Origin of the sequence: Streptococcus sp. SG1, assembly GCF_030439935.1 — a bacterium.
GTDB lineage: Bacteria > Bacillota > Bacilli > Lactobacillales > Streptococcaceae > Streptococcus > Streptococcus gordonii.
Map to the genome: position 1 here is coordinate 115,343 of NZ_JAQFJC010000006.1, position 56,879 is coordinate 172,221.

Genomic DNA, 56,879 nt, shown 5'->3' on the forward strand with positions numbered 1-56,879 from the left:
TCCAGTTCTTTTTTATCTGTTATCAAAGGGATCATAATTTTTGGCTTGATTTTAAGTCCTTCTTGATGCAGTCTAATGGCACTACTAAAAATAGCCTCAGCCTGCATTTTGTAAATTTCTGGCTGAGTAATTCCCAGACGGCATCCCCGATGTCCTAGCATAGGGTTACTTTCCTGCAAGTTCTCGATTTGACGGGCTAACTTTTCTGGTGACTTGTGCAATTTTTCGGCTAAAAGCTTGATTTCCTGAGGATCCTTAGGCAAAAATTCATGCATTGGTGGATCTAAAAGGCGAATAATCATCGGTTTATCCTGAATTGCTTGGAACATTTGGTAGAAGTCTTCTTCTTGGAAATGTAAAAGTAGCTTGAGGGCTATCTTAATCTCCTCTTCGTTGTCAGCGAGAATGAGGCGACGCATTTCTAGGATCCGGTCTTGACCAAAAAACATATGTTCAGTACGGGCCAGTCCAATCCCTTGAGCACCAAATTTCATAGCTGTTTCCAAATCTTTGACAGTCTCAGCATTTGCTCGAACTTTCAGACGAGCAACTTCATCAGCCCAAGAAAGCAGACGCTGTAGATCTTGATTATTTTCAACTAGGACGGTTGGGATTTCTCCGCTATAAATGAAACCTGAACTACCATCAACAGAAATGATATCTCCTTCAGTAAGGGTAAGACCTCCACATGAAAGTGTCTTGCATTCCTCGCGAATGCTTAGTTCTCCACATCCAGCGACACAGCAGGTTCCCATTCCTCTAGCGACAACGGCTGCATGAGAGGTCATACCACCTTGACTGGTTACAATAGCTTGGCTGACCACCATCCCTTCAATATCTTCTGGAGAAGTTTCCTGTCTGACTAAAATAACTTTTCTTCCCAGATCATGTAGTTCTTTAGCTCGATCAGCTGTAAAGACTATTTCACCAGTAGCAGCTCCAGGACTGGCTGGCAACCCTTGTGCTATGAATGAAGCTTTTTCCAATGCTGTATCTTCAAAGACAGGATGAATGAGCTGACTAATAGACGCAGGAGATACTCTTAAGAGGGCATCATTTTTACTGATAATACCTTGGTCTACTAAATCTAAAGCGATTTTTAAAGAGGCTTTAGCTGTCCGTTTACCATTTCTAGTTTGTAAGATATAAAGTTTCCCTTTCTCAATAGTAAATTCAATGTCCTGCATGTCTTTATTGTGGTTTTCAAGAATACTAGCATAGTTTTTAAAGGCTTTATAAGCTTGAGGCTGAGCTTTTTCTAAGGCAGCAATAGGTTCCGGAGTCCGTATGCCAGCGACTACATCTTCTCCTTGGGCATTCAATAAAAATTCCCCGAATAATTCAGCTTCACCACTAGCAGGATTTCTAGTAAAACAGACTCCAGTTCCACTATTTTGATCACTATTTCCAAAAACCATGGCTTGAACGTTTACGGCTGTTCCCAAATCATGAGAAATATGATTTAAATCACGGTAAATTTTAGCACGATTATTATTCCAGGACTTAAAAACAGCTTGAATAGCAGCATAAAGCTGATCTATTGGATTTTCTGGGAAATTCTGATTTTCATTATGGTAGATTTCTTTATATTGCTTAACCAAGTCTTGGTGCTCGGCTATTGAGAATTCTTTAATACTTTTATTTTGATTTTTCTCAACGTTTTCTAATAAAGTATCAAAAAGTTCTTTAGGAATTCTATATACAACGTCTGCAAACATTTGAAGAAGACGCCGGTAGCAGTTGTAGGCAAAGTCAGGATTAGTCTGTTCGGCTAATATTTGTGTCCGATGATCATTGAGCCCGAGATTCAAAATGGTATCCATCATTCCTGGCATGGAGAATTTTGCACCGCTACGAACGGAGACTAAAAGCAAGTCAGAGTTCTCTCCATTAAAAGATTTATTTGTTTTCCTCTCAAGAAAAGTAATCGCTTTCAAAATATGATCTTTTAAAGAGGAATCAAAGAAATCAGGATTTTCGAGAAACTTGATGCAGCTTTCTGTAGTAATGGTAAAACCGGGAGGAACAGGCAATCCCAAATTGCTCATCTCTGCTAAATTGGCTCCTTTTCCGCCAAGGAGAGCTTTGTCATTCGCACTTCCTTCCTCGAAGGAATAAATCCATTTTGTCATATCTGCCTCCAAATTAATTTAATATGTGTCATATTAAAAGACAAATTCATTATAATATACATCATATATACTTGTCAAATAAAAAACATGGAGGTTTTTTATTGACATATTTAATTTTTTTGATATAATGTGTAACAAAAATGATGATTATATAATAACTTTTAATTTAAATATGCCAAGAATATCCATTATTTATTTTTATCATTTATTGAATACAGAAAGGTTTTATGTTAATTGAAATTAAGCGAACGACAAAAGAAAATTGTAGAAATTGTTAAAGTTCAGCAGCCTTTGAGCGGTGAGAAAATATCGGAGCTACTGGATATTTCTCGGGCGACATTACGATCAGATCTTTCCTTTCTAACCTTGGTTGGAATTTTAAAGGCCACTCCGAAAGTTGGTTACACGTATTCTGGCACTGATCTTGAAACACTTTTCTTTTTTGATACTTTTCGAAAAGAAGTAGCAGAGATTATGACTTCTCCAGTCTTGGTAAGCCATGATTCTTATATTCAGGATGCTATTATTACTCTTTTTATGTATGATGCAGATGTTCTCTATGTCATCGATGAAGAAAAGCTTCTCCTTGGAATTATGTCGCGTAAAGATCTTCTGAGGGCTTCACTCAATTCTAATATCAATAGTACACCTGTAGCAGTTTGTATGACCAGGATGCCACATATTAAAACATGTCACAAGAATATGAATATTTTAGAAGCAGCTGCCCTCCTACAAGATTATGCTATAGATTCATTGCCAATAGTGGACGAGGAGAATGAGCGTAAAATTTTAGGAAGCGTGACCAAGTCAGCCTTGTTGGATTATATTATTCAGCAAGCTCGAAGCGCTGAGGTGAATAGAGAAGAGGAATAAATATGAAAAAAGAAATGATTGTTTATAGTGTTTCAGATTCATTAGGTGGGACTTCCCAAAAGTTGCTATCAGCAGTTACGGCTCAATATCCAGATATCATTTTTAATAACAGCTATCGTTTTCCTTTTATTAACAAGGAGGAGGAACTGTTAGATATTTTGCGTGATGCCATCAAGGATGATGCCCTGGTTATTAGTACTCTGGTTGATGGAAAGCTAGCCTCTGTAGCTAGAGAGTTTAGTCAGGCTCACGGTCTGTCCTATTTGGATTTGATGCATCCATTTTTTGAAATTATCAAGGAAAAGACTGGAACTGACCCGATTGAAGTGCCTGGGACCCTTCATCGTTTAGATAGCGAATACTTTAATAAAATTTCAGCCATTGAATTTGCGGTTAAATACGATGATGGTAAGGCACCACAGGGATTTTTAGATTCAGATATAGTCCTGTTGGGTGTTTCTCGCACGTCGAAAACACCTCTTAGCATTTACTTGGCTAATAAAGGGTACAAGGTTTCAAATCTTCCTTTAATCCCAGAAGTTCCTCTGCCTCAGGTTTTGGAAAAAGTTGATTCTCGCCGTTTAATTGGTCTTGTGTGTGAGCCAGAAAAACTAGCGGAAATTCGTAGTCACCGTCTGGACTCTTTAGGCTTGACCCAAGAAACCAGCTATACAGATCTGGAAAAAATTTATCAGGAATTGGACTACTCTAAAACCGTATTTAAAAAATATGGAGCTCAGATCATTAATATGTCAGATAAATCAATTGAAGAGACAGCTTTCTTGATCGAAGAGCATTTAAAGAAACTGAACTAAGCGAATGAAGAGTTAACTGTTTTTCATAAATAGGTTAGAGCGTTGGAGGGCAGATATGGAGCAATATAAGCGTATTTTACTGAAAGAATTTGACTCTCGGCAAAAGGTTATTACAGAACTAACCAACCTTGAAGCAATTTTAAACCTTCCTAAGGGGACAGAGCTTTACATCAGTGATATTCATGGAGAATACGAGGCTTTTGACTATATTTTAAGAAGCTGTGCTGGTATTCTTAATGAAAAAATTAAGGATTGCTTCGGGGATTCTTTATCACAAGATGATAAAAACAGACTATCAGCTTTGGTTTCCTATCCAGAACTTGTCTTGAAAGAAGGCAATAAAAGCAGAGACTGGTATAAGGACACCATCCCTCAGCTGTTAAGCTTACTGGTCTTTGCAGCAGCCAAGTACAGTCGCTCCAAGCTTAGAAAGGCCTTGCCCCCTCAATATGCCTATATCATTGAAGAATTGGTTTATAGTGATACCGCTTTAGCGGATAAAAAATCTTACTTCGAAAATATTCTGTCTTATGTCATTGAGCTACGCGAAGCTGTTCCTTTTATTCTGGGGATATCTGGAAGTATCCGTCGCTTATTGATTGACCACTTGCATGTGGTGGGAGATATTTATGATAGAGGGGCTGGTAGTCCTCAAGTCATGGATGAACTCTTGCATTTTCATTCTTTAGACATTCAGTGGGGAAATCATGATATTATTTGGATGGGAGGCTTTTTCGGCTCTAAAGCCTGCATGCTCAATGCCTTGCGTATTGCAGCACGCTATGGTTATCTGTGGGATATCGAAAAGGCGTATGGCTTAAATCTTCGAGCCTTAACGCTATTTGCGGATAGAACCTATAAGGCCAATCCTAAGTTTAGACCTATTCTGGGACATAGAGAAGATGATTTCACTGCAGAAGAAATTTTACAGTTGGAAAAGGTTCATCAAGCTCTTACCATAATACAGTTTAAGCTAGAAAGTCAATTAATAAAAAGACGCCCTGAGTTCCAGATGGAGGACCAGGTTACCTTGGATAAAATTGATTACTGGGAAGAATGTCTGACGATCGATGATAAAAAACATCCTTTGATTAATACTTGTTTTCAAACTATTGATCCAACAAATCCATCAGAATTAAGTCCAGAAGAAGTGCAAGCAGTTGACAGTATGTTGGCTTCCTTCCAAGAATCACTCAAGCTGGCTGAACATATCAACCTGCTCATGAAAAAGGGTTCAATGTATAAGATTTACAACCAACATTTGCTCTTTCATGGCTGTATTCCTCTTGAACCTTCTGGAGAGTTTCAACCTCTTATGATTCATCAAGCGCATTATGTAGGAAGAGAATTGCTGGATTTCTTTGAATACCATATTCGCCAAGCAGCAAAGAATAAGGAAATCGGCGATGATTTTTCGACAGACTTAATTTGGTATTGTTGGAGAGGCAAATTGTCCCCTCTATTTGGGAAAGATAAGATGACCACTTTAGAACGTTATTTTATCGAGGATAAGGAAACCCACAAGGAAGTGGAAAATTCTTATTTTTCTTATCGTAATTCTGAGAAAATTTGTCAGTTGATTTTAGAAGAATTCGGCCTCTTTTCTCAGGAGTCTAGAATGGTCAATGGCCATACTCCAGTCAAGACAGGCAAGGGAGAATCTCCTATTCGTGGTGGTGGCTTGCTCTTCGTCATTGATGGTGGTTTGTGTGAAGCTTACCAAGAAAAGACAGGGACAGCAGGATATTCTTTGCTGAATAATTCTTACGGTTTTCAACTGGTAACCCACCAGCCCTTCCAAAATGCTCAAAAGGTAGTAGAGGCACCTTTTGCCCAGACTTCTTTAAAGAAAGTTATTGAAAATGTTGAACAGCGAACTCTGATTAAATCCACTAGTATCGGTCAAATATTGATGGCTCAGCAACAAGAACTTTTTGCTCTGCTACATGAATTTTACGACTTTTAAAACATACCCTAGATTCTTCTTGAATTTAGGGCTTTTTCTTTCTTGTTCCTGTTTCTCTTTCGTGTTACAATAGGAGTATTGAATTTTAGAGGAAAGAACATGATTTATTTAGATAATTCAGCGACAACAAGACCTTATCCTGAGTCTTTGGCCACTTACACAGAGGTTGCTTCTAAAATCTGGGGAAATCCTTCCAGTCTGCACAGTTTAGGCAGTCAGGCAACCCGTCTCTTAGAAGCTTCTCGTAGGCAAATTGCAGAGCTTTTGGGCAAGTCTTCGTCGGAGATTTTTTTTACGTCTGGAGGGACAGAAGGAGACAACTGGGTGCTTAAAGGAGTTGCTTTTGAAAAGATTCCCTTTGGAAAACACATCATCGTATCTAACATTGAGCATCCCGCGGTCAAAGAATCAGCTATTTGGCTACAGAGTCAAGGCTATGAAATAGATTTTGCGCCAGTTGATAAGTCTGGTTTTGTTGATGTAGACAAGCTAGCGGAGCTGATTCGACCAGACACCACTCTGGTATCAGTCATGGCAGTCAATAATGAAATCGGCAGTATTCAGCCCATTCAGAAAATATCCGAACTGCTAGCAGATAAGCCAACTATCTCCTTTCATGTGGACGCTGTACAAGCTGTTACGAAGATTCCGACAGCTACTTATCTGACGGATCGCGTGGATTTTGCGACTTTCTCCAGTCATAAATTTCATGGTCTTCGGGGCGTAGGCTTTGTCTATATCAAGTCTGGGAAGAAAATCACTCCCCTCTTGACCGGTGGAGGCCAGGAGTCGGACAAGCGTTCAACGACGGAAAATTTAGCTGGCATTGCAGCGACAGCCAAAGCTCTGCGTTTGTCCATGGAAAAGCAAGAAGCATTTGCCCAGCGGACGGCTCAGATGAAGAAGATTCTTCTTGAAGAACTGCAGAAATATCCAGATGTGGTGATTTTCTCAGACATGGGAGATTTTGCGCCTCATATACTGACCTTTGGTATCAAGGGAGTGCGTGGCGAAGTTGTCGTTCATGCATTTGAAGACTACGAGATTTATATCTCGACTACCAGCGCTTGCTCTTCTAAGGCTGGAAAGCCAGCAGGAACCCTAATCGCTATGGGGGTTGAAAAGTCTATCGCTCAAACGGCTGTCCGTATCAGTTTGGATCTTGACAACGATATGAGCCAGATGGAGCAGTTTTTGACAACTTTTAAAATCATTTACGAAAAAACTAGAAAAGTAAGGTAAACAATGCATTATTCAGAAATTATGGTACGCTACGGTGAGCTCTCAACCAAGGGCAAGAACCGCATGCGCTTTATCAACAAACTCAAACGCAATATCCAATCAGTCTTATCAATCTATCCGCGGGTTCATGTCAAGGCTGACCGTGACCGCACTCATATCTATCTGCATGGAACAGACTATCAGCCGGTCGCTGAATCACTCAAGCAGATTTTTGGGATTCAGAATTTCTCTCCATCTTATAGGGTTAAAAAGTCTGTACCAGCCTTGATTGAAGCTGTTCAAACCATCATGAAGCAAGTCTATCAGGAAGGCATGACCTTTAAGATTACCAGCAAGCGCAGTGATCACAGCTTTGAGTTAGATAGTCGCGAGCTTAACCAGACTCTGGGAGACGCTGTTTTTATGGCCATTCCTAATGTTCAGGTCAAGATGAAAGCGCCGGATATTGAGTTGCGTGTCGAAATTCGTGAAGAAGCGGCCTATATCTCCTATGAGACGATTCGTGGTGCTGGGGGACTGCCAGTCGGTACTTCAGGAAAAGGCATGCTCATGTTGTCGGGTGGGATTGACTCACCAGTGGCTGGTTATCTGGCTCTCAAGCGTGGTGTAGATATCGAGGCGGTTCACTTTGCCAGTCCTCCATACACCAGTCCAGGTGCGTTGAAAAAAGCTCAAGATTTGACACGAAAACTGACCAAGTTTGGTGGCAACATCCAGTTTATCGAAGTTCCTTTCACAGAGATTCAAGAGGAAATCAAGGCCAAGGCTCCTGAAGCCTACCTGATGACCCTGACTCGTCGCTTTATGATGCGTATTACGGATCGGATTCGGGAGGAACGGGGGGCTCAAGTCATTATCAACGGAGAAAGCCTAGGTCAGGTAGCTAGTCAAACTATCGAGAGTATGCAGGCTATCAATGCTGTAACCAATACACCGGTTATCCGTCCAGTCGTGACCATGGACAAGCTGGAAATCATTGAGATTGCAGAAAAAATCGATACTTTCCAAATCTCTATCCAGCCATTTGAAGACTGCTGTACCATTTTTGCACCAGACCGGCCTAAAACCAATCCGAAGATCAAGAATGCGGAGCAGTACGAAGCTCGCTTAGATGTTGAAGGTTTGGTAGAGCGTGCCGTTGCAGGCATCATGATTACTGAGATCAGACCACAAGCAGAGACTGATGAAGTTGACGAGCTGATTGAGGAGCTGTTGTAAGAGTATAGAAGTAGCTTTTTACTAAAAGAATCTGGGATTATATCCATTGATGCTGAAGATAAAAGGGGATATTTATGAATGAGTGGGATTACTTCTTGAGTGGGCTCATACGAGCATTGTCTTGGAGAGATGGGCAAGATAATGCTTTGCTGTTTGGAATACCCAGTTAGACTTATTTACTTGGTCTCTTAGTTCATTTCCAGATTTTCCTAAGCTTGTATGCTTTCTTATTTTGGGGATATCATAAAGATATTAAGAAATCTGGCTCTATCAAGAAGTCCATGAGAAATAAATGGAATACCATACGTGAAAGCCAAAAAAGTAAAGGCAGAGCTAGATTTGTTACAATAACAGGCCTTTTTCTAATATTTTTTATCTTTCCTGCTTATGAAGGCTATCGAATTTCAAATGGTATTTGGCGTTATCATTATTTTACTAATCAGATAACCGAGCTAAAAACGGCTTTAGTTACTGGTGTTGATACCGAGACCGGAGGAAGTAAGTCTACTTATTCTCGTATTACCTTTACTATTAACGTTGATGGGAAAGAGCGAGAGGTTAATGTTTCAGATAGTAATAAAAGTCTTGCCAGATCAGCTAAAAAACATTTAAAGCCTCCGATAGATATTGAGGTTCATGTTAATCAAGAAGGGCAGATTGTATATTTGAAATAAAAGGAAGTATAGAATGAGGATATTTAGTTGAAAATCCGTTTTCATTGGGTAAAAAGGCTTGTCAAAAGGGAAGAGAAGTGCTATACTTAGAGAGTTGACTATGCACGTTCCTGTGCAACCGCACGAACATCGTTGCTCACATAGTGAGTATAAAGTGGTTCGTCCCACGATGCTAGGCGAGTCTTCACAAAAATACGGGGGAAACCCCAAAAAAATCATAGGAGGTGCATAATGAGCACATACGCAATCATTAAAACTGGCGGAAAACAAGTTAAAGTTGAAGTTGGTCAAGCAATCTACGTTGAAAAATTGAACGTTGAAGCTGGTCAAGATGTTACTTTTGACGAAGTTGTTCTTGTTGGTGGTGAAAAAACTGTTGTCGGAACTCCACTTGTTGCCGGAGCTACTGTTGTCGGAACTGTTGAAAAACAAGGTAAACAAAAGAAAGTTGTTACTTTCAAATATAAACCTAAAAAAGGCAGTCACCGTAAACAAGGTCACCGTCAACCATATACTAAGGTTGTCATCAACGCGATCAACGCTTAATTTTCAGGAGAACACATGATACACGCAGTCTTTGAGAGAGCTGAGGATGGCGAACTGAGATGTGCAGAGATTACTGGACACGCCGGAAGCGGCGAATACGGCTTTGATGTCGTGTGTGCATCGGTTTCGACGCTTGCCATAAATTTTGTCAATTCAATTGAAAAATTTGCGGGCTATGAACCGACCTTAGAATTAAACGAAGATCAAGGTGGATTCTTACGGGTTGAAATCCCAAAAGATATTGCACCGAACCAGAGAGAAATGACTCAGCTTTTCTTTGAATCCTTTTTCTTAGGAATGGCAAACCTATCGGAGAACTCATCAGAGTTCGTCCAAACAAGAGTTATCACAGAAAACTAACACGGAGGAAAAACATTATGTTAAAAATGAATCTTGCTAACTTACAATTATTCGCCCACAAAAAAGGTGGAGGTTCTACATCTAACGGACGTGACTCACAAGCGAAACGTCTTGGTGCTAAAGCTGCTGACGGTCAAACTGTTACAGGTGGCTCAATCCTTTACCGTCAACGCGGTACTCACATCTATCCAGGTGTAAACGTTGGCCGCGGTGGAGACGATACTTTGTTTGCAAAAGTTGAAGGCGTAGTTCGCTTTGAACGCAAAGGACGCGATAAAAAACAAGTTTCTGTTTACCCAATCGCTAAATAAGGTTATAAAACCACTAAACAAAAGGCTTTCTGAGAAATCAGAGAGCCCATTTTTTGTTTTGCTAGCTGTATTTTAATAAGTAAGATGATGGGGGAAACCGTTTCCTTGACTTTAAAGTATTGAAATGATTGAATAGAATTGAAAAAAAGATTATTAGGAGGGAATATGTTCCATTTTTTTACAAAAGTTGAAAGTATTTCAACGGCAGAATTAGAGAAAAGGTTGAAGACGAATATTAAGTTACTGGATGTTCGAACTCCATCTGAATATAACAGAGGGCATATCAAGGGAGCCCTAAATATTCCTTTAGGGCAAATCGAACGCTATTCGCAGTCAAAAGAAGAGAAGCTTTATGTGATTTGTCACTCAGGTGTTCGTAGCAGATTAGCAGCGAAAAAGCTTAAAAAGAAAGGCTATGATGTTGTGAATGTTTCTGGAGGCATGATGTCTTGGAAAGGGGATGTCGTTTAAAGTAAGTCAATAAAAAACTCTTTGCCAATTTTTAATGAATGGCAAAGAGAAGGAGTCGCTTATTTGACTGTTGTAGGGATGATATCTTTAGTTTTTCCAGAATGAGCAATCACACGATATTCGTTTGGTTTTGTTTCGTATTGGAATGCAATGGTTGTGGTGTCGTCTGGTAATTTTTGTGCAATGTCAGCAATAGTCTGACGGAAACCTTGCAGGATTTGTTTGTCTTCTTCTGTGGCAGTATTATTATCAAAAGCAGCCATCATTTCCTTAGTACCAGCAGCTGTATCACCTTTGATAGAAGCTGTAATGACGGTATGTCCATTCGGGAAAGCTTCGTCTTTTACATCTTTTTCAACTTTAATATCAAAATCTTTAGAATTTCCATTTGGATCAAATATTGATTTCAGCTCATTGATAACATCTTCTTGAGAAGTACCAGCTGATTTGCTTTTTTTGGCAGTAGATACTGATGAAGTGACTTCTGAAGAAGATGATGAAGATGTTTCTTCAGTCGATTTCGCAGAGCATGCAGCTAAGACGATAAATGATAGGGCAGTTAAACTATAGAGTGAAATTTTCTTCATAGATTCCTCCTGGAAAGGTTAAGGTTATATTATTCTCTTATAACTGGAAAACAGTATCAAGAAATAAATTGTAGATATATTGTAACCAACGCTAAGCCAGTCGTCAAGCGACTTTCAGGCTTTTTAGGCAACTTGAGTAAAAAATCATATAAAGGATATAAGAACTACAGATGAACATAGAAAAAAAGTAGATGATGACCTACCTTTTTGGTTGGTCTCGCCTACTTTTTTAGTTTAGAAGATATTTTTCAATAGCTTTTGCTACCCCATTTTCGTCATTGGAGTCAGTGACGTCATTAGCAAGCGATTTAACATAGTCGCTTGCATTTCCCATGGCAATACCTAGACCTGCGAATTTAAGCATTTCAAGATCGTTGTTGGCGTCGCCAAGAGCCATGATTTCCTCTGCTTGGATGTCTAATTTTTGGGCTAGTTTTTCTAATGCAAATGCCTTGGTGATACCTGCTGGCATAACTTCATAAATCACATCCTGTGAGCGTACACCGCTGAAATGCTGGCAGATATCAGAGGCATATTTTTCTTCAAAGAAATCGACTGTCTCTTTTTCAGCTAAGAACATGGCCTGGAACATCGTATACTTACCACTAACTGCCTCCTCAAGGCTGATTTCAGTGGGTGAGGTAAAAACATAGCCTGTGTCTCGAACCACGATAGGGCTTGGTGTCTCTCCGACAACGAAATAGTGTTCTTCGTCAAATAAGGTAAGTTGGATGGAGCTATCTTGGGTTAAGCTATAGAGGTAGTGGATATCTTGCTTATCCAAGGCGACTGAGTCTATTACCTTCCAATCACTGGTTTGGTGGATGGCACAGCCATTGTCAACAATCACATATTCATTCTCTTGAGCTAGGCTTAAAAGTTCATAATACGGTCGAACACCAAAAGGAGGCCGGCCTGTACAAAGGACCAGTTTCACACCAGCCTTTATAGCTTTATGGATGGCAGAGATATTTTCTTGGCTAATCTTTTTTTGAGAATTCAAAAGAGTTCCATCCATATCAAGTGCAAGTAATTTAATCATTATTTATCTCCAATATTAATCTGTGATAAGTATAGCATAATTTATTGAGAAAGTCTGAGTCTATAGGAAAAATCGCGGGTCTTGTGTTATAATAAATAGAATACCCTAAAAGGATGAAAAAAATGAATTTAGAAGATTTGAAAAAACGTCAGGAGAAGATCCGCAATTTCTCCATCATTGCCCATATCGACCACGGAAAATCAACCTTGGCTGACCGGATTTTGGAGGCGACTGAGACGGTTTCCAGCCGGGAAATGCAGGCCCAACTCTTGGACAGCATGGACTTGGAGCGCGAGCGCGGTATTACCATTAAACTCAATGCTATCGAGCTCAATTATACCGCAAAGGACGGGGAGACCTATATTTTCCATTTGATCGACACCCCGGGACACGTGGACTTTACCTATGAAGTATCGCGGTCGTTAGCGGCCTGTGAAGGGGCTATTTTGGTTGTTGATGCAGCTCAGGGGATTGAAGCTCAGACCTTGGCAAATGTCTATCTAGCGCTGGACAATGATTTGGAAATTCTGCCGGTTATCAATAAGATTGACTTGCCAGCTGCGGATCCAGAACGAGTACGAACTGAGATTGAAGATGTGATTGGGCTGGATGCTAGCGAAGCAGTTTTAGCTTCTGCTAAGGCTGGTATCGGGATTGAAGATATTCTAGAGCAGATTGTGGAGAAAGTTCCAGCTCCGACTGGAAATGTAGAAGCACCACTCAAGGCCTTAATATTTGACTCAGTCTATGATGCCTATCGTGGGGTAATCCTGCAAGTACGGGTTATGGACGGTGTGGTCAAGCCTGGAGATACCATTCAGCTCATGAGCAATGGCAAGACCTTTGATGTAACAGAGGTCGGCATCTTTACGCCTAAGGCTATTGGCCGCGATTTTCTAGCTACAGGTGATGTTGGCTATATCGCAGCCTCTATCAAGACGGTACAGGATACCCGGGTCGGAGATACAGTGACCTTGGCGGATAATCCAGCCGCAGAACCTCTGCACGGCTACAAGCAGATGAATCCGATGGTTTTTGCTGGTCTCTATCCTATCGAGTCCAATAAATACAATGACCTGCGCGAGGCGCTTGAAAAGCTTCAGCTAAACGATGCCAGCTTGCAGTTTGAGCCAGAAACATCACAGGCGCTAGGATTTGGTTTCCGTTGTGGTTTCTTAGGCTTGCTGCACATGGACGTCATTCAGGAGCGTTTGGAGCGTGAATTTAATATTGATCTGATTATGACGGCGCCGTCCGTTATCTATAAGGTCAATATGACGGATGGTGCCTCGATTGATGTGTCCAATCCGAGCGAGTTTCCGGACCCGACTAAGATTGATTCCATCGAGGAGCCTTATGTCAAGGCGCAGATTATGGTGCCACAGGAATTTGTCGGAGCTGTGATGGAGTTGGCTCAGCGCAAGCGCGGTGACTTTGTGACTATGGACTATATCGATGATAATCGGGTCAATGTCATCTATCAAATTCCGCTTGCTGAAATCGTCTTTGACTTCTTTGATAAGCTTAAGTCTTCTACCCGTGGCTATGCTAGCTTTGACTATGAAATCTCCGAGTATCGCTCATCCAAGCTGGTTAAAATGGATATTCTCCTCAATGGTGACAAGGTTGATGCTCTCAGTTTTATCGTTCACAAGGAATTTGCCTATGAGCGCGGTAAGCTGATTGTAGACAAGCTCAAGAAAATCATTCCTCGTCAGCAGTTTGAAGTACCTATTCAGGCCGCTATCGGACAGAAAATCGTGGCTCGGACTGACATCAAGGCCCTGCGTAAGAATGTCTTGGCCAAGTGTTATGGTGGTGACGTTTCCCGGAAGCGCAAACTCCTAGAAAAACAAAAAGCCGGTAAAAAACGGATGAAAGCTATCGGATCTGTCGAAGTCCCACAAGAAGCCTTCCTCAGTGTCCTGAGTATGGATGATGAATAATCTCTTAAATCCATAGGTAACATGTTCCAAAAAGGAGGAAAATCATGAAACGATCGTACTTACTTGGTGCAGTCCTTGTATTGACTTCACTTACACTTATGTCTTGTGCAAAATCTCAACAAAAAAGTGAACAAACGAGCTCATCGACCAGTTCAAGTGTTCAAGTGAAAAAGGATAGTTCAGACTCTTCTTCTAAGGAAAGCAAGAGCAAAGCCAATCAAGAAAGAAAACGAGTTGGCTCTCCTGAGTTTGGCTATATCGATATTCCTAGTAATTGGGTTAAATTTGTCGATGTAGATGTTGAGGGACTCGTTCAATATACCGATGGCTCTACCTATAATATCGTTACTATGAATGCTATTTCTAAGTCAGAGGCAGAAGTAGGTGAGGGTGAGACCTTCAATGCAGAAACGATTGCTCAACGTGTAGCTTATAATTGGAGTCAAAAAGATAATCTTGAAAAGATGTGGGGAACTAAGAATACCGTATCTGGCCAAGAAGCATTTCAACTTAACATCATCTTGAAGTCAGGACAACTTGCTAATACATTGGTTTTCCAAAAGGATGATAAAGTCTATATACTGTCCATTGAAGGTGACAAAGAAACTATCAATGACTTCTTGGAAAACATGAAGGATACATGGAGTCTCGACGAAAAAAATTCAAATGCTAAGATCTAAAAGACTCAGAAAAATGAGATTGACTGAGGGTCATCTCATTTTTTGATGTGTTGATGATAAACACTAAAAAGATAATTAGAAAGTAAAATATGTCTCAAGAAATCGATCTTGAAAAGTACCACCAACTAGCCCTGCAAAAGCAGAAAGAGCATCGAAAATTTTTAGCCAGTCTCAAGAAAAAACCACCAAAAAACCTCGATAAGATTGCCCAGCAAATTCATGATGAGGTCTTTGAAGAGATCGACTGTACAGCCTGCGCCAATTGTTGTAAGACGCTGGGACCAGACTTTAAGGAAGCCGATATTGTCCGTATTGCCAAGTATTTTAAGATGAAGCTTCCGGCTTTTGAAGAGGAATTTCTACAGGTGGACGAAGACGGTGACAAGGTCTTCAAGTCTATGCCTTGTCCTTTTTTAGGTGGAGACAATCTCTGCTCGATCTACGATGTCCGTCCAAAGGCCTGCCGAGAATTTCCCCATACAGACCGTAAGAAGATTCATCAGATTAATCATCTGACAATTAAAAATACCCTGACCTGCCCAGCGGCTTATCTCTTTGTGGAGAAGCTGCGGGATAGGTTGTAGAGTTCCCCTCTAAATCTTGTACAAAAATTCTAGGGCGGAAGTACCTTAGATCTGCTAGACTATAGTTAGAATTGAACATGGCCAAAAAGCTGTGTGAAAAAGATAAGATTTTCTCGGAGCAGGAGCCCCTCCGTTAATTTTCTTATTTTCACTTTGTTTTTAACGGCCTTAGTATCTTTTGTGAGGTAAAAAGAATATGATGCATCAATTCAATCGAACCATGGAATACCTGGAAAGTAAGTTAGACGCAGAAGTGGATTTGCAGAAATTTCAGCAGCTATCAGGCTATTCTTATGCTCTCTTTAGCAGGCTCTTTTCTATCTTAGCAGATATGACTTTGGCGGAATACTTGCGCAATCGCAGGTTGTCAGAAGCTGTGACGGACTTACGGGAAAGCTCTGAGAAAGTCATTGACATAGCACTGAAATACGGCTATGAGTCTGCGGATGCCTTCAGCGCAGCCTTCAAGAAATTCCATGGTGCGACCCCCTCAGAAGTTCGAAATGGAAAACCTTATCGGGTCTTTCCTAGACTTCAATTATCCTTAAAGATTACAGGAGGAAAAAACATGGATATCAAGATTCAAAAGAAACCTGCTTTTACCGTAGCAGGCGTCCTATTGGAAGCTATTGACAATAGCCAGTGCCCAACTGCTTGGGATCAACTCTATGCCAATCATAGCCTTGAAAGCCTAGAGAATCTGGGCAGTGGTCAATCCTTTGGCATCTGCTCGGATGTCAAAGAAGGCGAAATTATCAACTATATGGCTGCTTATGATGTGACGGATAAAGCTAAAGCAGAAGAACTAGGTCTGTCAATCAGGGAAATCGCAGAAGCTGAATATGCTATCGTACCAGTTAAGGGGGCTATACCAGCTAGCATTCACAATGCTTGGAAATACGTTTTGGAAGTCTTTTGCCCAGAAACTGGCTATCGCCACTCAGGAGCACCAGATTTTGAAGTTTACACCGAGGGAGACATGTATTCCCCAGATTATCAAATGGAACTTTGGATTCCAGTGGTGAAATAAAATGTGAATCGAGGCTGGGACAAAAGTCCTAGCCTCTCAATTGTCTTTGGATTGTCGAGCAAGACGCAGTGGTTGAGTGGGCTCTACTACGCTGATTCCATCAGCTTTTACAGCCCAACTCAACTGTGCGGAGGTGGGACGACGAAATCGAATTCTAACGAATTACCGATTTCTGTCCCACTCTCGTTTTTTTGTGGCTTGTGGTATAATGAAGCTACTACAGTTACAGAAAGGATTTCAACCTTGTCATACAAATTTCTACTTTTCGACCTTGACCATACCTTGCTGGATTTTGATACGGCAGAAGACATCGCCTTGACTCAGTTTTTGGAGGAACAGGGCGTGACGGAGATTCAGACCTACAAAGATTATTATATTCCCATGAACAAGGGGCTTTGGCGGGATCTGGAGCAGGGAAGAATCACCAAGCCTGAGCTTGTCAATACGCGCTTTTCTCGTCTTTTTGCTCATTTTGGCATTGAGAAGGATGGCGCCAAGTTAGCCCTTCTCTATCAGCAGCATATTGCTCAGCAAGGCCAGACTTACGCAGGAGCCAGCGAGCTTTTGGACAGTCTAACAGCAGCTGATTATGAGATTTACGGAGCGACCAATGGCATCACAGCTATTCAGACCGGCCGTATGGCCCATTCCGACATTGCGCCCTATTTTAACCATATTTTCATCTCGGAGCAGATGGGGACTCAGAAGCCTGAAGCTTTGTTTTATGAAAAAATAGCAGAGCAGATACCAGCTTTTGATAAGAGCCAGGCTTTGATGGTTGGGGATTCATTGACTGCTGATATTGCCGGTGGTAACAATGCTGGAATTGATACGGCTTGGTATAATCCGAAGGGTTTGACGAATCAAACACAGGCTAGACCAACCTACATTCTCCAATCTTATCAAGACTTGTTGGATTTGTTGTTACAATAATAAGAAGAGGCGGTTCGGCCTCTTTTCTGCTATAATAGACCTATGAATAAGCTAATCCAATCAAAGCTGGAACTGTTGCCGACCAGTCCCGGCTGTTACATTCACAAAGATAAAAACGGTACTATTATTTATGTCGGCAAAGCCAAGAATCTTCGCAATCGGGTTCGTTCTTATTTCCGTGGCAGTCATGATACCAAGACGGAGGCTCTGGTATCAGAGATTGTCGATTTTGAGTTTATTGTTACTGAGTCTAATATTGAGGCTTTGCTTCTGGAGATTAATTTAATCAAGGAAAACAAGCCCAAGTACAATATCATGCTCAAGGACGATAAGTCCTATCCATTTATCAAGATTACCAACGAAACCTATCCGCGCCTGATTATCACGCGCCAAGTCAAAAAGGACGGCGGACTTTATTTTGGTCCTTACCCCGATGTAGGTGCAGCCAATGAAATCAAGCGGCTATTAGATCGGCTCTTTCCTTTTCGTAAGTGTACCAATCCACCTGAGAAGGTCTGCTTTTACTACCATCTGGGGCAGTGCAAGGCCCACACTATTTGCAAAGTAGACAGCCAGTATTTCAAAGAGCTGGCCCAGGAGGTAGCGGCCTTTCTCAAGGGTCAGGATGACCAGATTATTGAGGATTTACGGGGGAAAATGGCTGGCGCAGCGCAAGCTATGGAGTTTGAAAAGGCAGCAGAGTACCGCGACTTGATTCAGTCCATTGGCACCTTGCGAACCAAGCAGCGGGTTATGGCCAAGGATTTGCAGAATCGGGATGTCTTTGGCTACTATGTGGACAAGGGATGGATGTGCGTACAGGTCTTTTTTGTCCGTCAGGGCAAGCTAATTGAGCGCGATGTCAATCTTTTTCCTTATTACAATGATCCTGACGAGGATTTCTTGACCTATATCGGCCAGTTCTACCAGGAAAAATCTCACCTCAAGCCCAATGAAATTTTGATTCCAGCAGATATTGACGAAGAAGCCGTGAAGGCTTTGGTGGATACCAAGGTGCTTAAGCCTCAGCGAGGCGAGAAGAAGCAGTTGGTCAATCTGGCTATCAAAAACGCCCGAGTCAGCCTCCAGCAGAAATTTGACCTCTTGGAAAAATCTATTGAAAAGACTCAAGGTGCTATTGAGAATCTAGGGCAGCTCCTTAACATTCCAACGCCTGTTCGTATTGAGTCTTTTGATAACTCCAACATCATGGGGACCAGTCCTGTATCGGCTATGGTAGTCTTTGTCAATGGTAAACCAAGTAAGAAGGACTATCGCAAGTATAAGATTAAGACAGTAATAGGACCAGATGACTATGCCAGCATGCGAGAGGTCATCAAGCGACGCTATAGTCGGGTGATTCGGGATGGACTGACTCCGCCTGATCTGATTGTCATTGACGGTGGACAGGGTCAAGTGAATATCGCTAAAGAAGTTATCCAGGATCAGCTGGGACTAGATATTCCCATCGCTGGACTGCAAAAAAATGACAAGCACCAGACTCATGAATTGCTCTTTGGTGATCCTCTGCAGGTTGTAGAATTATCTCGCAATTCGCAGGAGTTTTTCCTACTTCAGCGTATCCAAGATGAGGTCCACCGCTTCGCTATTACCTTCCACCGCCAGCTCCGCTCTAAAAATTCCTTTTCATCGCAGCTAGATGGTATTGAAGGATTGGGACCAAAACGCAAGCAAAATCTCATGAAACACTTCAAATCTCTAACTAAGATTAAAGAAGCCAGTGTTGACGAGATCGTCGAAGTTGGCGTACCACGAGCAGTCGCAGAAGCGGTGCAGGAAAAGCTACATCTAGCAGACCAGCAGAAAGCAACGCTATCTGAAGTAGCAGAGCCGATTGAAAATATGAAATGAAAAATTAAATTGTCTGACTGGTAAAAATGTTTATTTAAGACCCATAATGTCGGGTCGTAGTGTAAATGTTTCTGTATTTATGGTAAACTAATACAAATAAAAGAAAGGCAAGGTAGTTTATGTCAAGCGATGCTGCATTAAGAAGTCAATACAATAGTATCAAGGCTAAACGAGACCGATACAAGAAGGTTGTTCAGGGCATTGAAAATAATAATTTAAACTATAAGCGTTCAACATCGGAGATGGATGAATACATTAATTATATTGACGATATTACCCAAAAGATTGATAGCAAAAGTGGTTACTTTTATATAGAAAATGCTTCAAGTAAATTAAAGACAAATCGAAATATACTTCAAGAGTATGTCGATTTTGTTCAAAATTCAAACTCTTCTTTTATGGATCTTTATAATGAGTTGAATACTCAAATTGCTTCTCTTCAAAGTCAGATGGACGAGATTAGAACAGAGTACAATAAAGACAAAAAAGGATTTGATCGTTTGGGAATAGATGAAAATTGGGCTGAAGTATTTGGAGGATTTTTTTAATTAATGGATACAAATATTAATGATATTAAGGACCGTTTTGCACATGATACAATTCTTTATGATGATAGTGAACTAAATGATTTAATTTCCCAGCTTAAGAGTGTGCATAATCTTATCAACTCGACAATTCCTACCCAGATCAGAGCTTTGTCTCAAAAAGAATCTCTCTGGTCTGGTGAAACAAAAGAGAAGTATTTAGGTTTAAAAGATTTTATCCTGCAATATCAAGCTGACTTTGCGGATGCTGTAGGTGAATTACACGAAGCAGCAGATGGTTTGGAGACTCTTTTTTATCACATAAAAGATGCAAATAAGATCAAGGAAATAGATAGTATATGAATTTTTCATTAGAAGCATTGTATGCCTTGCATATGATTAGCAATAATGGTTTTAGTGAGGAGATTTTCCTTCTACCTCTACCAGAAATAGCAGAGGAAGAAAAGCTAAAACAACTAAAGCAAGTTTTGGAACAAGGCTATGAAGACCTTAGAAATATGGGATTGATTGATGAAAATAACGATCCAACGACAGCATGTATGGCAAGAGGTATTTATCTTGAGCAGTATCAAAAAGCCTTTTCACACTGTGAGATAGATCAGCATTTCTATTGTGCTCAGTTAGTAGATTCGAATCGCTGGTATCATATTGTTATCGAAAAGGTTGGTGATAACGCATATACTGTGAATCGGATCCATAGTTTTCATTTTCTTGGAATGACGATTCAACTCCACGACTTTTTAAGCGACCAGAATCCAAGTAGAGATGTGAATCCGTTAGCTTCTTCTTGGAGACCCTATTCTGATGAGCGCTTGTTGATATACTATGGGAATAAACCAGCGCTGAATGTTTTAACGTATTCTGGTAAGAAAAAAACTACAGCCTATCTCTATTTGGAGGCTCCGTCTGGTATTTACCAGTATGATATGCTGGAAGAAAGGATTCGATCCGTAAGCACGGGGGAAATGGAAAAAGAGATTATCAAGCAGTTGAAAGTGAGGATAGAGCCATGCCAAAGATTAGTATTTCCTTGACAGAGCAAGAGGAGCTCTTGTTAGCGGCGCGTGAGTTGGTCACGAGTACAACAGATCTGACCATTAAGTTGCAGGGATTGGTTGAAAAAGTACCAGCAGTCTGTAAAGAAGGCTCTCTTCAGTCTAGAGTAAACGAACTATCATTGAATAGATTTACAGCGAAAGCCCAAACTTTTCAATCCTTGACTGAACTCCTATTTAATCATATCCAGACGACTTATCGAACGATGATTGATACAGATAAACTATTAGCTGCGGACATTGTCAATGCAGCTTTGGTGAATCCAGAGCTTGACGCTGAGACACGAAAAGCACTGGAACAAGATCCTCAACAGGCCTTTGAGTTGACGCGTAAGAATATAAAAGAAACTCAGTCTAAACCTGATTATAAAGGGCCAAAATCAGAAGATGCTATCCTCTACAGTGGACGAACCAATGAAGGGGGAGCTTGATGACAGAATATTATACAAATAAAAGTGATTTTGAAAAGGGCAAAAATTTGGGCATCATGGAGAACAATGTTCAACAAGTTGTTGACTTGCTCAATGATATTTCTAAAGCCGCAACCATCGTCCAAGATAATGACTTGGCTGACCTTTATATTGCTCAAGGAGGTGCCACTCTGGGCAAGGAAATGCCAGAAAAAGACTTTCTTGAAGCCGAACATAAAGTCCTGAAAATAATGGATGCTCTGAAGGATATTCATCGCGAAGTTGTTCAGAATATCGAGAATAAGTATATCAGTGGTCTTGAAGATGCAGTAGAAGCTCTCAATAAGGTCAATGAAGGGAAAAACCAATACAAGTCAGATCATTTAACCTATGAAGAAACAACAACAACCTATATAAACAGTGGGTTGGCTGGGCCGGTAGAGCAGACGTCAACAGAAACCAAACATTTTACCTTATCTGATATTCTAAATAGTGATAAAAGTCCGATCCCTGCCGCTGCAGTTAAATACAATGAAAAGCTAAAAGTTGCCAAACAGCGTCTAAAAGAACTTGAACAGTCAGACAAAGAAACCTATAATAAGATTAAGGACCTGACAGATAGAAAGTTGGTGGATAGCTTCTATCCAACCGAAATGGGGGAGTACAAGCGTCTTAAGTCTACTTGGTCCAAGGACAATGAACAGTGGCTTGGCTGGGTAGAAAACGGTGTTAAAATCGTTGGTGTTGGCTTGTTAGTTGTAGGTAGTATTGCTTCGGGAGGCACCCTAGCACCAGTAGCATTTGGGACAGGTACAGCTCTCTTAGGAGGAGAAGCACTCTATCGAGCAGGAGTTGGAGAGACGATCTCTGGAGATGTACTCTCAACAGAGCAACGCTGGTGGGCAGGAGCTGAGGCAGTTACGACGCTGGCGTCTGGTGGTCTATCCACAGCTACTAAGGTAGCAGGCACCACAGCTTCGGAGTCTCTCCTAGCTGCTGAGAAGTTTGCTCATATGAGTGCAAACGTCTATGATGCGGCTCAGTTTGGGCATGACTTTATGGAAGACCCTCAGATGGCCTTGACAAACCTAGCAACCAGTCAAATGATTGGTCGTACTATTGGTCATCTCGGTAGTAAATACAAGGCCTACCGAGCAAGTCAAACAGGCAATGTCGACATCCACAGTGGTGAAGCAACCAGTTTCAAAACCAACCTTAAAGAACAAGCCAACACAGCCTGGACGGACATCAAGACCAAGGCAGGTGATGTCAAGGTTCAAGTGGGAGAAGTTTTTGATAACTTCAAGAACCGTGTTTCGAATGTGAAGAATCAAGCCATCTCAGCTAGTACAGAGGCGCTTTCAAACAAAGTACGGAACTTTAGCGACGCCATAGAAACTGGTCGCCAAAATATTCACAACACGCTTGATTCCCTTGGGAATAAGAATCGACTTGCTTTTGTGACTGTAGATGACGTCCCAGTCGATTTACCAAAATCAAAAGTCTCAACCAAGATGGATGATCTAGCAGATCGCATCCAACAAATCTCAGTCGAACACAAACAAAAGATTGAAGCATTTGAAGGCAGAGGTGGAAATAGAAGTTCGAAATCTTTGCTTAATAAAGATGGTATATTTGATAATCCTGAACTTGAAGAAAGATATCAAAAGTATGTTCAGGGTAAACAGAAACTTGGGATTGAAGCTAATAAGATTCGAGACCGGTTGGATTGGAAAGAGGCAAGTGATTATTATACTCAAAATTCTCCTATTGCTCGTGGGAACAGGTTTAATAAAACTGTTAAGGAAAGCGATTTGTATCAATATCATGAGGTGAATTTAGAGAACGGGAAACGTCTAGATTCTTATGATCCTGATTTTGGGGAAATCATCTCTCGTAAAGCTACAGATTTAGATAAGATTCAGGAGAAAACTTTTAGAGGTTATTTACAGGAAATTCATGATAAATATTCTGTTGGCGAAACTATTCGTTCAAATGCATATCCAGAGCTGGATGGTCTAAAGTTAGAAGGTAAATATATACTGGAAGTCCCCGCGACTAATAGATTTTTGCCAGATATTGAGAGATATAAAAATATTGCAAGAGAGTACGATGTTGAATTAAGATTTACGGAGGAATAAAATGGCATTGAATCCAAAAGTTGAAAAAGCTTTAAAGGAAATTAATTTTGTAGAAAGATATGAAAATATTTCTAAAAAATACAGTAGAGAAAGAACTCCAAAGGGAGAGGAGTTAGACTATTTTGATGGCGATTTTCTGATGGAGATTGTTGAATTATTAGGCTACAAAGTTCATTATGATAAACGAGAACATTTTTTCTATATTGATTTGGAATCAGTCGGAAAATTTCAATTTGGTTTTCATTTTGCTCTTGAGTTTGGCCGATTGGAGTTAATTTGGGTTGTTTACGAGGGAAAGGAAGTGCTTCTTGGTTCTCCTTGGACTAGATATGCTAGGTTGATGATTGCACGTGATTATATTATAAAACAGCCAGTGATTTCCGACTACGTTGATTTTCGTGATGTCATGAAAATTGCTTTTGAAATGTATGAGGATTTCAAACAAGCATTTTTGAAGATTTCTGAAGAGGAGTAATTTTAAAAATTACAATTGACTTTAAATTTATTTTATTTCTAAAATGTGATAACCTAGTGTTATCACATTTTCATTATTCTAATATTTTTCTGTTACCGATAATACAGGATACATTTCAGCGGTAGAACTATGTATCGAAATTGTCAGCACAGTTTCCTCAAGTGGGATTTTAGCTTTTGCGATTTTGGCATGTATTGCCCTTTTAGGAGGAGAAGCACTCTATCGAGCAGGAGTTGGAGAGACGATCTCTGGAGATGTACTCTCAACAGAGCAACGCTGGTGGGCAGGAGCTGAGGCAGTTACGACGCTGGCGTCTGGTGGTCTATCCACAGCTACTAAGGTAGCAGGCACTACAGCTTCGGAGTCTCTCCTGGCTGCTGAGAAGTTTGCTCATATGAGTGCAAATGTCTATGATGCAGCTCAGTTTGGGCATGACTTTATGGAAGACCCTCAGATGGCCTTGACAAACCTAGCAACCAGTCAAATGATTGGCCGTACCATTGGTCATCTTGGTAGTAAATACAAGGCCTACCGAGCAAGTCAAACAGGCAATGTTGATATCCGTAGTGGTGAAGCAACCAGCTTCAAAACCAACCTTAAAGAACAAGCCAACACAGCCTGGACGGACATCAAGACCAAGGCAGGTGATGTCAAGGTTCAAGTGGGAGAAGGTTTTGATAACTTCAAGAACCGTGTTTCGAATGTGAAGAATCAAGTCATCTCAGCTAGTACAGAGGGGCTTTCAAACAAAGTACGGAACTTTAGCGATGCCATTGAAACTGGCCGCCAAAATATTCACAACACGCTTGATTCCCTTGGGAATAAGAATCGACTTGCTTTTGTGACTGTAGATGACGTCCCGGTTGATCTACCAAAATCAAAAGTCTCAACCAAGATGGATGACTTAGCAGATCGTATCCAACAAATCTCAGTCGAACACAAACAAAAGATTGAAGCGTTTGAGGGTAGAGGTGGCCAAACGGATAAACGTGCTAACGTTGAGTTTGTAGATGGTAAATTTACTGATCCTGATGTTCAAGATCGTTACGAAAGATACTTAGAAAGAAAAGCGAAACAGGGGGCGGTTCCTAGAGAGCCAATGGATTGGAAAAAAGTATCTGATCATATGGCAAATATTCGAAATCAGGGTCGTCAGTACGAACTAGAAAGATTAGAAGACTTTAAGAAAATTGCTACTGATGTTGAGGAACAAATAACGATTGACGTCGAGACTCCCGATGGTGAAATTGTTCGTACTCGAGTTGATGCTATGGGGTATGATAAAGAAACCGGTCAGTTATTGATTCAAGAGTATAAATCCTCTGTTAGCGCTCCGCTTACTCCAAACCAAGAAAAAGCATTTCAATTGATTAAAGATGGTGCAAATGCTCATGTTGTTGGTAAAGGGAAAGGAGTATTTAGAGGTGGCTTCGAAATTCCACCTGGAACTAAAATACCAGTAATAAGACCAGATTAGTGAGGTGATTGAATGGTTAAATTTTCAAAAATAGATAAACAATTAAAAAAAGAACTAAACCAATGCGTCCGCGTGGCAGCTAAGCGATTGAAACTTAAATCAAGAAGTGAGAGGTTTTTTGATAAAGTAGGAGACTATCTAGTTAAATATATGATCGATATTAAATTTCCAGATAATCAGTTTTCTATAACAATTCAACCTTCAATCAAACCCTATATTATTGATGATATCTTTTGGGAAGTTTTTGATATGCCGAGTAATTCGCAGGAGCCAATGAGTCTTCGAGCAGTAGGAGCCTTTACAGTCGATAGTTTATCATTACCATATAAAATGTTCAAAGAAGAATGGTCGATGGAGGATCTTGATTTAGAAAAAGTTGAATCCAAGGTTTTTGAGGTACTCTCAGAAGTGCATGAAGAAGTCTTAAAACTAATAAATAGCTTCCCAACATTTGAAGATTTTTATGCCTATGCAGTCGAGAATGGACCAAGCCTTGTGGGTTATGATTTAATAGGAATGCTGTTAATGATCCACCGGGAGCAGTACGCAGAGGCACTCCAAATGGCTGAAGATTTGATCGCAAAGCGTGAATTTGGGAGCTTCCAAAATAAGGATAAATGGATCAATGAATATATTGTGGATTATTGTAAAGAAAGGCTAGGAAAATGAGTGTATTCGAAACAGAACAAATTGATACAATGGGAGTTGTGAATGGGAATCTGGAGTTATTGATTATAGATACCTGTGACTGGAAATATGAAGATGAACATTTTGATTTGCTTGAAGATAAGCTCAACAATTATCTTCTTTACCTTGATAGTAAGCAGTATGTTCAAAAGTATGGAGATAATTTTAATGAAATTATCATTTCAATACATTTTATGTATGACTTAGTTGAGAATGCTGTGAAGTATTTAAATGTAGTCTCACAACAACTCGCTGAAGCTGGATATACCTTACATATTCACCTTCCGGAATAAAAGAATGATATTGAAAAGCCACTCTTGAGGTGGTTTTTTTGCATGAAGGTGCTACAATTGAATTGTGATTATTGTCTGATGATCAAGTGATTTTGATAATTGTTTAATGAGCATTTTTACGGATGGCATGGAGGAAATTGGAAGATGAGTTTACCTGGTGAACGAATAAATACAATTGAAGATTTTTAAAAGGAGAAATTATGCATAAATTTATCGCTAAAATAAAATCGGATTGTAATGAGATAAAAATCGTGAAAATTATACGAGATTTTAGTCATGAACCAATTGGAATAATTAAAGAAAAAATGGCCAATAATACATCTGTAGTTGAAACAGAATATTTGAATTTAGAACAATTGAAGGTTTTTAGAAAAAAACTGGAAGAAATAATTGAATTGGGTGGGAAGGTTCAATTATTTCTTGATGACGAAATTGTATCTATGCAGTTTTTAAGTAATGTAATAGAATCACAGGAAGATACAAAAAATCAAATTGAGCAAGATGACTCTTATATGTTTGATGAAGAAGATTGAAATTCATAAAATGAAGCAGATTTATTATTTTTAAAATAAACAATATTATTAAAAATGTGATATCCAAGTGTTATCACATTTTTTATATTCTCAAAAGTTTTTGCTATACTAGATTTATACTTCTAATACTTTACTACCAGTCAAATGATTGGTCGTACTATTGGTCATCTCGGTAGTAAATACAAGGCCTACCGAGCAAACCAAACAGGCAATGTCGACCTCCACAGTGGTGAAGCAACCAGCTTCAAAACCAACCTTAAAGAACAAGCCAACACAGCCTGGACGGACATCAAGACCAAGGCAGGTGATGTCAAGGTTCAAGTGGGAGAAGGTTTTGATAACTTCAAGAACCGTGTTTCGAATGTGAAGAATCAAGCCATCTCAGCTAGTACAGAGGGGCTTTCAAACAAAGTACGGAACTTTAGCGATGCCATTGAAACTGGCCGACAAAGTATTCACAACACGCTTGACTCCCTTGGGAATAAGAATCGACTTTCTTTTGTGACTGTAGATGACGTCCCAGTCGATCTACCAAAATCAAAAGTCTCAACCAAGATGGATGACCTAGCAGATCGTATCCAACAAATCTCAGCCGAACACAAACAAAAGATTGAAGCGTTTGAAGGCAGAGGTGGGGGAAGAACTAGTAATAAAACTCCAAAAATTCAACATATAGATGACATTCCACGCATTGAAGAGATACAAGTTGAATTTAATCGCAATCCAAAACATCCTGAAGAAGAATTCTCACGTCAATTAGCAGATCAACAAAATGGAATGAACGAGTTGACTGTTCAGGAATATCTTGATAATCGTGAAAGATATATCGCTGAAGGTCGTGCTTTAGAAGGAAATGCTGCTCAACGAGTCGCAAGGGAGAATGCTTTCTCAGATAAGTATAACGAGTTTATTGAGAGTGGTTTATCTCGTTCAGAAGCAAAACTGAAGGCGCAAGAATGGCTAGATACCCAAGCTGCTCTTCACAATCCTGACCAGATAGCTGGAGGATATCCAGATAAGATTGGTGGCATGGGCGATACAGGTGTCAACTCATCTATTGGAATTCAATGGAGATATCGTATTGATTATGTTGATGAGCAGATTCGGGCAATGGCTAAAACAATGTCTCCAGAACAACTACAGAGTACATATTTAAATGTAAGGCTTACTTATTGAAAGGAGTATCGATGATTTCAGATTTTTTAAAAGTTGCAGACATGCCAAAAGAGGTGATTGAAAATTATAAGGATAAAGTCCCTGTTGAATTGGTTGTGATTTGGGAAAACCAAGGTTTGGGTACCTTTTTAAATGGTTATCTAAAAGTTATAAATCCAGATGACTATATTGAGTTAATTAAAGATTCATATTTTAGGGGTAATGTTGCTATTCCAATATTTGCGACGGCTTTTGGAGATATGATTGTATGTGAAGAAGGAAAATATTTAAGGATGGTAAAATACAAAGATGGAGTATTTATGACTATTTTTGAGAACCTCCCTTTGTTTCTACAATTTGTTAATGAACCCGATTTTGCAGATGATTATTTTGAATTGCCACTCTACAATGAAGCGATTGAACAATATGGTCTGTTAGATTACGATCAGTGTTTTGGCTTTGTACCCTTGTTAGCATTAGGTGGATTCAAAGATGTGGATCATCTAGATAAGGTTAAGATGTATGAGCATATCTTGTTAATTACTACGTTGGTTGGCAGGATTGGAATGTAGAATATTAGTTTAAGATATGGTGATAAGCTGAACTGAGAACAAGGAAATGCTATGTTAAGAATTTTCCCATTTAAAACGGATGGAGTACTAGATGAAGTAGAAAAATTGGAGAAACATTATTCTATTTCATTACCTGAAAAATATAAAGAGTTTTTATTAAAGTATAATGGAGGAGATACAATTGATGCTACCTTTAGAATTGATAAAGTAAGTTCAGATATCCATTCGTTTTACGGTTTTTCTTTGGCTAAGTATTATAGTAATTTTAACTACTTAATTGAGAAAGGCTTCTTAGAAGATTTTATTGATAACTATTATTTGCCAATTGCTAAGGATAGTTTTGGTAATAGTATTTTAATTGGTATTGATGCTAGAAATTATAATAAAATAGCTTTTTATGATCATGAAAAACAAAAATATATTTCTTTTAATATTGATTTTATTGAGTTTTTAAAGAAGATAAAAAGTCCCGTTGTTTATATTCCATCAATTGAAGAACGTATTAAAGAAATGGAAGAAATCGGAAGTACCATTGTAGTTGATGATGAGTTGAAAGCATTGTGGCAGGAAGAAATCGATGAATTCGCAGGTCGTGAGCAAGTCATTGTTAAACTGTAGTCTTATAATTTAAAATGTGATATCCAAGTGTTATCACATTTTATATATTCTCAAAAGATTTTGTTATACTAGATTTATACTTCTAATACTTTACTACCAGTCAAATGATTGGTCGTACTATTGGTCATCTTGGTAGTAAATACAAGGCCTACCGAGCAAGTCAAACAGGCAATGTCGATATCCACAGTGGTGAAGCGACCAGCTTCAAGGCCAACATCAAAGAACGAGCCAACACAGCCTGGACGGACATCAAGACCAAGGCAGGTGATGTCAAGGTTCAAGCAGGAGAAGGTTTTGATCACTTCAAGAACCGTGTCTCAAATGTGAAGAATCAAGCCATCTCAGCTAGTACAGAGGGACTTTCAAACAAAGTACGGAACTTTAGCGATGCCATTGAAACTGACCGCCAAAATATTCACAACACGCTTGACTCCCTTGGGAATAAGAATCGACTTGCTTTTTTTACTGTAGATGACGTCCCAGTCGATCTACCAAAATTAAAAGTCTCAACCAAGATGGATGACCTAGCAGATCGTATCCAACAAATCTCAATCGATCACAAACAAAAGATTGAAGCGTTTGAAGGAAGAGGTGGGGGAAGATTGATCCCTACTCCAGTTAATAATATGCAAGAATTTTTTGAGACGGATTTTGGTGAACAGTTAAAAAGTTCGGTGAGAAAGACCAAGAGACAATATGATGGACAAACCATATATGAAGTGGTAGATAAGAGTATTCCTGGTCTTAAAAAAGGTGATCAGTTATACTTAGATGGTAGTCATAAAGACCATATTGAGGTATTTGATAAGAGAGGGAAATTTAAACAAGTAATTAATTTAGATGGATCGGTTAATGATGTGAAAACAAAGAATGCATTGGGAAGGAACATTTGAAAATGAAAGAAATATTGGAAAGATTGTATCAGGTTTGTTCGTCATTAAATGATAAATTTAATGGAGAATTCCTTAATCAGGAGGACTTAGATGATTTTATCGAAGATATTCAATCAGATTGGGATTCAAGTGTTGACCAATTAAAGACTGGTCTTGAGCTTTTAGAAAGTCAAATACATTCTATTGAATCTTCAGAAAATAAGTCTTATACGAATGGAATTCTCGAGACTGTTTGGGGACTTAGAAGACTGGAAGTCTTACTGGATGATGCAGATAAATTGTTAACAAACCTCAATAAAAAATTCTTGCTTAAAAGTGGTGAAATCACTCAAGAAGAATACCTAGATGATGGCCACTTGAATGTTGAAGTTGTAGATGATGAGGATGATGACACAGCGGAGATCTAGTTTACTATACAAGTCTAATTTAAATATAGTCTAAACCATTCATATTCATGTGGATGGTTTTAGCGTTTTATGGGTGTTTTTTGTTATACTAGATTTATCCCTTTAATACACTATATTCAGTCAATGATTGGTCGTACCATTGAGTGAAATATTTCCTAAACTTAGAATTGAAGTAAGCTCTGAAGTGGTTGAAGGTATTAAAGTAAATTGACGCTTACAATTTGTAGTTGAGAATGGTCTGTATGTCATAGATTATAAAGAAAATAGAAATGGAATTAAGCCTTAATCTTTTACATTTTATGCAAAAACTGACGGATCCTCTAGAAAGGTATATAAAATAAAGTTTTAAGATGGCAAAAAAATGAAGGGTTAAGATAAGATGGGTAATGGTATGGAAAATAATTTATTACTGACTGGAGTAGATTTTGGTGAAGTTAGTCCGTTGTCTCTTGAAGAGTTGAAAACTAATTTAGAGTCTATTACTGATGAAAAAGAGTGTATTTTACTCTTTGCAGAGATTTTAAAAAAGGGAGATTTTTCAGTTAAATCATTGTTGATTGAACTAATGAATCAAACTAAAGATGAATCTGTCTTGAATTTGTGTATTCGGCTTTTTTGCTCTATTTGTAACAATGAAGAGTTAAGGGATGTTTCTAACTTTAGATTTTTATCCGATACGTCGGAATTTGCAATTTTTACATTTGTTACGGGTGCTGTGGACACGATGTCCTATGAAGTGGTTCCTTATTTGCTTGCACTTTGGGACGAGTGGGAAGATAGCGATTCAGACATTGAATATGCGATCAAAGATGCATTAGATTATTATTTTTATGATCAGAAATTGTTGACGGATGAATCGACTAAGGAAGAGGTTGAAGAATTATGGACTCTGGTACATGATTGTAGAGAGCCAGATACCTATTATTACAAGGGCAATCCTGTATTTCCAGGAATGTTTGCTAAGGAAATCATGGCCTCATTGTATGCAGGTATTCAAGTTGAAGGTAAATTTCATAAATACCTTCAATCCGCTCTTCTTTCTACATATACTGGTAAAAGAGTTCCAGTCAAAGTCAATGAAACGATTTCAAAAAAAGATATCTATTCTATGGTAGACTACATTGAAGATGTATCCAAGCGAGAGTGGATGGAAGGAAGAAAATATTTTTATGGTTTTGAAGTCAAATGATTGTTCATATCCTAAGGAATCACGATTACTAAGAATTAGATACACCATCTTCAGGTGTAGTTGAAATATTTAATTCTTGGGATGACATACTTGAAAGTTTTCTTTCGGATTCTCTTGGTTATGTTTAATGCTAAACGAGCAAAATTTGATGGAAAAACACTCCAAGGTCATCACACCTATAGTGCTTCTCAATATCCACACTTAGCAAATAGACCTGAGGTTATTTTCCCAGTTACTTTCAATGAACATTTTTACGGATGGCATGGAGGAAATTGGAAGATGAGTTTACCAGGTGAACGAATTAATATAATGGAAGATTTTTAAAAGGAAGTAATTATGTCAGTAATCTATTCAAAAGTTAAAATGTCAGATAATATTTTTGAAGCCTGTAAATTGATAAGAAACTTTGTTGGTTTATCAATTGGTGAAATAAAAAATAAGATCCAAAAGGGAGAAGTTTTATTAGAATGTGATTATCTTGATTTAGAGGAATTAATAAAAATGAAGGACCTCTTAGGTAGCCTTAAAGCATTAAGTGCTCAAATATATTTATATAAAAACAATCACGAAGTAAATATGGAATTCCTTAGTAATACAATTGAGTCATACAAAGGAATTGCTAAGGACAGAGAAAAGATAGATGAACTTATGTTTTCTGATGAGGAATAAATAACTCCTAATTTGAAACAAATTTATCATCTCTAAAACGTAAAATAAGTTCTAATAGGATGAACTATTCAAATAATTTTGGATGGTTTTCACGTCTTCGGAGATTTTTTGTTATACTAGATTTATTAACTATTGTCTTTTTAAGCTACTTTCTTGTAGGAAGCATTCCTGTCGATTTACCTATAGTGTTTCACAATATCCACACTTAGCAAATCGACCAGAAGTAATTCTCCCAGTTACCTTCAATGAGTATTTTTAGGGTTGGCATGGAAGATGAGTTTACCTGGTGAACGAATAAATACAATTGAAGATTTTTAAAAGGAGAAATTATGCATAAATTTATCGCTAAAATAAAATCGGATTGTAATGAGATAAAAATCGTGAAAATTATACGAGATTTTAGTCATGAACCAATTGGAATAATTAAAGAAAAAATGGAATTGGGTTGGAGAGTTCAATTATTTCTTGATGACGAAATTGTATCTATGCAGTTTTTAAGTAATGTAATAGAATCACAGGAAGATACAAAAAATCAAATTGAGCAATATGACTCTTATATGTTTGATGAAGAAGATTGAAATTTGCAAAATGAAACAGATCCATTGATTGATGGAGGCCTCAATATCACTTGCTTTCCGTCCATTGGTTTTCGGTGTGATAATAGATTTTGAGAGGCGTTCTACTAAGGTAATGACTGCACTTTTGTGTTTTTCTCCGACAATTGTATCCCCTTCTAGATGACCGAATTCCGTCTTAAAATTAGGATAACTGTCTGCTCTCTCACGTAAATCTCTGCGCAACGCTTGTTTTCCTCGTTTTTCGCTATGACCATTTGGTTTTCTCTTGCCTTTCCAAGGGAGATCCTCTTTCTTTAGAATACCACGGTCTACTAGTCGATAGAGAGTTCTCATAGAACAAGAAACCCTATCTGGATAAGTTCCTTTAATGACATCAAGGCTCCCATTTTGTTCTAAATGAGTTTGGATAAAATCTTTTTCTGATTGCGTAAGACTAGTTTTATTCCTGCCACAGCGTTTCTTATTGATTTTATATCGTTCATAGTAATCATAAGCAGAGTGCCCCTCTCTCAGATAGTTGATGACATTGTAGATTGTCTGTTTTGATCTGCCAAGTGAAGTCACAATATCTGAAACTTTTATGTTTTCTTGATAGTAAGCCTCTATCATTAGAAGCTCGTTTGTAGTAAGATGAGTATAGGTCATTTATGTTAGTTCCTTTCAGACAAATGTGGTGTTTATCTGAAAGGAACTAACATAGATGGCTTTTTCTGTCTAGCTTAATTTTACAAATTGGGATTCTTTATGACAAAAGTGATTAAAACACAAGCAAAAACCTCCACACTTAGTGGAGGCAAGCTACTTTATCAATACAATTTCAAGTCACGAGGATCAACTGGGAAGGTTGGGTTGTATGGGTTGTGACGGAGTTTGAAGTGTTTGACATCCTCAATAGTCTGAGTTCCAGACAATTGCATGACTGTCTTCAATTCCGTATTCAAGTGTTCAAAGACTTGACGCACACCGACACTACCACCGAGAGCCAAACCATAGATGACAGGGCGGCCAATAGCCACTAGATCCGCACCTGATGCCAAGGCTTTAAAGACGTGCTGACCGCGACGAACACCAGAGTCAAAGACGATTGGCACACGTTTATCAACTGTTTCTGCTACTTCTTGAAGTGAGTCAAAGGCAGCTGGTCCACCGTCGATTTGACGGCCACCGTGGTTGGTTACCCAGATACCAGAAGCACCTGCAGCAAGCGAACGTTCAACGTCCTCACGGCATTGTGGTCCTTTAACGTAAACTGGTAATCCTGAGTATTCAGCGATAAATTCTACATCACGTGGAGATAGGCGTTGTTTAGCTGATTTGTAAACAAAGTCCATTGATTTACCAGCTCCTTCTGGCAGGTATTCTTCAACAATCGGCATGCCAACTGGGAAGACAAAACCATTACGCTTGTCCACCTCGCGATTGCCCCCTACAGTAGCATCTGCCGTCAAGACAATCGCTTTATAACCTTCAGCCTTCACACGGTCCATGATGTGTCGGTTGATACCGTCATCTTTACTAAAGTAAAATTGGAACCAATGAGGTGTCCCTTGAAGGGCTTCCGTAATTTCTGGAAGGTCTACAGTAGAGTAAGAGCTAGTTGTATAGAGGGACCCAAACTCATGCACACCACGCGCAGTCGCCACTTCACCCTGTTCATTTGCTAATTTATGAGCCGCAACAGGCGCCATAATGATTGGTGAAGACAATTTTTCACCAGCAAATTCAATCTCTGTACTTGGATTTTCAACATCACAAAGAGTATGCGGAACGATGAGTTTGTGGTTAAAGGCGCGAATATTCTCACGTAAAGTAAAAGTATCTTCCGCCCCACTAGCGATATAGCCAAATGCCGCTTTAGGAATAACTTGTTGCGCCATTGGCTCCAAATCATAGGTATTGATGAAATCTACATGACCTTCTGCATTGCTTGTTTTGTATGACATAAAATGCCCTCCCTGATAAGTAAGCGTTTACTTTGTATATTACAAAGGTATCTTAACTCTTTTTTCAAAACTTTTCAAATATTTTGTTTGGAAATTTCAGAAATTCTAGGACTATGATAAAAAATCCCTATAACAGCAATAAAAAATACATAGCTTGGACGCTCGAAAATATTGGATAAAATCTTTTTCTGATTGCGTAAGACTGGTTTTATTCCTGCCACAGAGTTTCTTATTGATTTTATATCGGTTATAGTAATCATAAGCAGAGTGCCCCTCTTTCAGATAGTTGATGACATTGTAGATTGTCTGTTTTGATCTGCCAAGTGAAGTCACAATATCTGAAACTTTTATGTTTTCTTGATAGTAAACCTCTATCATTACAAGCTCGTTTGTGGTAAGATGAGTATAGGTCATTTATGTTAGTTCCTTTCAGACAAATGTGGTGTTTATCTGAGCCTAACATAGATGGCTTTTTCTGTCTAGCTTAATTTTACAAATTGGGAATTAAAAAATTTCAATTGGCCATAAGGCTAGTTCGTTATAAAAATGTGATAGCCTAGTGTTGTCACATTTTTTATATTCTCAAAAGCTTTTGTTATACTAGACTTATTCCTCTAATTAACTACCTAGTCGTACCATTGGTCATCACTTTGAAGGAAGAGTTGGGGGAAGAACGATTCCTACACCTGTAAATAATATGCAAGAATTATTTGAAACTGATTTTGGTCAACAGTTGAAAAAATCGGTTAGAAAGACGAAGAGATACTATGATGGACAAGCTATTTATGAGGTGGTAGATAAGAGCATTTCTGGACTTAAAAAAGGTGATCAGATCTACTTGGATGGTATGCATAAAGACCATTTGGAAGTATTTAGTAGAAACGGAAAGATTAGTCAAGTTATTAATTTAAGATGGTTCAATTAATTTAAGAAAAACTGAAGAAGGAATTAGACAAGGAAGAAGAATAAAATGACAATTGAGAAAGAATTGAATAAGGTCTTAGAAAATATTTCATTGATTCAAACAAGTCAATCCGAGTTGAAGTTTCCAGTAGACGATCTAGGTGACTTTTCAGACTATTTATCAGACTACATTCCAAATCATGTAGATTGGCTAAAAAAAGGAAATGAAAAGTTAGCCAATTCTATAAAACAAGATAAGAAGATAGATAGAGAGGCAATTTCACAGTTAATAGTGGGTGTACGCAATCTCGCTTTGGACTTTGAAGAATTATGTGATATACTATTTAGACTTTCTGACGAAATAGATAGGGAAAGTTTAAATTAAACTATTTTTCTTTGATGAAATGTAGTTAATCAAATTTTTTCAGAAAAAACATTAGTTTAGTAATATAAAACATCCATTATTATGAACGATACTATTACAAACGAGACTATTGAAATGGTCGATAAATTTTTAAGTTTAGTTACGATCGATTTGGATGAGGATCTTGACAGACAGTTAGCAGCAGCCTATATTTTCGGGATGTTAAACGGGAAGGCACAAAAGGATTCTATTTCACCAGAAAATGTCCAAGCCTTGATGATTCGAATTGGTATTGAGAAACTTCAATATGCTCCCGAGGTAGCCTTTGAAATGACACAGTTTGTCATTAATGCGACGGATAAAGAATTTCACCCGACGGTTAACGCTATTATCCATAGAGGCATAGAAGGCTACTTTCTATATGTAAACAATCAATATGATGCTCTTTCAGAGGATTTTCAAGATATTGTTCAAGTAGTGAAAAGCTAGGTATTACAACAGAGTAAGTCTGATTTTATAGCCGGACTTATTTACTTAATTTTCAAATCATTGTTAGTCACATAGTGAGAAAAATTCAAGCAATGTGAAGTAACCATTAGAATGCTTAGAATATTTGATGGCGAAATAATTTGACAATAAAATAATTTTATAATATAATATTCCTATTCTTTATTAATAGGAGACACTAATGAAAAAAATTGTTACAGCTAGTGTAGCGCTTTTGTCGGTTATAACTTTAGCAGCATGTTCTGGAAAATCAGCTTCAGAATCTTCTGATAAAGCTTTAAGTTCTGTAGAAAAAACTTCTACTTCAAAGAGTTCATCAAGTAGCTCTGAAACTTCATCAAAAACAGCTAGTTCAGATCTAAAAACTCCAGAAATTGTTCTTTTGACAGATGAAGAAATTGACAATGCTAAAACAATTGGCGATATGAAAGCTCTTTTTGGTAAGTTGATTGACAACTATAAGAAATACATTACTGAAATCGGTAATAAAGTTCCAGAAGCTGGAAAAGAAGCATACAATCAACAAGTAGAACCAGCAATTGAGTCTATGGAAACTTCAAGAGAAACATTTAACAAAACGCTTTCAGCCGCTGGTCCGGATGATACAGTAGTTCCAGAACAAAATCGTAACCTGTTTCTTCAACAGTTGAAAACAGGACGTGATGCTATGAAGCAGGCTATTGAAGGTGCTTATAAATCTCTTGCTCCGCTTATTTCTGGACAATAATATCTCAACAAAGTAGGTGATTGTCACCTGCTTTTTTCGTATTCAAAATTAATAGTTTTGAAGTATAGCGAGTGACACATAAGAAGTAGATGAACTGTGATTGCTGGTGAGGAGTAAAAATCATAAACTCTACCGTTTCTAAAATGATTAATAAGTCCTAATAAGATAAACCATCCGGAGGATGGTTTTCACGTTTTTAGTCAGTTTTTGATATACTAGATTCAAACTAAACAGTCATTTACTTAAGGAGCAAGCATGAAACAAAGAATTGCCATTTTATCTGATATACACGGAAATACGACTGCCTTAGAAGCAGTCCTAAATGATGCTAAAGAGCTAAGAGCGACCGAATACTGGCTTCTGGGTGATCTTTTTCTTCCTGGACCTGGTGGAAATGATTTGATGGATCGTTTGGAAGGTTTACCAATCACTGTGGCAGTCAGGGGAAATTGGGATGACTGTGTTTTAGAAGCTTTAGATGGTGTCTATGGCTTGGAAGATCCTCAAGAAATACAACTTTTGCGCCTAACTCAGTATTTGATGGAACGACTTGATACTCGGCATATTGACTGGTTGAGAAGTTTGCCACTTCTTGACAAGATTGAAGTGGATGGTTTGCGTTTTTCTCTTAGTCATAACTTACCTGATAAAAACTATGGTGGAGCTTTACAGGTGACAAATGAGACTTCAAATTTTGATCATTTGCTGGATGAAGAAACGGATATAGCTGTTTACGGTCATGTTCACAAGCAGTTGCTTCGTTATGGAAGTCAAGGGCAACAAATTATTAATCCAGGTACGATTGGCATGCCCTATTTTGATTGGTCGGCCTTGAAAAATCACAGGGCTCAATATGCAATCATAGAGGTTGAAGATGGGGAATTGGTAAATATTCTATTCCGAAAAGTTTCCTATGATTATGAAGCAGAGTTAGAATTGGCCAAGTCTAAGGACCTTCCTTTTATCGAAATGTATGAAGAACTACGTCGTGAAGATAACTATCCAGGACATAATAAGGAACTTTTAACCTCCTTGATTAAGAAACATGGTTATATGGAGGATGTCAAAGATTTCCTGCAGAAAATAAAAAATGAAAGTTAAAGAGAGATGACCTTAAATTTTGACAAACATAGAGATCATTTGGAACAAGATATTCGAGAAGAACTTCAGAGTATTTATACAGATAAATTCAAAATACTAGACATTAAAGAGAATGTCCTGGGTCCCTATTGTCCGATCTTTTTATTTGAGATAAAGCTTGAGGACTATCAGGATAGATTAGATATTTTAGTTGATGGTAGTGATTTGATACTAAAGTGGGGAGAGGAAAAATACGCGATTCAGTATAAGTATGATCGCGAAAGTATAAAGGAAGGACTGGAAAGAATTAAGCTCTACCTAGATCAACCAGAATTGATTTTTTCTGAGCCTCTGAGTCCTAAAAATGTCCATCTGAAGTCTAAAGGCATTGAAAGAATGATTGCTAATGTCTTTGAGGGGAAAACGAGAACCAACTGCTGGGAAAAATCTGACCAAAAGGATGGGGATTATAAAGCTCTTATTACGACTCTCTTCCCTCACTACCAGGCTTCTTTTACCCTTGAGCTAAGAGAACAATATTTTATCGTGAGAGATATTTTTCCTCTCAAGGCCGGCATAGAAAGTCAAGGTTTGCAGTTGCATCAGCCGATTGATTTAACCTCCTCAAATATGGCTTCTTTCTTGAGTGAATTTAAGAAGTTTATAGAAGATGACTTGGAAAAGTGTGAAGAAAAATTAACTGACTCAATGACCGTCTCTGAGCTCATTTTGACTGTTCCTCTTAAACCTGATACTGCAAGGGCCAAGGTTTTACAAGTACAGAGGATTATTAGCACAAGCTTCACAAAGGAGGTTTCTTTTTTTGAAACGACCAAGATGATGGAGGATGGTAGTCTTTATGAGGTTGATTTTTTTGCAAAATCCAACTTTTATTCGGCAATCTTTTCTATTACTTTGATTGGCAGGCATTTTTATCTTCACGTGACTAGGCCAAATAAAGCAGACTTGAAAGATTATTGGGATTTATTTGGTTATCCCTATGAGTTAACTGAGGAAAATCTTAGAAAAGTGATAAAGGTCGCTGAGACATATTTTGCTAGTCATCTAAAAAAGGATCAAAAACCATCAAGTTCTAATAAGAGTAAATCTCAACTAATCCATCAAATTAAAACCCAAGCAAGAAAAAAGAATAAGGTGCTCGCGAAAGAAAAAGCAGATAAGGAAGTGTATTTAGGACTGAGAAAATTGTGGAAACTGCAGTTTCTGATTTTCTTTATCTTGATGATTTTGGCGTTTGTCATAGAGGTTTATATGGCTGGAGCAGGCTATAAAGCCTTTAAAATGAGAATTCAGTTTAGTCGGGTATCTGTGCATAGTTTTTTGCTTCTCTTTATTACCGTGTATGGCTTTTTGACGCTCTATATCACTGGGCTGAAAATCAATGGATTTTTGAAGCAGTATCCTCGTTGGAAAGGTCTTCCGATAAAGGAAAGTCGTCTTCCTAAAAAGGAGACAGGTTTGACATTCTTGGTGCTTTTTCTTGTTCTTTTTCTAGGCGCCATTGAATTGACCCTTCGCAAACCTGAACCAAAAGTGGAAATACCCAAGATAGATCAAAATTTAAACAAGGTTTTTGAGCAAGAAAGAAGCTCTAGTTACAGTGATTTAATAAAGGGCTTGAGAGATTCAAGTAGCCAGAATGGAGAAAACGAAAGCTCTGCGACAGAATAATCTTATTAAGTAGCAAGGGCTGATAGTTCTATCTAATAGAGAATGAAAAACCTCTGCAAACTCTTACAAAATATGATAAAATGAAGCTAGTATATTAAGAAAAGGAAGAGACCTATGAAATTTCTAGAACTCAATAAAAAGCGCCACGCAACCAAGCATTTCAATGATAAGCCTGTGGATCCAAAGGATGTCCGTACAGCGATTGAAATTGCGACTTTGGCACCTAGTGCCCACAATAGCCAGCCATGGAAATTTGTAGTAGTACGAGAACGCAATCAAGACTTAGCAGAAATTGCTTTTGGCTCTAACCAAGATCAGGTTAAAGAAGCACCAGTAACCATTGCCCTCTATACGGATACTGATTTGACCAAGCGGTCTCGTAAGATTGCACGTGTGGCTGGAGTTAAAAATTTCTCTGATGAGCAGCTTCAATTCTACATGCAGAATCTACCGGCTGAGTTTGCTCGCTATAGCGACCAACAAAAGAGTGATTACTTGGCCCTTAATGCTGGTCTAGTAGCTATGAATCTCGTTCTGGCTTTAACCGACCAAGGTATCGGATCTAACATTATTTTAGGGTTTGATAAATCTAAGATTAATGAAGTCTTGGAGATTGATGAGCGTTTCCGTCCGGAACTCTTGATTACGGTTGGTTATACTGATGACAAATTAGAGCCTAGCTATCGTTTGCCAGTTGACGAAATCATTGAAAAACGTTGATACAGCTGTATTGATTTAAATCGAATTAGAGATTGGGGTAATATAATGACAATTGATTTTAAAGCAGAAGTTGAAAAACGCAGAGAATCTCTCTTGGCCGATCTGTTCAGCCTTTTGGAAATTAACTCAGAGCGGGATGACTCTAAGGCGGATAAGGAACATCCTTTTGGACCTGGACCTGTTCAAGCCCTGCATAAGTTTTTAGAAATCGCTGAGCGCGATGGCTATGAAACCAAGAATGTAGACAATTATGCTGGTCACTTTACTTTTGGCGAGGGTGAAGAAGAACTAGGAATCTTTGCCCACATGGATGTAGTCCCTGCTGGAAGTGGCTGGAATACAGATCCTTACAAACCTGAAATCATTGATGGTAAGCTATATGCGCGTGGTTCATCAGATGATAAAGGGCCAACTATGGCTTGTTACTATGGTTTGAAAATTATCAAAGATTTAGGATTGCCAGTATCTAAGCGCGTTCGCTTTGTGGTGGGGACTGATGAGGAATCCGGTTGGCAAGACATGGACTATTATTTCAAGTATGTTGGTCTGCCTGAACCAGACTTTGGTTTTTCACCAGATGCGGAATTTCCAATTATTAACGGAGAAAAAGGGAATATCACCGAGTACCTCCATTTTGGAAATGACAACACTGGGAATGCTAAACTTCATAGCTTTACAGGTGGCCTCCGTGAAAATATGGTGCCAGAGTCTGCAACAGCAGTTGTATCTGGACAATTACCAGATCTTGCTGGTCTCTTAGATGCCTTTGCCAAGGAACACCAACTTCAGTACGAAATCTCAACTGTTGATGAAGAAACTTATACCATTACGATCATTGGGAAATCTGCCCATGGATCAACTCCTGAAGATGGGATCAATGGTGGGACTTACTTGGCCCTCTTGTTGAACCAATTTGACTTTGGTGGTGATGCCAAGGCTTATCTGCAAGTAGCAGCTCGAGTTTTGCACGAGGACTTTACTGGTGAAAAGTTAGGAATTGCTTATACGGATGCTAAAATGGGTGCTCTTAGCATGAATGCTGGTGTCTTCCATTTTGACAGTTCTAAGGCTGACAATACTATTGCTCTGAACATCCGTTACCCTCAAGGTACTGATCCAAAAACGATTCAAGCTGGTCTTGAAAAAGTCACTGGTGTTGTATCAGTGAGTTTGTCTGAGCACGGACACACTCCGCACTATGTCCCAGCAGATGATGAATTGGTAGCAACTCTTTTGAGTGTTTATGAAAAACAAACAGGTCTCAAGGGACATGAGCAAGTCATTGGTGGTGGAACCTTTGGCCGTCTTTTGAAGCGTGGTGTGGCTTTTGGTGCTATGTTCCCAGACTATGTCAACACTATGCACCAAGCTAACGAATTTACAGATGTTGAAGATCTTTTCCGTGCTGCGGCTATTTATGCGGAAGCTATCTACGAACTAATCAAATAATCTACTACTCGGCCAGTTTTTCTGGCTGAGTTTTTCCATAGAAGGAGTTCTTATGTCAAAGATTGAAACTATTAAACAAGCCATTATGGCAGATCCTCAAAATAAAGAATATACGGATAAAGGAATCGAACCGCTCTTTGCAGCGCCAAAGACTGCCCGTATCAATATCATCGGACAAGCTCCTGGGATGAAGACAGAAGCTGCTGGTATTTACTGGAAGGATAAAAGTGGTGATCGTCTGCGGGAGTGGTTAGGAGTTGACGAAGATACTTTTTACAATTCTGGTTTGTTTGCAGTGATTCCCATGGATTTTTATTTCCCAGGTCATGGAAAGTCTGGGGACTTACCACCTCGTAAGGACTTTGCAGATAAATGGCATCAACCTATTTTAGATCTTTTGCCAGATATTGAGCTGACTATTTTGATTGGTCAGTATGCACAGAAATACTATCTGCATCAAAAAGGAAATATCAAGTTGACTGAGACGGTCCAACGTTATAAAGACTATTTGCCTGACTTTTTTCCTTTAGTTCATCCATCGCCCCGCAACCAAATCTGGATGGCTAAAAATCCTTGGTTTGAGGCTGAAGTAGTGCCAAAATTGCAAGCATTAGTACAAAAGATTATTCATCAATAAAGGGGAAAAACTATGGATGCATATCAACAAGTGGCTAACAAGTTGCAAGAGTTGGGGATCACTTTTGATGTGGTGGAGCACCCACCTGCATTTACGACAGAGCAGGCGGATAGCTATATTGAAGGCATGGAAGGCGTTCGGACTAAGACCATGTTTTTGACCAACAAGAAGAAAACCCAGTATTATCTTCTGATTATGGATGACAAGAAAAATCTGGATATGGACCTATTTAAAGAGCTAGTTTCAGCCAACCGTATTCGCATGGCTTCAGCGGATTCCCTCTATGAAAAAATGCAGTTGTCACCAGGAACGGTATCACCTTTTGGCCTGCTTAACAATGAGGAGAAGGACATTCAAGTTTATTTTGATAAGGACATTGTATCAGAGGATATCATGACTTTCCATCCCAATACCAATGAAAAGACCATCTTTGTCTCTACAATAGATTTGTTTAAGTTCCTGCAAGATTTGGGATATTCTTATGAAATCTTAGAGCTTTAGTCAGCTTTTTCTGAGATTGCGGACTATTTAAAACAGAAGAGGAGGGCAGAAGATGGCCTCAAGCAAAGAATATTTGTTCTTCATTTTGGAGCAGTTATCTGATTTAGATGAGATCAGCTATCGGGCTATGATGGGGGAGTATATTATTTATTACAAAGGGAAAATAGTCGGTGGCATCTATGATGATCAGCTCTTGATCAAACCAGTCAAAGCGGCTCAGAAATATATGTCTGAAGCTGTGTTGGTGTCTCCTTACCCAGGTGCTAAAGAAATGCTACTGGTAGACAATTTGGACAGTAAAGACTACCTAACCACCTTATTTAAAGCTATGTTTGATGAGCTTCCCGCCCCAAAAGCTAAAAGAAAAAATAAGTAGTAATAAACCAGTTTCTGATCAAACTAGTTTTTTGTCATAATGAAATGCTTCTTAACAGGATTGTAAGTGTTTTACAGTGGAAACTAAATCTGTGACAGCTATTATTCTATTTAATATAATTAGAAAATACTTATATATATTAATATTATAAAGGAAGCGAAATGACCAAAAAGCTTAACTGTGACTTTTATATCGGGAAGATCCACAGATTATCCAACCGACTGATGAATCGAATATTACTAGACCAAGAGATTCAGGATTTTAATGGTGAACAAGGACCGATTCTTCATGCTTTGTGGCAGCAAGATCAACTGAGCCAAACGCAACTAGCAAACAAGACAGGGCTTACACTAAACACTCTAACTAAGATGTTGGAGCTGATGATGGAGATGAATCTGGTTGAACGCTGTCCCCATGAAAAGGATAAGTGCAGGAAAGTCATTTGTTTGACAGATCATGCTAAGAGTCTGAAAGATGATTATGATCGAATTTCTAAGGAAATGACAGAAATCATATATCAAGATTTTTTACCAGAAGAAGCAAAAGATTTTGAAAGTTGTCTAGAAAAAATTCTGCTGAATTTGGAGCGAGTTGAAAAAGAAGAAGTATGAGTGAGACCATAGTACTATCTGGAATTTAAAAGAAGTCTTAGTATAGTGGTGATGGATTCAAATATAAAATGCCTTCCAGTGCCTCTTATAGCTTTTGGTTTCCACCATAAGCATTGTCGGTTAAGTTAAGTCTAAGTTTGATTAGTTACACTATCCAGAAAAAGGGAGGTGATCCTATGAAAAAAATGAAGGCTATTGTCATTTATGAACCAGGAGGACCAGAAAAACTTCTATTAGAAGAGAGACCTATTCCTGAATTACGAGAAGGATGGACTTTGGTTAAGGTTAGAGGATTTGGAATAAATCATTCAGAAATCTTTACACGGCAAGGCTTGTCACCTAGTGTTAGCTTCCCTAGAATTTTAGGCATTGAATGTGTTGGCCAGGTAGCTGAGACGACCCGGACAGATTTAGAGATTGGTCAGAAAGTAGTTTCCATCATGGGAGAAATGGGTCGAGCTTACGATGGCTCATATGCTGAGTACGTTCTCCTGCCAAATGACCAAGTTTATCCTGTCGAAACCAGTCTGTCTTGGGCTGAGCTAGCCGCAGTTCCCGAGACCTATTATACGGCTCTTGGCTCTTTAAAAAATTTGCATATTAAGCCCGAAGATAATATTTTAGTTCGGGCGGCAACCAGTGGTGTTGGTCTAGCTTTTGCTCGCCTTGCCAAAGCACAGTTTCCTGATGTTCATATCGTTGGTTCGGTTCGAAGTGGCTCTAAACAATTTTTACTTAAGCATCAAGCTTATGATGACATTGTTATTGATCAAGATGGTCGTTTGGAGACTGAGGAGCAGTTCGATAAAATTCTAGAGTTGGTAGGTCCATCGACTATTAAGGATTCATTTGATCATATTGCTCCGGGCGGAATTATCTGTGTAACTGGTCTCTTAGGAGGACAGTGGGAGCTAGAAGGCTTTAACCCAATTGAAGAAATAAAGAATAATAGTTTTATGACGACCTTTCATTCAGCTCAAGTCAACCAAGAATTGATGGATGAGTTGTTTGACTATATTGACCGATACCAAGTAGATGTTTCCCCGAGGCGCGTTTTTTCCTTGGAAGAAGTGCCCGAAGCTCATGCTTATATTGAAGAGAAGACAGGTTTTGGTAAGGTTGTGATTATCAATGAAAATAAATAGGAGAAGCATGATGAAAAAGATTAGTGCAAAAGAATTACAAGGTCTTTTACAGACTGAAAAGATTGAATTGATTGATGTTCGTGAAGTAGATGAGTTTGCGAATGGGCATATAGCTGGCGCTCGCAATTTGCCTCTTAGTGGCTTGGCAGAAAACTATCTTAGCTTGGACAAAGAGATTTCCTACCATGTTATTTGTCAAAAAGGAGGTCGGTCTGCACGGGCGTGTGAATTTTTGGAGGCTAAAGGTTATCAAGTGACCAATGTGGAGGGCGGAGTAGAAGCTTATCCAGATGAATTGACGCAATAGAAATTTTCAGAAGACTACTAAAATTTATTGAAATTTTGGTGGTCTTTTTGTAGAATGTAGTTAAGAATTTCTCTTGTTTTTCATGCTTTGTGAATGGAGGTTTTTTCCATGAAAATGAAAACAACAGCTTGTTTGTTGTTTGGTCTCTCTGCTTTTACATTAGTTGCTTGTTCTTCTGATAAGAAAGATAATTCCAAAACCTCGGGATCGACTTCGGACACTCAACAGGTAGAAAATCAAGCAAAAGATAAGAAAATAACCGAAAAACAAAAGGATACTAGTCTTTCTTATAATGGAAGTTATTATAGTCTACAAGGAAAGTATGAGGAAATCCTGATTGTAAATAAAAAGTACCCTCTCTCTTCTCATTACAATCCTGGAGAAAATTCTACTGCCAAGGCAGCTTTACTTAAGTTGATTGCGGATATGCAAGTCGCTGGATATGCTGTCAGCGACCAATACAGTGGCTTTCGTAGTTATGATACTCAGCTGGAACTTTACCAAAATTATGTCAATCGAGATGGAAAGGAGGCTGCCGATCGTTATTCAGCCAGACCTGGATACAGTGAACACCAGTCTGGTTTAGCCTTTGACCTGATTGATACAGAAGGAAATCTGCTGGAAGAACCCGGTGCCAGTCAGTGGCTTTTGGATAATGCCTCCAATTATGGATTCATTGTGCGCTTCTTAAAAGGTAAGGAAACTTCAACAGGCTACATGCCAGAAAGCTGGCATCTGCGTTATATTGGACGGGAAGCTAAGGAGATTGCTGATTCAGGTAAATCATTAGAAGAATACTTTGGTATTACCGGAGGAGATTATCAAGATTGATCGAATGTGGCTTCGTCTTTTCTATAGGTCATTATAAAAAAAAACAAGGAGGACAGATTTATGAAGTTTTACAAAATTGATCCATCTATTGATGTTGTTGAAACTCCCGTCGAAGAAAGAGGTCGTTTGATCCGTCATCTTCATTTAGCAAAGGGGAAGGAAATTCCTGAACATAAGGCTGATGCACTAGTGACAGTTGTCTGTTTGGAAGGTAAGGTAGATTTTACAGCTTTAGGTGAAACTGTTCAAATGCTTCCAGGAACTTTTCTTACAATGGAGCCCAATGAACTTCACAGTTTATATGGTGTGGAAGAAAGCCATGTTCTAGTCATTCAGCAATTGATTTATTAAGAACAAAAAAGAAGTCTGATGTTTTATATCAGACTTCTTTTTTAATCGAGTTCTAAAGTGGATTAAATAAAGAGAAGTGGATCTTCTAGTTATGGATTGGTAGTTACAAGACCTTGTTCATTAAAGGTATATTGTTTGCCATTGATTAGAAGAGTTTCACTGTGAGCCATTTTTCCATCTTCTTTAAGGTAATATGAACCCTGCCAAGCATTTGAGAACATGGATCCATCTTCAGTTGCAAAGTAATACCATTCGTCAGCGATCTGTTGCCAACCAGTTAACATTTCCCCGTTTACTGGATTAAGATAATAAGATTTTCCAGCATCTCCTATTTGGTGAAGTCCTGTTAGCATATAGCCATCAATCGGTTGAAAATAATACCATTTTCCTTGAATATTTTGCCAGCCTGTGAGCATGCTTCCGTCTGTTGGATTAAAATAATACCAGGCTGGGCCTTCGTGGTTACCAGCACCTGTTAATTGTTGCCATCCAGTCTGCATATCTCCATTTTTATCATGGAAATAATAACATTCACCGTTTTCACCAACCTGCTGGACTCCAATTAGCATATAACCTTCAGTAGGATCAAAATAGTACCACTTACCTTTGATATTTTGCCATCCAGTTTTCATATCTCCATTTTCTGGGTCGAAATAATACCAAGATCTTTCTTTGTAATATCCAAAACCATCTAATTCTTGCCAGCCAGTCAGCATATAGCCGTTGACGTTGAAGAAATAATACCTTCCATTAATTTGCTGCCATTGATTTCTGGGAAAACTACCATCTGGATATTTGTACCGCCAACCATTCTTATCTTTAATCCACTGTCCATCTGTGTGATTAGTGATTTGCGGTCGAATCTGTTGGGCTTGAATAGAAATAACATCTTGTATCACTAAAGTTGCTAATAGACCAACTAACAATAAAAGTTGTATAAGGAATAGCGAGCGACGTTTCATTTTTTCCTCCTTCAAAGGTTTCAGCTGAAGTGAAATAAAAATTTCACATAGAGAAGTGTTACTGCAGTTAAGATACCATATTTTCTTTTATTCTTCAAACAAACAGAAATGTCTACTTTGTTCAAGCATATTTATTATTTGCATTTGTAAGCAAAAATAAACGAGTCTATCTAGATGGCCTTAAAATAAGTATTTATAAGAATGTAATATTCTTCTATTTTGGATAAATATTTAAAATAACAAATCTTTCAAAAATTAGTGATATATTAAAATCATGTTTTGTTTTATGTATAAAACAAAAATAAACACTGTTTTATAGCTATAATACCTTTTTGTATGAAATAGCTTCACAGATCAAACTATAAAAGCGCTTACTGTCTTGTTTGAAAATATAAAATAGGGTTAACTGTTAAAATATCAGAAAATTGCATGTAAAATAAAACAAAAACGAACATAGATAAAAAATAGAATTACATTAAGAACAATATTGAAAAAAATAATTTTGAAAATAAGAACAAATTTCTTGCTTTGCCTAAATTTTTGTGTTATAGTTTAGGTCGATGTGAAATATGCATAAAAAAGAATTTTTTAGCAATATTGATATCGGATAGTTTTTCTTTTTGTCAAATTATTTGTCTAAGAAGTTTGTGTGAAACTGACTGATTAAAACATGATTGATTTTGATCTAAAGATTTTATGTCCAAGATATCTTGTTTACTGAAGAATTATTTTTTGTCATGGCACGTCTAAAATATAAGATCATTCTAAAAGATAAATGAATGATTTTGGAGGTTTATTATAATGTCGAAACGTTTAAGATTTTTATCTTGTTCAGTCTTAGCTGCAGCAACAGTGATTCCAGCTTTTTCTGGAAATACTGTTCAGGCCGCTGACTACTATGGTTATAGTTCTCGCTATAGTAACTTATACCAACCAGGTGTTAATTACTGGAATACTGGCTTCACAAGTCGCCGTAATACAGTAACTAACAGCCGTACTAGTCGTCATAGCAGTCGTCGTAACTCTCGTTACAACAACTACAGCTATGGTTACAACAACTATGGCTACGGATATGGCTATGGTTACAACAACTATTATTTAGGTTCTAATATTTGGGATTATTTCTATCCAAATTACAACTACAATAACTATGGTTACAACTACAATAATTATGGTTACAATGGTTGGAACAACTACAATAACCTAGTAAACGATGAAAACTATATCTACTGGAATGGTAATCACTACTACCGTATGAACGATGGTAGCTACCGTATTTACCGTGACGGTGAATGGAAACCGTTGACAAACAATAGCAACAACAACTCATCATCTAACAATTTGGAAAACGATCCTCATTACCGTTATGAAAATGGCTACCATTACTATGTATTAGAAAATGGTGACTATTACTATTACCAAGATGGTAAATGGGTATTGGTTAAGAATTCAACCAACAATTCAACAACTCCATCACCTCAAGCTCAGCCGGAAACTCCAAGTACAGAACAACCAGCTGAAGATCCAAAACCAGCACAACCTGCAGAGGATCCAAAACCTGAAGTTCCAACTCCAACTCCAGCACAACCTGAGGCTCCAACTCCAGCGCCTAGCGATAAGCCTGAAGAGCCTACTACACCTGCTGAACCAAAACCAGAACAACCAACAACTCCAAGTGTTGATTTACCAGAAAATCCACCAATTAACGGTGCTGATAGTGAGTTTGATCCATTTAATCCAAAACCAGCACAACCAGCAGAAGATCCAAAACCAGCGCAACCAGAACAACCAGCAGTTCCTGGAAATTCAGGATTGGTGACAACTGATGAACCTAGTGAAAACCAAATTCCTGCTTATGTTGAAAAACCAGCTGAAGGTTTGGAACATTTAGCTTGGGCACCAAATGGACAAACTCCAAAATTGGTTTACCCACCAGGAAAACCAGGTGATAAAGCCCTTAAGAATGATAAAAACTACTACTTCGATGGTAGCACACATTACTACTATGTACCATCTAACTCAGAGCGTACAGGTTATTCACCATATTGGAAGTGGATTGGTGGAAAATGGAAACTTCAAGGTATGACTGATCCTAACGATCCAGCTCTTGATCCAAAACTTCACGAAAATACTGCTGATGATGAGTACATGTACAGTGATCAAAACTCTAGCGTGAAACTCTACTCAACAAACTTGGTAACTACTGCCAAAGCTGGTCAACCATTGCCATTCAAGAACGTTGAAGAGTTCAAGAAATACGTTATCGAAAAAATGAATCCTAAATTCCTTGATAATGCTGGATGGGATGCTAAAGTTGAGTGGGAAATCGAAGATGCAGATATCTTTGAGAAGACCAAAGAAAACCCATATGCTAAGGACTATGTCTTGGTTGCAAACCTCAAGAGTGGTGTTGAGGACAAGAAATACAGTGACGTAGAATTTGGTTATGTGAAGTTTGTTTACCGTGTTGAAGCAACAAACGATACAAACTACGACTATGTTTCAAAAGCGAAAGAAGCTTTCGCTAAAATCAATGAGACTCGTAAAGCTCAAGGCTTGAAAGAGTTGACTTGGTCAGAAGATATTTATCAAAACCAAGCACTTCCGAAAGTAAACGAAATTTCGCGTCAGTACGATAGCACAGGCTTTGTCGGACGTCGTGATGAAGATGCAGCTACTGTCGTTAAGAAATGGGCAAACAGTGGTTTGAGAGAATTGCTTCTTGATCCAAACGTAACTGAAGGAGCTGTAGCGACAGTCGTAGATGGAAACGGTGTATACTACTGGACTTACAACTACAAATAATCAATCTTTTCCTAATGATTTCACTTAATTAACTAGAAAATCCCTTAAGATTAAATTCTTAAGGGATTTTTGTTCAAAAACTTCAATAGTATATATGCAAAAAACACAAAAAGAATAGGATAATATTTATGTTTTTGTTTGACTAAGAGATCAGATGGGGATAGAATATTATATAGAGGAGGAGTAGACTATCATTGTTTTTATTACAAAGGAGTAAAGGTAATGAAATCAAAAAGAAAATCTCTATCAAGAGTGATGATCTTTAGTTCTGCCTTAGTATTAGCTTTTCTTGCTACAAATACTGCTCAGGCAGAGGAACATAATGACGTTTTTTATTCTCGTTATCGTCCAGGATTTAACTATTATAATCCGCGCGTCAGAAATAACTATAATTACGGTCGATACCCTGGTTATTACAATCCATGGTATAACTATAATGTCTTTTATTGGAATGGAAATTACTACTATAAAAACCAGAACGGAGACTATTATGTCTACAAGAATGGTAAGTGGGAACTCTATTACCAGGATGGCTTTAATAAACTGAAAAATGATCCGCATTATCGTTATGAAAATGGCTATCACTATTATGTGTTGGATGATGGTTCATACTATTACTATGAAAATGGTAAGTGGGTTTATGTTAAGAAAGCAGAAGATCCAACTCCAGAACCAAATCCGACTCCAGATCCTAAGCCAGATCCTGAAACGCCTAAGCCAGAGAAGCCTGACTGGGCACCAAATCCAAATATAGATTATAGTAAATTGCCAAAACCTCTCTACAGACCTGATGATCCTCGGATGAAGAGTGATCCTCGCTTTGTAGATGATAATGGTATCTATTATTACCGAGTCCATCTAGGAGACGAAAACCCTGATGGTATTGATGGATATTACAAGTGGATGGGCGACCGCTGGAAACTATTCAATGGAACGGATCCAGACGATCCTGCTCTTGACCCAAATAATCATTCTAATCCAAAGGACGATGAATATAATTATGATGATAATGCTTCTACAGTTAAACTATACTCAGAGAATCTAGTTGGTACTGGTAAAGCAGGAGATCCTCTTCCGTTCAAGAGCAAGGAAGAATTCATCTCTTATGTTCAGCAACATCTTGCACCAAAAATGATTGATAATGCAGGCTATGACTGTAAAGTCACATATGAGCTTGAAGAAGAAGATGTCTTTAATCAAGCGGTGGATCATGCTTGGGCCAGAGATTACGTTTTGACAGCTTATTTGACAAGTAGCGTCAAAGGATATGAAAAAACAGAATTTGGTCATATGAAGTTTATTTATCGTGTAGAAAAAACTGAAGAATCGAATTTCCCAAATATTGATAAGGCTAAAGCAGCTTTTGCAAAAATAAATGCGGAACGTAGAAGACTTGGCTTACAAGAACTAACATGGTCCGATGAACTTTATAACAATCAATCTTTACCAACAGCTCAGAAACTTTCTATCAATTATGATAGTAGCGCTGGTATCACCTTCCGTCGAGAAGAAAATGCTGAAGTAGTTGCTAACAAATGGCTAAACTCAGGAAATAGAGAATTGATTCTAAACCCTGATGCCAAAGAAGGTGCTGTTGCCTGTGTACAAGCAGGCGATGGTACATATTATTGGGTGTTTAATTATAAATAAAATAAATGAATATAATGGTCTATTCCTTTAACCGAGAACTTCCTCCATCTTTTAGATGGGGGGAGTTTTATATTACTAAAAGCAAAACAAAAGCCACTTCCGACTAATCGGAAATGGCTTGAATTCAATAATCGAATGTATTGAATAGATGTTCTTATTTGAGACCGTATTTTTTGTTGAAACGATCCACACGTCCATCTGCTTGAGTGAACTTTTGACGTCCAGTGTAGAATGGGTGTGAGTCTGATGAAATTTCAACACGGATCAATGGGTAAGTTTCCCCTTCGAATTCAACTGTTTCGTTTGAACGCTTAGTTGAACCACTAAGGAATTGGTAACCAGTTGAAGTATCCATGAAGACAACAGGACGGTATTCTGGGTGAATATCTTTTCTCATTTTTAAAAATTTCCTTTCTGCCATGGTCTCTTTGCGAGCCATAGATTAGTTACTTTGATAGTTTATCAAATTTCATTTGCTTTGACAAGCCTTTTCGCTCATTTTCTTTGCTTTTTGGCTAATTCTTTTAATTCTTGGAAAATTTCTTCATTTTCTTCTAGTGAATAGGAGTTGGCGCCACTAGCTAAGGGATGTCCTCCGCCATGATGATTTTTTGCGACTTCATTGATTGGAATGAATTTACTGCGCAATCGTACACGGTAATGACCGCTTTCTTGTTCAACAAAGATTCCCCACAGCTTGACGTCTTCAATTCGACCAGGAGTAGCAACAATATCTGCAGTTTCAGCGTCTGTAAGTTTGTGTGCTTTTAGTAAATCCTGAGTGATGATGACACGTGCAGCTCCATTTTCATCAAGTTCAAGATGATCGTAAACATAGCCTTGCAGCTTAGCAACTTTGTAGCTGAAAGAGTCCATTTTCCGAGCCAGCGTAGCAAAATCAAAGGGAAATTCTCTTAATTGACTAGCGACTTGTAGGGTCCGAGCGGTAGTAGCGGGATAAAGAAAGCGTCCCGTGTCACCAGTAATTCCAGCGTAGAGGAGTTTAGCGATATATGCATCCATTTTTAGGTGATTGTCTAAAGCGAATAAAGAAATTAGTTCGCAGGTGCTACTTGAATTGGTATCAACCCACGCTAAATCACCATAAACGTCATCGTTAGGATGATGGTCTATTTTAATCAGAAATGATCCATTTGGATAACGTTTATCATCAATTCGAGCTGTATTAGCAGTGTCGCATACGATAACCAAGGAGTTTTCATAATCTTGATCTGAGACATCATCCATCTGGGCTAGCCAGGTTAAACTTGGTTCATCGTATCCAGTTGCCTTAACTGTTTTTTCAGGGAAATTTAGCTGAAGGAGCTTTTGTAAACCGACTTGGCTACCTAAAGCATCAGGGTCCGGATTTACATGGCGATGAATGATAATCGTTTTATATTCCTTGATCTTTTGTAAGATTTGATGTTGAATTGTCATAGAAAAAATCGTTCCTTCTTGCTTAGAGTTATTGTTTAATTGTAACACAAGATTTCTATTTTTAAAATGAAAAATATGTGCTATAATTATCAATAGAAGATATTTTGGAGGAAACTATGGCTTTAGCAAAAATTGTATTTGCAAGTATGACAGGTAATACAGAAGAAATCGCTGATATCGTTGCTGATAAGTTAAGAGATTTAGGCTTAGATGTTGATGTTGATGAGTGTACGACAGTTGATGCTTCAGATTTTCTAGAAGCAGACATTGCTATTGTGGCGACCTATACGTACGGTGATGGAGAATTACCTGACGAAATCATGGATTTCTATGAAGACTTGGCTGATTTGGATTTATCTGATAAGATTTATGGTGTCGTTGGCTCAGGTGATACTTTCTATGACGAATTCTGTAAAGCAGTAGATGACTTTGATGCTGTTTTCGTTTCAACTGGTGCAACAAAAGGTGCTGAAAATGTTAAGGTTGATTTATCAGCAGAAGAAGATGATATCGAAAATCTTGAGAATTTCGCTACTAGCCTGGCTGCAAAAGTAAGCTAGGAAATATAGAATAGTCAAAAGACAGAATATATGAAAAGGAAGAGAGGCTTTATCAGTCTCTCTTTTTTCTTTAGTTTCGTCGGGTGTTTTTCTGTAAAAAATGCTACAATAAGAAGATAAAAGAAAAGGAGAGAAGGATGGAACCAAAAGAAAAAGAATTTAGCATGAGTTGGTTTTTTAGATGGTTTTTAGATAATAAAGCCATTACGGTTTTCTTAGTTTGTTTATTGATTGGACTCAATCTCTTGGTCTTGAGTAAAATTAGTTTTATTTTCACCCCTATTATTGAGTTTATTTCAGTTATTATGTTACCAGTGATTCTGGCAGGTTTGCTCTATTATCTGCTTAATCCTCTGGTAGACATGATGGAAAAGCGGAAGATCAATCGTCTTGTAGCAATTACGATTGTTTTTGTATTGATTACCGTGCTTTTGATTTGGGGTTTGGCGGTTGTCATTCCAAACCTTCAGGCTCAGATTGTGAGTTTTTTTAGAAACATGCCTTCTTATCTCAAGCAATCTAAAAAAATAATTGATGATTTATTGGATAGTCGCCTGTCTGAAGAGTTTCGTCCGCAGATTGAGCAAGTTACAGAGAATATTTCTTCTCAATTAACGACTTGGGCAAGTAACTTTTCTGCTCGTGCGGTTAACTGGGCTAGTCATTTTGTCAGTGCTGCTTCTCAAGTTATTGTTGCTGTCATTATTATGCCTTTCATTCTATTCTACCTCCTTCGAGATGGGAAAAATTTGAAAGGCTATGTAACTCAGTTCCTACCTAAGAAATTACGTGAGCCGGTTGGTCAAGTTTTGTCCGACGTGAATAGTCAGTTAGCGAATTACGTTCGCGGACAGATAACTGTTGCAATCATTGTTGCCTTTATGTTTATGATTCTCTTTAAGATCATTGGACTGCGCTATGGAGTGACCTTGGCAGTCGTGGCTGGAGTCCTCAACTTGGTTCCGTATTTAGGAAGCTTTTTGGCTATGTTACCAGCGCTTGTTTTGGGACTGATTGCGGGACCTGTTATGCTCTTGAAAGTTATCATTGTCTTTATTGTGGAGCAAACAATAGAAGGACGTTTTGTCTCTCCTCTTATTTTAGGTAGTCAATTAAGTATTCATCCGATTACTATTCTCTTTGTACTCTTAACATCTGGATCAATGTTTGGAATTTGGGGTGTCTTATTGGGAATTCCAGTCTACGCTTCTGCAAAAGTGGTGATTACAGCTATCTTTAAGTGGTACAAAGTAGTGAGTGGTTTGTATGATGATGAAGTAGAGGAAGAAGTAAGTGAACAATAGTGAAAAAATGCTGTCTGCCATTGAGGCTCAGGATTTAGTGCAAGCAGAACAGTGGTTTGAAAAAGCCTTGTTAGAGGATAGTGATTCTATCTTATTGGACCTAGGAGAATATTTAGAAAGTATTGGCTTCTTTTTACAAGCCAAGCGTATCTATAATAAACTGGCTCCCCTTTATCCGCAGGTTAATCTAAATTTGGCAGCTATTGCAAGTGAAGATGGAGACTTAGAGGAAGCTTTTGGCTACTTGGAAGAAATCAGTTCGAACGATCCGTGGTATGTCAATGCTCTTTTGATTAAGGCAGATTTATATCAGATGGAAGGTCTGCCTGATGTGGCGCGTGAGAAACTAGTTGAAGCCAGTCAATTAAGTGACGATCCTATCATTACTTTTGGAATGGCTGAAATAGATTTTGAATTAGGCAATTTCACACAGGCGATCAAAGAATATGCCAGTCTTGATAATCGGACGATTTATGAGCAGACAGGGATCTCAACCTACCAGAGAATAGGGGTGAGCTATGCCAGCTTAGGAAAGTTTGAAGCTGCCATTGAATTTCTTCAAAAGGCTATCGAATTAGAATATGACGAATCTACAGTATTTGAATTAGCTGTGATTCTTTACGATCAGGAATACTATCAGAAGGCGAATCTCTACTTCAAGCAATTGGATACTCTTTCACCGGATTTCGAAGGTTATGAATATATCTATGCACTGTCTCTTCATGCAGACCATCGAGCTGAGGAGGCTCTATTCATGGCTCAGCAAGGCTTGAATAAAAATCCGTTTGATAGCCAACTAGCACTATTAGCCTCACAAGTTTCCTACGAACTTCATGATACTGAAAAAGCAGAGAGCTATCTATTAGATGCCTGGGATAATGCTGATGATCTAGAAGAGATAGCTCTGCGCCTGACTAACCTTTATCTAGAACAGGAGAGATATGAAGATATTCTTGATTTGGAGGATCAGGATTGGGACAATGTGTTGACTCGATGGAACATAGCTAGAAGTTATCAGGCCTTAGAGGACATAGA

General features: G+C 38.5%; 63 protein-coding genes and 1 other annotated feature (2 of these 64 running past the window's edge). Of the genes, 55 read left to right on the top strand and 8 right to left on the bottom strand.

From position 1 onward, the window contains the following. Positions 1 to 2,132 carry the 5' portion of a pyruvate, phosphate dikinase gene (gene ppdK, locus PCY06_RS06555; RefSeq protein ID WP_082307753.1) on the bottom strand. It extends 490 nt beyond the left edge of the window, so only the first 2,132 of its 2,622 coding nucleotides appear in the window; it begins with the start codon at positions 2,130 to 2,132; its stop codon lies off the left edge, out of view. A 234-nt stretch (positions 2,133 to 2,366) separates the two neighbouring features. Here ppdK and PCY06_RS06560 point away from each other — a divergent pair, with 234 nt between their 5' ends. The 10 genes from PCY06_RS06560 (at position 2,367) to PCY06_RS06605 (ending at position 10,608) form a co-directional block, all read left to right on the top strand. Next, positions 2,367 to 3,005: a CBS domain-containing protein gene (locus PCY06_RS06560; protein ID WP_012000270.1), complete on the top strand. Its 639-nt coding sequence runs from the start codon at positions 2,367 to 2,369 to the stop codon at positions 3,003 to 3,005. Positions 3,006 to 3,007: 2 nt separating this feature from the next. Then, a complete protein-coding gene (locus tag PCY06_RS06565) occupies positions 3,008 to 3,820 on the top strand; it encodes a pyruvate, water dikinase regulatory protein (RefSeq protein ID WP_082307752.1) in 813 nt (270 codons plus the stop codon). Positions 3,821 to 3,875: 55 nt separating this feature from the next. After that, positions 3,876 to 5,786, top strand: coding sequence for a fructose-1,6-bisphosphatase (locus PCY06_RS06570; RefSeq protein ID WP_082307751.1), 1,911 nt, complete (start codon positions 3,876 to 3,878; stop codon positions 5,784 to 5,786). Positions 5,787 to 5,885: 99 nt separating this feature from the next. Beyond that, complete coding sequence (locus tag PCY06_RS06575) at positions 5,886 to 7,028, top strand: cysteine desulfurase family protein (protein WP_082307750.1); 1,143 nt, start codon at positions 5,886 to 5,888, stop codon at positions 7,026 to 7,028. Between the two features lie 3 nt (positions 7,029 to 7,031). After that, the gene (gene thiI, locus PCY06_RS06580) at positions 7,032 to 8,246 is read left to right on the top strand and encodes a tRNA uracil 4-sulfurtransferase ThiI (RefSeq protein ID WP_061595826.1); all 1,215 of its coding nucleotides are present in this window, start codon (positions 7,032 to 7,034) and stop codon (positions 8,244 to 8,246) included. A gap of 281 nt (positions 8,247 to 8,527) precedes the next feature. Beyond that, positions 8,528 to 8,920: a hypothetical protein gene (locus tag PCY06_RS06585; protein WP_225791200.1), complete on the top strand. Its 393-nt coding sequence runs from the start codon at positions 8,528 to 8,530 to the stop codon at positions 8,918 to 8,920. A gap of 106 nt (positions 8,921 to 9,026) precedes the next feature. After that, positions 9,027 to 9,114: a sequence feature (ribosomal protein L21 leader region), on the top strand. A 37-nt stretch (positions 9,115 to 9,151) separates the two neighbouring features. Continuing rightward, on the top strand, positions 9,152 to 9,466 hold the full coding sequence (gene rplU, locus PCY06_RS06590) for a 50S ribosomal protein L21 (protein ID WP_009754237.1): 315 nt from the start codon (positions 9,152 to 9,154) through the stop codon (positions 9,464 to 9,466). A 15-nt stretch (positions 9,467 to 9,481) separates the two neighbouring features. After that, positions 9,482 to 9,826: a ribosomal-processing cysteine protease Prp gene (locus tag PCY06_RS06595; RefSeq protein WP_012000277.1), complete on the top strand. Its 345-nt coding sequence runs from the start codon at positions 9,482 to 9,484 to the stop codon at positions 9,824 to 9,826. A gap of 17 nt (positions 9,827 to 9,843) precedes the next feature. Continuing rightward, complete coding sequence (rpmA, locus tag PCY06_RS06600) at positions 9,844 to 10,137, top strand: 50S ribosomal protein L27 (protein ID WP_003032879.1); 294 nt, start codon at positions 9,844 to 9,846, stop codon at positions 10,135 to 10,137. Positions 10,138 to 10,302: 165 nt separating this feature from the next. Further along, complete coding sequence (locus PCY06_RS06605) at positions 10,303 to 10,608, top strand: rhodanese-like domain-containing protein (RefSeq protein WP_082307749.1); 306 nt, start codon at positions 10,303 to 10,305, stop codon at positions 10,606 to 10,608. Positions 10,609 to 10,667: 59 nt separating this feature from the next. Here PCY06_RS06605 and PCY06_RS06610 read toward each other — a convergent pair whose 3' ends face one another. Together PCY06_RS06610 and PCY06_RS06615 are read right to left on the bottom strand one after the other, a co-directional pair. Further along, on the bottom strand, positions 10,668 to 11,195 hold the full coding sequence (locus tag PCY06_RS06610) for a hypothetical protein (protein ID WP_008808966.1): 528 nt from the start codon (positions 11,193 to 11,195) through the stop codon (positions 10,668 to 10,670). A 229-nt stretch (positions 11,196 to 11,424) separates the two neighbouring features. After that, entirely contained in the window at positions 11,425 to 12,237 is an 813-nt protein-coding gene (locus PCY06_RS06615) for a Cof-type HAD-IIB family hydrolase (RefSeq protein WP_082307748.1), read from the bottom strand. Positions 12,238 to 12,359: 122 nt separating this feature from the next. On the opposite strand from PCY06_RS06615, the gene lepA reads away from it, so the two are divergent. The 25 genes from lepA (at position 12,360) to PCY06_RS06740 (ending at position 32,979) form a co-directional block, all read left to right on the top strand. Next, complete coding sequence (gene lepA, locus PCY06_RS06620; RefSeq protein WP_061601858.1) at positions 12,360 to 14,183, top strand: translation elongation factor 4; 1,824 nt, start codon at positions 12,360 to 12,362, stop codon at positions 14,181 to 14,183. Positions 14,184 to 14,227: 44 nt separating this feature from the next. Further along, a complete protein-coding gene (locus PCY06_RS06625) occupies positions 14,228 to 14,863 on the top strand; it encodes a hypothetical protein (RefSeq protein WP_082307747.1) in 636 nt (211 codons plus the stop codon). An 89-nt stretch (positions 14,864 to 14,952) separates the two neighbouring features. Then, the gene (locus tag PCY06_RS06630) at positions 14,953 to 15,447 is read left to right on the top strand and encodes a YkgJ family cysteine cluster protein (protein ID WP_045773754.1); all 495 of its coding nucleotides are present in this window, start codon (positions 14,953 to 14,955) and stop codon (positions 15,445 to 15,447) included. 196 nt (positions 15,448 to 15,643) lie between these two features. Next, the gene (locus PCY06_RS06635; protein WP_048778609.1) at positions 15,644 to 16,477 is read left to right on the top strand and encodes an AraC family transcriptional regulator; all 834 of its coding nucleotides are present in this window, start codon (positions 15,644 to 15,646) and stop codon (positions 16,475 to 16,477) included. 243 nt (positions 16,478 to 16,720) lie between these two features. Further along, positions 16,721 to 17,410 (top strand): YjjG family noncanonical pyrimidine nucleotidase, encoded by a 690-nt coding sequence (locus tag PCY06_RS06640; RefSeq protein WP_048778612.1) that lies wholly within the window; start codon positions 16,721 to 16,723, stop codon positions 17,408 to 17,410. Positions 17,411 to 17,452: 42 nt separating this feature from the next. Then, positions 17,453 to 19,282, top strand: a complete 1,830-nt coding sequence (gene uvrC, locus PCY06_RS06645; RefSeq protein ID WP_048778614.1) for an excinuclease ABC subunit UvrC — start codon at positions 17,453 to 17,455, stop codon at positions 19,280 to 19,282. A gap of 119 nt (positions 19,283 to 19,401) precedes the next feature. Next, the gene (locus PCY06_RS06650) at positions 19,402 to 19,830 is read left to right on the top strand and encodes a hypothetical protein (protein WP_048778616.1); all 429 of its coding nucleotides are present in this window, start codon (positions 19,402 to 19,404) and stop codon (positions 19,828 to 19,830) included. A gap of 3 nt (positions 19,831 to 19,833) precedes the next feature. Next, positions 19,834 to 20,169 (top strand): hypothetical protein, encoded by a 336-nt coding sequence (locus tag PCY06_RS06655; RefSeq protein WP_048778619.1) that lies wholly within the window; start codon positions 19,834 to 19,836, stop codon positions 20,167 to 20,169. Then, a complete protein-coding gene (locus PCY06_RS06660) occupies positions 20,166 to 20,861 on the top strand; it encodes a hypothetical protein (RefSeq protein WP_048778621.1) in 696 nt (231 codons plus the stop codon). The genes PCY06_RS06655 and PCY06_RS06660 overlap by 4 nt, the downstream gene beginning before the upstream one ends. After that, complete coding sequence (locus tag PCY06_RS06665; RefSeq protein ID WP_048778624.1) at positions 20,837 to 21,313, top strand: hypothetical protein; 477 nt, start codon at positions 20,837 to 20,839, stop codon at positions 21,311 to 21,313. The genes PCY06_RS06660 and PCY06_RS06665 overlap by 25 nt, the downstream gene beginning before the upstream one ends. Further along, on the top strand, positions 21,313 to 23,433 hold the full coding sequence (locus PCY06_RS06670; protein WP_082307746.1) for a hypothetical protein: 2,121 nt from the start codon (positions 21,313 to 21,315) through the stop codon (positions 23,431 to 23,433). The genes PCY06_RS06665 and PCY06_RS06670 overlap by 1 nt, the downstream gene beginning before the upstream one ends. A gap of 1 nt (position 23,434) precedes the next feature. Next, positions 23,435 to 23,908 carry a hypothetical protein gene (locus PCY06_RS06675; RefSeq protein ID WP_082307745.1) on the top strand — a complete coding sequence of 158 codons (474 nt, stop codon included), beginning with the start codon at positions 23,435 to 23,437 and terminating at the stop codon, positions 23,906 to 23,908. Between the two features lie 184 nt (positions 23,909 to 24,092). Then, a complete protein-coding gene (locus PCY06_RS06680) occupies positions 24,093 to 25,385 on the top strand; it encodes a hypothetical protein (RefSeq protein ID WP_082307744.1) in 1,293 nt (430 codons plus the stop codon). 12 nt (positions 25,386 to 25,397) lie between these two features. Next, positions 25,398 to 26,054, top strand: coding sequence for a hypothetical protein (locus tag PCY06_RS06685; protein WP_048778047.1), 657 nt, complete (start codon positions 25,398 to 25,400; stop codon positions 26,052 to 26,054). Further along, complete coding sequence (locus PCY06_RS06690) at positions 26,051 to 26,365, top strand: DUF6572 domain-containing protein (RefSeq protein WP_048778045.1); 315 nt, start codon at positions 26,051 to 26,053, stop codon at positions 26,363 to 26,365. Before PCY06_RS06685 ends, PCY06_RS06690 begins: the two co-directional genes overlap by 4 nt. Positions 26,366 to 26,565: 200 nt before the next feature. Next, complete coding sequence (locus PCY06_RS06695; protein WP_048778043.1) at positions 26,566 to 26,898, top strand: hypothetical protein; 333 nt, start codon at positions 26,566 to 26,568, stop codon at positions 26,896 to 26,898. 144 nt (positions 26,899 to 27,042) lie between these two features. After that, positions 27,043 to 28,074: a polymorphic toxin type 15 domain-containing protein gene (locus PCY06_RS06700; protein ID WP_225791199.1), complete on the top strand. Its 1,032-nt coding sequence runs from the start codon at positions 27,043 to 27,045 to the stop codon at positions 28,072 to 28,074. An 11-nt stretch (positions 28,075 to 28,085) separates the two neighbouring features. After that, positions 28,086 to 28,625 carry a T6SS immunity protein Tdi1 domain-containing protein gene (locus PCY06_RS06705; protein WP_048779254.1) on the top strand — a complete coding sequence of 180 codons (540 nt, stop codon included), beginning with the start codon at positions 28,086 to 28,088 and terminating at the stop codon, positions 28,623 to 28,625. A gap of 51 nt (positions 28,626 to 28,676) precedes the next feature. Next, positions 28,677 to 29,243, top strand: coding sequence for an SMI1/KNR4 family protein (locus PCY06_RS06710; protein ID WP_048779257.1), 567 nt, complete (start codon positions 28,677 to 28,679; stop codon positions 29,241 to 29,243). Between the two features lie 104 nt (positions 29,244 to 29,347). Beyond that, a complete protein-coding gene (locus tag PCY06_RS06715) occupies positions 29,348 to 30,136 on the top strand; it encodes a hypothetical protein (RefSeq protein WP_225791198.1) in 789 nt (262 codons plus the stop codon). Between the two features lie 2 nt (positions 30,137 to 30,138). Beyond that, positions 30,139 to 30,543, top strand: a complete 405-nt coding sequence (locus PCY06_RS06720) for a hypothetical protein (protein WP_048777694.1) — start codon at positions 30,139 to 30,141, stop codon at positions 30,541 to 30,543. Between the two features lie 391 nt (positions 30,544 to 30,934). After that, positions 30,935 to 31,732: an Imm47 family immunity protein gene (gene imm47, locus PCY06_RS06725; protein ID WP_301389684.1), complete on the top strand. Its 798-nt coding sequence runs from the start codon at positions 30,935 to 30,937 to the stop codon at positions 31,730 to 31,732. A gap of 120 nt (positions 31,733 to 31,852) precedes the next feature. After that, complete coding sequence (locus PCY06_RS06730; protein WP_225791197.1) at positions 31,853 to 32,056, top strand: hypothetical protein; 204 nt, start codon at positions 31,853 to 31,855, stop codon at positions 32,054 to 32,056. 12 nt (positions 32,057 to 32,068) lie between these two features. After that, a complete protein-coding gene (locus PCY06_RS06735) occupies positions 32,069 to 32,401 on the top strand; it encodes a hypothetical protein (protein WP_225791196.1) in 333 nt (110 codons plus the stop codon). 329 nt (positions 32,402 to 32,730) lie between these two features. Then, on the top strand, positions 32,731 to 32,979 hold the full coding sequence (locus PCY06_RS06740) for a hypothetical protein (protein ID WP_082307739.1): 249 nt from the start codon (positions 32,731 to 32,733) through the stop codon (positions 32,977 to 32,979). Here PCY06_RS06740 and PCY06_RS06745 read toward each other — a convergent pair. Both PCY06_RS06745 and lctO read right to left on the bottom strand, forming a co-directional pair. Beyond that, positions 32,914 to 33,624: an IS30 family transposase gene (locus tag PCY06_RS06745; protein WP_225791195.1), complete on the bottom strand. Its 711-nt coding sequence runs from the start codon at positions 33,622 to 33,624 to the stop codon at positions 32,914 to 32,916. The two genes, PCY06_RS06740 and PCY06_RS06745, sit on opposite strands and share 66 nt — an antisense overlap. 161 nt (positions 33,625 to 33,785) lie before the next feature. Then, positions 33,786 to 34,922, bottom strand: coding sequence for an L-lactate oxidase (lctO, locus tag PCY06_RS06750; RefSeq protein ID WP_082307738.1), 1,137 nt, complete (start codon positions 34,920 to 34,922; stop codon positions 33,786 to 33,788). A gap of 970 nt (positions 34,923 to 35,892) precedes the next feature. On the opposite strand from lctO, the gene PCY06_RS06755 reads away from it, so the two are divergent. From PCY06_RS06755 to PCY06_RS06825, 15 genes are all read left to right on the top strand, one after another. Next, positions 35,893 to 36,210: a hypothetical protein gene (locus PCY06_RS06755; protein WP_082307736.1), complete on the top strand. Its 318-nt coding sequence runs from the start codon at positions 35,893 to 35,895 to the stop codon at positions 36,208 to 36,210. Between the two features lie 81 nt (positions 36,211 to 36,291). Further along, positions 36,292 to 36,678: an Imm48 family immunity protein gene (imm48, locus tag PCY06_RS06760; protein ID WP_082307735.1), complete on the top strand. Its 387-nt coding sequence runs from the start codon at positions 36,292 to 36,294 to the stop codon at positions 36,676 to 36,678. A gap of 199 nt (positions 36,679 to 36,877) precedes the next feature. Continuing rightward, positions 36,878 to 37,423, top strand: coding sequence for a hypothetical protein (locus tag PCY06_RS06765; RefSeq protein ID WP_082307734.1), 546 nt, complete (start codon positions 36,878 to 36,880; stop codon positions 37,421 to 37,423). A gap of 255 nt (positions 37,424 to 37,678) precedes the next feature. Further along, complete coding sequence (locus PCY06_RS06770) at positions 37,679 to 38,524, top strand: metallophosphoesterase (RefSeq protein ID WP_082307733.1); 846 nt, start codon at positions 37,679 to 37,681, stop codon at positions 38,522 to 38,524. 6 nt (positions 38,525 to 38,530) lie between these two features. Continuing rightward, the gene (locus tag PCY06_RS06775; RefSeq protein WP_082307732.1) at positions 38,531 to 40,195 is read left to right on the top strand and encodes a hypothetical protein; all 1,665 of its coding nucleotides are present in this window, start codon (positions 38,531 to 38,533) and stop codon (positions 40,193 to 40,195) included. A gap of 114 nt (positions 40,196 to 40,309) precedes the next feature. After that, a complete protein-coding gene (locus PCY06_RS06780; protein ID WP_301389687.1) occupies positions 40,310 to 40,915 on the top strand; it encodes a nitroreductase family protein in 606 nt (201 codons plus the stop codon). 45 nt (positions 40,916 to 40,960) lie between these two features. Further along, positions 40,961 to 42,364, top strand: coding sequence for a dipeptidase PepV (pepV, locus tag PCY06_RS06785; RefSeq protein ID WP_061595812.1), 1,404 nt, complete (start codon positions 40,961 to 40,963; stop codon positions 42,362 to 42,364). A 52-nt stretch (positions 42,365 to 42,416) separates the two neighbouring features. Beyond that, entirely contained in the window at positions 42,417 to 43,001 is a 585-nt protein-coding gene (locus PCY06_RS06790) for a uracil-DNA glycosylase family protein (RefSeq protein WP_082307730.1), read from the top strand. 12 nt (positions 43,002 to 43,013) lie between these two features. Further along, positions 43,014 to 43,502, top strand: a complete 489-nt coding sequence (locus tag PCY06_RS06795; RefSeq protein WP_008808943.1) for a prolyl-tRNA synthetase associated domain-containing protein — start codon at positions 43,014 to 43,016, stop codon at positions 43,500 to 43,502. Between the two features lie 52 nt (positions 43,503 to 43,554). Continuing rightward, on the top strand, positions 43,555 to 43,878 hold the full coding sequence (locus tag PCY06_RS06800; RefSeq protein WP_008808942.1) for a TfoX/Sxy family protein: 324 nt from the start codon (positions 43,555 to 43,557) through the stop codon (positions 43,876 to 43,878). 161 nt (positions 43,879 to 44,039) lie between these two features. After that, positions 44,040 to 44,489 carry a MarR family transcriptional regulator gene (locus PCY06_RS06805; protein ID WP_082307729.1) on the top strand — a complete coding sequence of 150 codons (450 nt, stop codon included), beginning with the start codon at positions 44,040 to 44,042 and terminating at the stop codon, positions 44,487 to 44,489. Positions 44,490 to 44,665: 176 nt separating this feature from the next. Then, entirely contained in the window at positions 44,666 to 45,634 is a 969-nt protein-coding gene (locus PCY06_RS06810; RefSeq protein WP_082307728.1) for a zinc-binding alcohol dehydrogenase family protein, read from the top strand. Beyond that, positions 45,627 to 45,941, top strand: coding sequence for a rhodanese-like domain-containing protein (locus PCY06_RS06815; RefSeq protein ID WP_082307801.1), 315 nt, complete (start codon positions 45,627 to 45,629; stop codon positions 45,939 to 45,941). Before PCY06_RS06810 ends, PCY06_RS06815 begins: the two co-directional genes overlap by 8 nt. Before the next feature lie 114 nt (positions 45,942 to 46,055). Continuing rightward, positions 46,056 to 46,772 carry an LD-carboxypeptidase LdcB/DacB gene (ldcB, locus tag PCY06_RS06820; protein ID WP_082307800.1) on the top strand — a complete coding sequence of 239 codons (717 nt, stop codon included), beginning with the start codon at positions 46,056 to 46,058 and terminating at the stop codon, positions 46,770 to 46,772. Between the two features lie 60 nt (positions 46,773 to 46,832). Next, complete coding sequence (locus tag PCY06_RS06825; RefSeq protein ID WP_045773740.1) at positions 46,833 to 47,123, top strand: cupin domain-containing protein; 291 nt, start codon at positions 46,833 to 46,835, stop codon at positions 47,121 to 47,123. 89 nt (positions 47,124 to 47,212) lie between these two features. Here PCY06_RS06825 and PCY06_RS06830 read toward each other — a convergent pair whose 3' ends face one another. Next, a complete protein-coding gene (locus PCY06_RS06830; RefSeq protein WP_082307727.1) occupies positions 47,213 to 48,085 on the bottom strand; it encodes an N-acetylmuramoyl-L-alanine amidase family protein in 873 nt (290 codons plus the stop codon). Positions 48,086 to 48,886: 801 nt separating this feature from the next. Between PCY06_RS06830 and PCY06_RS06835 the strand changes: the two genes are divergently transcribed. Beyond that, positions 48,887 to 50,890: a cell wall protein gene (locus PCY06_RS06835; protein ID WP_082307726.1), complete on the top strand. Its 2,004-nt coding sequence runs from the start codon at positions 48,887 to 48,889 to the stop codon at positions 50,888 to 50,890. Positions 50,891 to 51,112: 222 nt separating this feature from the next. After that, positions 51,113 to 52,540, top strand: coding sequence for a CAP domain-containing protein (locus tag PCY06_RS06840; RefSeq protein ID WP_082307725.1), 1,428 nt, complete (start codon positions 51,113 to 51,115; stop codon positions 52,538 to 52,540). Positions 52,541 to 52,694: 154 nt separating this feature from the next. Here PCY06_RS06840 and PCY06_RS06845 read toward each other — a convergent pair whose 3' ends face one another. Continuing rightward, on the bottom strand, positions 52,695 to 52,937 hold the full coding sequence (locus PCY06_RS06845) for a type B 50S ribosomal protein L31 (RefSeq protein WP_002895374.1): 243 nt from the start codon (positions 52,935 to 52,937) through the stop codon (positions 52,695 to 52,697). A gap of 98 nt (positions 52,938 to 53,035) precedes the next feature. Continuing rightward, positions 53,036 to 53,980, bottom strand: coding sequence for a bifunctional oligoribonuclease/PAP phosphatase NrnA (locus PCY06_RS06850; protein ID WP_082307724.1), 945 nt, complete (start codon positions 53,978 to 53,980; stop codon positions 53,036 to 53,038). Between the two features lie 116 nt (positions 53,981 to 54,096). On the opposite strand from PCY06_RS06850, the gene PCY06_RS06855 reads away from it, so the two are divergent. The 3 genes from PCY06_RS06855 to PCY06_RS06865 form a co-directional block, all read left to right on the top strand. Next, positions 54,097 to 54,540 carry a flavodoxin gene (locus tag PCY06_RS06855; RefSeq protein WP_082307723.1) on the top strand — a complete coding sequence of 148 codons (444 nt, stop codon included), beginning with the start codon at positions 54,097 to 54,099 and terminating at the stop codon, positions 54,538 to 54,540. Positions 54,541 to 54,677: 137 nt separating this feature from the next. Continuing rightward, positions 54,678 to 55,844 (top strand): AI-2E family transporter, encoded by a 1,167-nt coding sequence (locus PCY06_RS06860; protein ID WP_045773735.1) that lies wholly within the window; start codon positions 54,678 to 54,680, stop codon positions 55,842 to 55,844. Beyond that, positions 55,834 to 56,879, top strand: the 5' portion of a protein-coding gene (locus PCY06_RS06865) for a tetratricopeptide repeat protein (RefSeq protein WP_061595802.1). 190 nt of this gene lie beyond the right edge of the window; only the first 1,046 of its 1,236 coding nucleotides appear in the window; the start codon lies at positions 55,834 to 55,836; its stop codon lies beyond the right edge, outside the window. Before PCY06_RS06860 ends, PCY06_RS06865 begins: the two co-directional genes overlap by 11 nt.

Excerpts from the sequence above, each read along its gene's own strand:
- PCY06_RS06565 (WP_082307752.1), top strand. The coding sequence starts at position 3,008 with ATGAAAAAAGAAATGATTGTTTATAGTGTTTCAGATTCATTAGGTGGG.
- PCY06_RS06570 (WP_082307751.1), top strand. The coding sequence starts at position 3,876 with ATGGAGCAATATAAGCGTATTTTACTGAAAGAATTTGACTCTCGGCAA.
- PCY06_RS06575 (WP_082307750.1), top strand. The coding sequence starts at position 5,886 with ATGATTTATTTAGATAATTCAGCGACAACAAGACCTTATCCTGAGTCT.
- thiI (WP_061595826.1), top strand. The coding sequence starts at position 7,032 with ATGCATTATTCAGAAATTATGGTACGCTACGGTGAGCTCTCAACCAAG.
- PCY06_RS06585 (WP_225791200.1), top strand. The coding sequence starts at position 8,528 with ATGAGAAATAAATGGAATACCATACGTGAAAGCCAAAAAAGTAAAGGC.
- rplU (WP_009754237.1), top strand. The coding sequence starts at position 9,152 with ATGAGCACATACGCAATCATTAAAACTGGCGGAAAACAAGTTAAAGTT.
- PCY06_RS06595 (WP_012000277.1), top strand. The coding sequence starts at position 9,482 with ATGATACACGCAGTCTTTGAGAGAGCTGAGGATGGCGAACTGAGATGT.
- rpmA (WP_003032879.1), top strand. The coding sequence starts at position 9,844 with ATGTTAAAAATGAATCTTGCTAACTTACAATTATTCGCCCACAAAAAA.
- PCY06_RS06605 (WP_082307749.1), top strand. The coding sequence starts at position 10,303 with ATGTTCCATTTTTTTACAAAAGTTGAAAGTATTTCAACGGCAGAATTA.
- PCY06_RS06610 (WP_008808966.1), bottom strand. The coding sequence starts at position 11,195 with ATGAAGAAAATTTCACTCTATAGTTTAACTGCCCTATCATTTATCGTC.
- PCY06_RS06615 (WP_082307748.1), bottom strand. The coding sequence starts at position 12,237 with ATGATTAAATTACTTGCACTTGATATGGATGGAACTCTTTTGAATTCT.
- lepA (WP_061601858.1), top strand. The coding sequence starts at position 12,360 with ATGAATTTAGAAGATTTGAAAAAACGTCAGGAGAAGATCCGCAATTTC.
- PCY06_RS06625 (WP_082307747.1), top strand. The coding sequence starts at position 14,228 with ATGAAACGATCGTACTTACTTGGTGCAGTCCTTGTATTGACTTCACTT.
- PCY06_RS06630 (WP_045773754.1), top strand. The coding sequence starts at position 14,953 with ATGTCTCAAGAAATCGATCTTGAAAAGTACCACCAACTAGCCCTGCAA.
- PCY06_RS06635 (WP_048778609.1), top strand. The coding sequence starts at position 15,644 with ATGATGCATCAATTCAATCGAACCATGGAATACCTGGAAAGTAAGTTA.
- uvrC (WP_048778614.1), top strand. The coding sequence starts at position 17,453 with ATGAATAAGCTAATCCAATCAAAGCTGGAACTGTTGCCGACCAGTCCC.
- PCY06_RS06650 (WP_048778616.1), top strand. The coding sequence starts at position 19,402 with ATGTCAAGCGATGCTGCATTAAGAAGTCAATACAATAGTATCAAGGCT.
- PCY06_RS06655 (WP_048778619.1), top strand. The coding sequence starts at position 19,834 with ATGGATACAAATATTAATGATATTAAGGACCGTTTTGCACATGATACA.
- PCY06_RS06660 (WP_048778621.1), top strand. The coding sequence starts at position 20,166 with ATGAATTTTTCATTAGAAGCATTGTATGCCTTGCATATGATTAGCAAT.
- PCY06_RS06665 (WP_048778624.1), top strand. The coding sequence starts at position 20,837 with ATGCCAAAGATTAGTATTTCCTTGACAGAGCAAGAGGAGCTCTTGTTA.
- PCY06_RS06670 (WP_082307746.1), top strand. The coding sequence starts at position 21,313 with ATGACAGAATATTATACAAATAAAAGTGATTTTGAAAAGGGCAAAAAT.
- PCY06_RS06675 (WP_082307745.1), top strand. The coding sequence starts at position 23,435 with ATGGCATTGAATCCAAAAGTTGAAAAAGCTTTAAAGGAAATTAATTTT.
- PCY06_RS06685 (WP_048778047.1), top strand. The coding sequence starts at position 25,398 with ATGGTTAAATTTTCAAAAATAGATAAACAATTAAAAAAAGAACTAAAC.
- PCY06_RS06690 (WP_048778045.1), top strand. The coding sequence starts at position 26,051 with ATGAGTGTATTCGAAACAGAACAAATTGATACAATGGGAGTTGTGAAT.
- PCY06_RS06695 (WP_048778043.1), top strand. The coding sequence starts at position 26,566 with ATGCATAAATTTATCGCTAAAATAAAATCGGATTGTAATGAGATAAAA.
- PCY06_RS06700 (WP_225791199.1), top strand. The coding sequence starts at position 27,043 with ATGATTGGTCGTACTATTGGTCATCTCGGTAGTAAATACAAGGCCTAC.
- PCY06_RS06705 (WP_048779254.1), top strand. The coding sequence starts at position 28,086 with ATGATTTCAGATTTTTTAAAAGTTGCAGACATGCCAAAAGAGGTGATT.
- PCY06_RS06710 (WP_048779257.1), top strand. The coding sequence starts at position 28,677 with ATGTTAAGAATTTTCCCATTTAAAACGGATGGAGTACTAGATGAAGTA.
- PCY06_RS06715 (WP_225791198.1), top strand. The coding sequence starts at position 29,348 with ATGATTGGTCGTACTATTGGTCATCTTGGTAGTAAATACAAGGCCTAC.
- PCY06_RS06720 (WP_048777694.1), top strand. The coding sequence starts at position 30,139 with ATGAAAGAAATATTGGAAAGATTGTATCAGGTTTGTTCGTCATTAAAT.
- imm47 (WP_301389684.1), top strand. The coding sequence starts at position 30,935 with ATGGAAAATAATTTATTACTGACTGGAGTAGATTTTGGTGAAGTTAGT.
- PCY06_RS06730 (WP_225791197.1), top strand. The coding sequence starts at position 31,853 with ATGTTTAATGCTAAACGAGCAAAATTTGATGGAAAAACACTCCAAGGT.
- PCY06_RS06735 (WP_225791196.1), top strand. The coding sequence starts at position 32,069 with ATGTCAGTAATCTATTCAAAAGTTAAAATGTCAGATAATATTTTTGAA.
- PCY06_RS06740 (WP_082307739.1), top strand. The coding sequence starts at position 32,731 with ATGCATAAATTTATCGCTAAAATAAAATCGGATTGTAATGAGATAAAA.
- PCY06_RS06745 (WP_225791195.1), bottom strand. The coding sequence starts at position 33,624 with ATGACCTATACTCATCTTACTACAAACGAGCTTCTAATGATAGAGGCT.
- lctO (WP_082307738.1), bottom strand. The coding sequence starts at position 34,922 with ATGTCATACAAAACAAGCAATGCAGAAGGTCATGTAGATTTCATCAAT.
- PCY06_RS06755 (WP_082307736.1), top strand. The coding sequence starts at position 35,893 with ATGACAATTGAGAAAGAATTGAATAAGGTCTTAGAAAATATTTCATTG.
- imm48 (WP_082307735.1), top strand. The coding sequence starts at position 36,292 with ATGAACGATACTATTACAAACGAGACTATTGAAATGGTCGATAAATTT.
- PCY06_RS06765 (WP_082307734.1), top strand. The coding sequence starts at position 36,878 with ATGAAAAAAATTGTTACAGCTAGTGTAGCGCTTTTGTCGGTTATAACT.
- PCY06_RS06770 (WP_082307733.1), top strand. The coding sequence starts at position 37,679 with ATGAAACAAAGAATTGCCATTTTATCTGATATACACGGAAATACGACT.
- PCY06_RS06775 (WP_082307732.1), top strand. The coding sequence starts at position 38,531 with ATGACCTTAAATTTTGACAAACATAGAGATCATTTGGAACAAGATATT.
- PCY06_RS06780 (WP_301389687.1), top strand. The coding sequence starts at position 40,310 with ATGAAATTTCTAGAACTCAATAAAAAGCGCCACGCAACCAAGCATTTC.
- pepV (WP_061595812.1), top strand. The coding sequence starts at position 40,961 with ATGACAATTGATTTTAAAGCAGAAGTTGAAAAACGCAGAGAATCTCTC.
- PCY06_RS06790 (WP_082307730.1), top strand. The coding sequence starts at position 42,417 with ATGTCAAAGATTGAAACTATTAAACAAGCCATTATGGCAGATCCTCAA.
- PCY06_RS06795 (WP_008808943.1), top strand. The coding sequence starts at position 43,014 with ATGGATGCATATCAACAAGTGGCTAACAAGTTGCAAGAGTTGGGGATC.
- PCY06_RS06800 (WP_008808942.1), top strand. The coding sequence starts at position 43,555 with ATGGCCTCAAGCAAAGAATATTTGTTCTTCATTTTGGAGCAGTTATCT.
- PCY06_RS06805 (WP_082307729.1), top strand. The coding sequence starts at position 44,040 with ATGACCAAAAAGCTTAACTGTGACTTTTATATCGGGAAGATCCACAGA.
- PCY06_RS06810 (WP_082307728.1), top strand. The coding sequence starts at position 44,666 with ATGAAAAAAATGAAGGCTATTGTCATTTATGAACCAGGAGGACCAGAA.
- ldcB (WP_082307800.1), top strand. The coding sequence starts at position 46,056 with ATGAAAACAACAGCTTGTTTGTTGTTTGGTCTCTCTGCTTTTACATTA.
- PCY06_RS06825 (WP_045773740.1), top strand. The coding sequence starts at position 46,833 with ATGAAGTTTTACAAAATTGATCCATCTATTGATGTTGTTGAAACTCCC.
- PCY06_RS06830 (WP_082307727.1), bottom strand. The coding sequence starts at position 48,085 with ATGAAACGTCGCTCGCTATTCCTTATACAACTTTTATTGTTAGTTGGT.
- PCY06_RS06835 (WP_082307726.1), top strand. The coding sequence starts at position 48,887 with ATGTCGAAACGTTTAAGATTTTTATCTTGTTCAGTCTTAGCTGCAGCA.
- PCY06_RS06840 (WP_082307725.1), top strand. The coding sequence starts at position 51,113 with ATGAAATCAAAAAGAAAATCTCTATCAAGAGTGATGATCTTTAGTTCT.
- PCY06_RS06845 (WP_002895374.1), bottom strand. The coding sequence starts at position 52,937 with ATGAGAAAAGATATTCACCCAGAATACCGTCCTGTTGTCTTCATGGAT.
- PCY06_RS06850 (WP_082307724.1), bottom strand. The coding sequence starts at position 53,980 with ATGACAATTCAACATCAAATCTTACAAAAGATCAAGGAATATAAAACG.
- PCY06_RS06855 (WP_082307723.1), top strand. The coding sequence starts at position 54,097 with ATGGCTTTAGCAAAAATTGTATTTGCAAGTATGACAGGTAATACAGAA.
- PCY06_RS06860 (WP_045773735.1), top strand. The coding sequence starts at position 54,678 with ATGGAACCAAAAGAAAAAGAATTTAGCATGAGTTGGTTTTTTAGATGG.